Source organism: Bradyrhizobium sp. (genome assembly GCF_027307225.1).
Lineage (GTDB): Bacteria > Pseudomonadota > Alphaproteobacteria > Rhizobiales > Xanthobacteraceae > Bradyrhizobium.
Genome location: NZ_DAHUXJ010000097.1, coordinates 1 through 56348 on the forward strand (window position 1 = coordinate 1; position 56348 = coordinate 56348).

General features: G+C 62.4%; 55 protein-coding genes (1 of these 55 running past the window's edge). 26 read left to right on the plus strand and 29 right to left on the minus strand.

Features of this window, described 5'->3' with window-relative positions; all coding sequences use genetic code 11:
• The first annotated feature begins 128 nt into the window (after positions 1 to 128).
• Complete coding sequence (locus M6D32_RS16795; RefSeq protein WP_298258297.1) at positions 129 to 728, plus strand: glutathione S-transferase family protein; 600 nt, start codon at positions 129 to 131, stop codon at positions 726 to 728.
• A gap of 73 nt (positions 729 to 801) precedes the next feature.
• Here M6D32_RS16795 and M6D32_RS16800 read toward each other — a convergent pair whose 3' ends face one another.
• Together M6D32_RS16800 and M6D32_RS16805 are read right to left on the minus strand one after the other, a co-directional pair.
• On the minus strand, positions 802 to 2133 hold the full coding sequence (locus tag M6D32_RS16800) for an MFS transporter (protein WP_298258165.1): 1332 nt from the start codon (positions 2131 to 2133) through the stop codon (positions 802 to 804).
• A gap of 191 nt (positions 2134 to 2324) precedes the next feature.
• Entirely contained in the window at positions 2325 to 3533 is a 1209-nt protein-coding gene (locus M6D32_RS16805; protein ID WP_298258167.1) for an alanine--glyoxylate aminotransferase family protein, read from the minus strand.
• 113 nt (positions 3534 to 3646) lie between these two features.
• Here M6D32_RS16805 and M6D32_RS16810 point away from each other — a divergent pair, with 113 nt between their 5' ends.
• The 5 genes from M6D32_RS16810 (at position 3647) to M6D32_RS16830 (ending at position 9026) form a co-directional block, all read left to right on the plus strand.
• A complete protein-coding gene (locus tag M6D32_RS16810) occupies positions 3647 to 4378 on the plus strand; it encodes a GntR family transcriptional regulator (protein WP_298258168.1) in 732 nt (243 codons plus the stop codon).
• A gap of 264 nt (positions 4379 to 4642) precedes the next feature.
• Positions 4643 to 7666, plus strand: coding sequence for an FAD-binding and (Fe-S)-binding domain-containing protein (locus tag M6D32_RS16815; protein WP_298258170.1), 3024 nt, complete (start codon positions 4643 to 4645; stop codon positions 7664 to 7666).
• Between the two features lie 162 nt (positions 7667 to 7828).
• On the plus strand, positions 7829 to 8257 hold the full coding sequence (locus M6D32_RS16820; protein WP_298258172.1) for a heme-binding protein: 429 nt from the start codon (positions 7829 to 7831) through the stop codon (positions 8255 to 8257).
• Positions 8258 to 8508: 251 nt separating this feature from the next.
• Positions 8509 to 8736 (plus strand): hypothetical protein, encoded by a 228-nt coding sequence (locus M6D32_RS16825; RefSeq protein ID WP_298258174.1) that lies wholly within the window; start codon positions 8509 to 8511, stop codon positions 8734 to 8736.
• A complete protein-coding gene (locus tag M6D32_RS16830) occupies positions 8733 to 9026 on the plus strand; it encodes a type II toxin-antitoxin system RelE/ParE family toxin (protein WP_298258176.1) in 294 nt (97 codons plus the stop codon). The genes M6D32_RS16825 and M6D32_RS16830 overlap by 4 nt, the downstream gene beginning before the upstream one ends.
• Before the next feature lie 62 nt (positions 9027 to 9088).
• Here the strand turns inward: M6D32_RS16830 and M6D32_RS16835 are convergent, their stop codons facing one another.
• From M6D32_RS16835 to M6D32_RS16860, 6 genes are all read right to left on the minus strand, one after another.
• Entirely contained in the window at positions 9089 to 9238 is a 150-nt protein-coding gene (locus M6D32_RS16835) for a hypothetical protein (RefSeq protein WP_298258177.1), read from the minus strand.
• 340 nt (positions 9239 to 9578) lie between these two features.
• Positions 9579 to 9770: a CsbD family protein gene (locus tag M6D32_RS16840; RefSeq protein WP_298258179.1), complete on the minus strand. Its 192-nt coding sequence runs from the start codon at positions 9768 to 9770 to the stop codon at positions 9579 to 9581.
• A gap of 481 nt (positions 9771 to 10251) precedes the next feature.
• Entirely contained in the window at positions 10252 to 10623 is a 372-nt protein-coding gene (locus M6D32_RS16845; protein WP_298258181.1) for a hypothetical protein, read from the minus strand.
• Between the two features lie 11 nt (positions 10624 to 10634).
• Entirely contained in the window at positions 10635 to 11366 is a 732-nt protein-coding gene (locus M6D32_RS16850; RefSeq protein ID WP_298258183.1) for a hypothetical protein, read from the minus strand.
• Positions 11367 to 11497: 131 nt separating this feature from the next.
• A complete protein-coding gene (locus M6D32_RS16855; protein ID WP_298258185.1) occupies positions 11498 to 11674 on the minus strand; it encodes a hypothetical protein in 177 nt (58 codons plus the stop codon).
• Positions 11671 to 12405 (minus strand): SDR family oxidoreductase, encoded by a 735-nt coding sequence (locus tag M6D32_RS16860; RefSeq protein ID WP_298258187.1) that lies wholly within the window; start codon positions 12403 to 12405, stop codon positions 11671 to 11673. The genes M6D32_RS16855 and M6D32_RS16860 overlap by 4 nt, the downstream gene beginning before the upstream one ends.
• Before the next feature lie 201 nt (positions 12406 to 12606).
• Between M6D32_RS16860 and M6D32_RS16865 the strand changes: the two genes are divergently transcribed.
• The gene (locus M6D32_RS16865) at positions 12607 to 13386 is read left to right on the plus strand and encodes an SDR family NAD(P)-dependent oxidoreductase (protein WP_298258189.1); all 780 of its coding nucleotides are present in this window, start codon (positions 12607 to 12609) and stop codon (positions 13384 to 13386) included.
• Positions 13387 to 13482: 96 nt separating this feature from the next.
• Here the strand turns inward: M6D32_RS16865 and M6D32_RS16870 are convergent, their stop codons facing one another.
• The gene (locus M6D32_RS16870; RefSeq protein ID WP_298258191.1) at positions 13483 to 14634 is read right to left on the minus strand and encodes a beta-propeller fold lactonase family protein; all 1152 of its coding nucleotides are present in this window, start codon (positions 14632 to 14634) and stop codon (positions 13483 to 13485) included.
• Between the two features lie 329 nt (positions 14635 to 14963).
• Here M6D32_RS16870 and M6D32_RS16875 point away from each other — a divergent pair, with 329 nt between their 5' ends.
• Positions 14964 to 15323: a VOC family protein gene (locus M6D32_RS16875; protein WP_298258194.1), complete on the plus strand. Its 360-nt coding sequence runs from the start codon at positions 14964 to 14966 to the stop codon at positions 15321 to 15323.
• Positions 15324 to 16076: 753 nt separating this feature from the next.
• Here M6D32_RS16875 and M6D32_RS16880 read toward each other — a convergent pair.
• From M6D32_RS16880 to M6D32_RS16900, 5 genes are all read right to left on the minus strand, one after another.
• Positions 16077 to 16859 (minus strand): enoyl-CoA hydratase/isomerase family protein, encoded by a 783-nt coding sequence (locus M6D32_RS16880; RefSeq protein ID WP_298258196.1) that lies wholly within the window; start codon positions 16857 to 16859, stop codon positions 16077 to 16079.
• Positions 16860 to 17096: 237 nt separating this feature from the next.
• Positions 17097 to 19235: a molybdopterin oxidoreductase family protein gene (locus tag M6D32_RS16885; RefSeq protein WP_298258198.1), complete on the minus strand. Its 2139-nt coding sequence runs from the start codon at positions 19233 to 19235 to the stop codon at positions 17097 to 17099.
• A gap of 250 nt (positions 19236 to 19485) precedes the next feature.
• Positions 19486 to 20241 (minus strand): 3-oxoacyl-ACP reductase family protein, encoded by a 756-nt coding sequence (locus M6D32_RS16890; RefSeq protein ID WP_298258200.1) that lies wholly within the window; start codon positions 20239 to 20241, stop codon positions 19486 to 19488.
• Between the two features lie 106 nt (positions 20242 to 20347).
• Positions 20348 to 21721 carry an MmgE/PrpD family protein gene (locus M6D32_RS16895; protein WP_298258202.1) on the minus strand — a complete coding sequence of 458 codons (1374 nt, stop codon included), beginning with the start codon at positions 21719 to 21721 and terminating at the stop codon, positions 20348 to 20350.
• An 18-nt stretch (positions 21722 to 21739) separates the two neighbouring features.
• On the minus strand, positions 21740 to 22807 hold the full coding sequence (locus tag M6D32_RS16900; protein ID WP_298258204.1) for an extracellular solute-binding protein: 1068 nt from the start codon (positions 22805 to 22807) through the stop codon (positions 21740 to 21742).
• Positions 22808 to 23036: 229 nt separating this feature from the next.
• Between M6D32_RS16900 and M6D32_RS16905 the strand changes: the two genes are divergently transcribed.
• From M6D32_RS16905 to M6D32_RS16920, 4 genes are read left to right on the plus strand one after another with little or no spacing between them, the layout of a single operon-like run.
• Positions 23037 to 23996 (plus strand): tripartite tricarboxylate transporter substrate binding protein, encoded by a 960-nt coding sequence (locus M6D32_RS16905; protein ID WP_298258299.1) that lies wholly within the window; start codon positions 23037 to 23039, stop codon positions 23994 to 23996.
• A gap of 43 nt (positions 23997 to 24039) precedes the next feature.
• Positions 24040 to 24510, plus strand: a complete 471-nt coding sequence (locus M6D32_RS16910; RefSeq protein WP_298258206.1) for a (2Fe-2S)-binding protein — start codon at positions 24040 to 24042, stop codon at positions 24508 to 24510.
• Positions 24507 to 26639 (plus strand): molybdopterin cofactor-binding domain-containing protein, encoded by a 2133-nt coding sequence (locus M6D32_RS16915; protein WP_298258208.1) that lies wholly within the window; start codon positions 24507 to 24509, stop codon positions 26637 to 26639. Before M6D32_RS16910 ends, M6D32_RS16915 begins: the two co-directional genes overlap by 4 nt.
• On the plus strand, positions 26636 to 27343 hold the full coding sequence (locus M6D32_RS16920; RefSeq protein ID WP_298258210.1) for a substrate-binding domain-containing protein: 708 nt from the start codon (positions 26636 to 26638) through the stop codon (positions 27341 to 27343). Before M6D32_RS16915 ends, M6D32_RS16920 begins: the two co-directional genes overlap by 4 nt.
• A 134-nt stretch (positions 27344 to 27477) precedes the next feature.
• On the opposite strand, the gene M6D32_RS16925 is transcribed toward M6D32_RS16920, so the two are convergent.
• Complete coding sequence (locus M6D32_RS16925; RefSeq protein ID WP_298258212.1) at positions 27478 to 27618, minus strand: VOC family protein; 141 nt, start codon at positions 27616 to 27618, stop codon at positions 27478 to 27480.
• 10 nt (positions 27619 to 27628) lie between these two features.
• Entirely contained in the window at positions 27629 to 28417 is a 789-nt protein-coding gene (locus M6D32_RS16930) for a FadR/GntR family transcriptional regulator (RefSeq protein WP_298258214.1), read from the minus strand.
• A 141-nt stretch (positions 28418 to 28558) separates the two neighbouring features.
• Here M6D32_RS16930 and M6D32_RS16935 point away from each other — a divergent pair, with 141 nt between their 5' ends.
• The 5 genes from M6D32_RS16935 to M6D32_RS16955 all read left to right on the plus strand — a co-directional run bounded on the left by M6D32_RS16935 (position 28559) and on the right by M6D32_RS16955 (position 32276).
• Entirely contained in the window at positions 28559 to 29560 is a 1002-nt protein-coding gene (locus M6D32_RS16935; protein WP_298258216.1) for a TRAP transporter substrate-binding protein, read from the plus strand.
• A 268-nt stretch (positions 29561 to 29828) separates the two neighbouring features.
• Positions 29829 to 30353 carry a TRAP transporter small permease gene (locus M6D32_RS16940; RefSeq protein WP_298258218.1) on the plus strand — a complete coding sequence of 175 codons (525 nt, stop codon included), beginning with the start codon at positions 29829 to 29831 and terminating at the stop codon, positions 30351 to 30353.
• Between the two features lie 18 nt (positions 30354 to 30371).
• Positions 30372 to 31661, plus strand: a complete 1290-nt coding sequence (locus M6D32_RS16945; protein WP_298258220.1) for a TRAP transporter large permease — start codon at positions 30372 to 30374, stop codon at positions 31659 to 31661.
• A gap of 153 nt (positions 31662 to 31814) precedes the next feature.
• On the plus strand, positions 31815 to 32060 hold the full coding sequence (locus M6D32_RS16950) for a hypothetical protein (protein WP_298258222.1): 246 nt from the start codon (positions 31815 to 31817) through the stop codon (positions 32058 to 32060).
• A gap of 9 nt (positions 32061 to 32069) precedes the next feature.
• The gene (locus M6D32_RS16955; RefSeq protein WP_298258224.1) at positions 32070 to 32276 is read left to right on the plus strand and encodes a hypothetical protein; all 207 of its coding nucleotides are present in this window, start codon (positions 32070 to 32072) and stop codon (positions 32274 to 32276) included.
• Positions 32277 to 32451: 175 nt separating this feature from the next.
• Here M6D32_RS16955 and M6D32_RS16960 read toward each other — a convergent pair whose 3' ends face one another.
• Both M6D32_RS16960 and M6D32_RS16965 read right to left on the minus strand, forming a co-directional pair.
• Positions 32452 to 32700: a hypothetical protein gene (locus tag M6D32_RS16960; protein WP_298258226.1), complete on the minus strand. Its 249-nt coding sequence runs from the start codon at positions 32698 to 32700 to the stop codon at positions 32452 to 32454.
• Positions 32701 to 32785: 85 nt separating this feature from the next.
• Positions 32786 to 34459: a hypothetical protein gene (locus M6D32_RS16965; protein ID WP_298258228.1), complete on the minus strand. Its 1674-nt coding sequence runs from the start codon at positions 34457 to 34459 to the stop codon at positions 32786 to 32788.
• Between the two features lie 454 nt (positions 34460 to 34913).
• On the opposite strand from M6D32_RS16965, the gene M6D32_RS16970 reads away from it, so the two are divergent.
• Entirely contained in the window at positions 34914 to 35912 is a 999-nt protein-coding gene (locus tag M6D32_RS16970; protein WP_298258230.1) for an alpha/beta hydrolase, read from the plus strand.
• On the opposite strand, the gene M6D32_RS16975 is transcribed toward M6D32_RS16970, so the two are convergent.
• Positions 35890 to 37032, minus strand: a complete 1143-nt coding sequence (locus tag M6D32_RS16975) for an acyltransferase (RefSeq protein ID WP_298258232.1) — start codon at positions 37030 to 37032, stop codon at positions 35890 to 35892. The genes M6D32_RS16970 and M6D32_RS16975 overlap by 23 nt on opposite strands.
• A complete protein-coding gene (locus M6D32_RS16980) occupies positions 37017 to 37694 on the minus strand; it encodes an SGNH/GDSL hydrolase family protein (protein ID WP_298258234.1) in 678 nt (225 codons plus the stop codon). Before M6D32_RS16980 ends, M6D32_RS16975 begins: the two co-directional genes overlap by 16 nt.
• A gap of 318 nt (positions 37695 to 38012) precedes the next feature.
• Between M6D32_RS16980 and M6D32_RS16985 the strand changes: the two genes are divergently transcribed.
• From M6D32_RS16985 to M6D32_RS17005, 5 genes are all read left to right on the plus strand, one after another.
• Positions 38013 to 38789 carry a cyclase family protein gene (locus tag M6D32_RS16985; protein WP_298258236.1) on the plus strand — a complete coding sequence of 259 codons (777 nt, stop codon included), beginning with the start codon at positions 38013 to 38015 and terminating at the stop codon, positions 38787 to 38789.
• Between the two features lie 475 nt (positions 38790 to 39264).
• Positions 39265 to 40497 (plus strand): ABC transporter substrate-binding protein, encoded by a 1233-nt coding sequence (locus tag M6D32_RS16990; RefSeq protein ID WP_298258238.1) that lies wholly within the window; start codon positions 39265 to 39267, stop codon positions 40495 to 40497.
• Positions 40498 to 40762: 265 nt separating this feature from the next.
• Entirely contained in the window at positions 40763 to 41638 is an 876-nt protein-coding gene (locus tag M6D32_RS16995) for a branched-chain amino acid ABC transporter permease (protein ID WP_298258241.1), read from the plus strand.
• Positions 41639 to 41685: 47 nt separating this feature from the next.
• Complete coding sequence (locus M6D32_RS17000; protein ID WP_298258243.1) at positions 41686 to 42612, plus strand: branched-chain amino acid ABC transporter permease; 927 nt, start codon at positions 41686 to 41688, stop codon at positions 42610 to 42612.
• The gene (locus M6D32_RS17005; protein ID WP_298258246.1) at positions 42612 to 44096 is read left to right on the plus strand and encodes an ATP-binding cassette domain-containing protein; all 1485 of its coding nucleotides are present in this window, start codon (positions 42612 to 42614) and stop codon (positions 44094 to 44096) included. Before M6D32_RS17000 ends, M6D32_RS17005 begins: the two co-directional genes overlap by 1 nt.
• A gap of 22 nt (positions 44097 to 44118) precedes the next feature.
• Here the strand turns inward: M6D32_RS17005 and M6D32_RS17010 are convergent, their stop codons facing one another.
• On the minus strand, positions 44119 to 44373 hold the full coding sequence (locus tag M6D32_RS17010; RefSeq protein ID WP_298258248.1) for a hypothetical protein: 255 nt from the start codon (positions 44371 to 44373) through the stop codon (positions 44119 to 44121).
• Positions 44374 to 44473: 100 nt separating this feature from the next.
• The gene (locus M6D32_RS17015) at positions 44474 to 45199 is read right to left on the minus strand and encodes a Crp/Fnr family transcriptional regulator (RefSeq protein ID WP_298258250.1); all 726 of its coding nucleotides are present in this window, start codon (positions 45197 to 45199) and stop codon (positions 44474 to 44476) included.
• Between the two features lie 432 nt (positions 45200 to 45631).
• On the opposite strand from M6D32_RS17015, the gene M6D32_RS17020 reads away from it, so the two are divergent.
• Entirely contained in the window at positions 45632 to 46483 is an 852-nt protein-coding gene (locus tag M6D32_RS17020) for a CHAD domain-containing protein (RefSeq protein WP_298258301.1), read from the plus strand.
• Between the two features lie 45 nt (positions 46484 to 46528).
• Here the strand turns inward: M6D32_RS17020 and M6D32_RS17025 are convergent, their stop codons facing one another.
• The 4 genes from M6D32_RS17025 to M6D32_RS17040 all read right to left on the minus strand — a co-directional run bounded on the left by M6D32_RS17025 (position 46529) and on the right by M6D32_RS17040 (position 50085).
• A complete protein-coding gene (locus tag M6D32_RS17025; protein ID WP_298258251.1) occupies positions 46529 to 46972 on the minus strand; it encodes a RidA family protein in 444 nt (147 codons plus the stop codon).
• 16 nt (positions 46973 to 46988) lie between these two features.
• Entirely contained in the window at positions 46989 to 48671 is a 1683-nt protein-coding gene (locus M6D32_RS17030; protein WP_298258253.1) for a benzoate-CoA ligase family protein, read from the minus strand.
• A 94-nt stretch (positions 48672 to 48765) separates the two neighbouring features.
• Complete coding sequence (locus M6D32_RS17035; RefSeq protein WP_298258255.1) at positions 48766 to 49590, minus strand: alpha/beta hydrolase; 825 nt, start codon at positions 49588 to 49590, stop codon at positions 48766 to 48768.
• Between the two features lie 3 nt (positions 49591 to 49593).
• Positions 49594 to 50085 carry a MarR family transcriptional regulator gene (locus M6D32_RS17040; RefSeq protein WP_298258257.1) on the minus strand — a complete coding sequence of 164 codons (492 nt, stop codon included), beginning with the start codon at positions 50083 to 50085 and terminating at the stop codon, positions 49594 to 49596.
• A 253-nt stretch (positions 50086 to 50338) separates the two neighbouring features.
• Between M6D32_RS17040 and M6D32_RS17045 the strand changes: the two genes are divergently transcribed.
• Positions 50339 to 51514: an ABC transporter substrate-binding protein gene (locus M6D32_RS17045; RefSeq protein WP_298258259.1), complete on the plus strand. Its 1176-nt coding sequence runs from the start codon at positions 50339 to 50341 to the stop codon at positions 51512 to 51514.
• A gap of 32 nt (positions 51515 to 51546) precedes the next feature.
• A complete protein-coding gene (locus M6D32_RS17050; RefSeq protein ID WP_298258303.1) occupies positions 51547 to 52002 on the plus strand; it encodes a cupin domain-containing protein in 456 nt (151 codons plus the stop codon).
• 116 nt (positions 52003 to 52118) lie between these two features.
• On the opposite strand, the gene M6D32_RS17055 is transcribed toward M6D32_RS17050, so the two are convergent.
• From M6D32_RS17055 to M6D32_RS17065, 3 genes are all read right to left on the minus strand, one after another.
• Complete coding sequence (locus tag M6D32_RS17055) at positions 52119 to 53369, minus strand: flavin-dependent oxidoreductase (RefSeq protein WP_298258261.1); 1251 nt, start codon at positions 53367 to 53369, stop codon at positions 52119 to 52121.
• Between the two features lie 90 nt (positions 53370 to 53459).
• The gene (locus M6D32_RS17060) at positions 53460 to 55811 is read right to left on the minus strand and encodes a bifunctional salicylyl-CoA 5-hydroxylase/oxidoreductase (protein WP_298258263.1); all 2352 of its coding nucleotides are present in this window, start codon (positions 55809 to 55811) and stop codon (positions 53460 to 53462) included.
• A gap of 258 nt (positions 55812 to 56069) precedes the next feature.
• A protein-coding gene (locus M6D32_RS17065; RefSeq protein ID WP_298258265.1) for an enoyl-CoA hydratase family protein crosses the window boundary here: on the minus strand, positions 56070 to 56348 show its final stretch. 558 nt of this gene lie beyond the right edge of the window; only the last 279 of its 837 coding nucleotides appear in the window; its start codon lies beyond the right edge, outside the window; its stop codon occupies positions 56070 to 56072.

A 56348-nucleotide genomic window follows, 5' to 3' on the forward strand; every position in this document is an offset into this window, starting at 1 on the left:
AATGGACCAACGCCATGGGGCAATTTGCCATCCAGTTCGGTGACCGATTTCCTCGGTCAGCGAACTGACTATCGAGGGTCAGTTCGCTGACCGCAACCACCATCACGGGGGCCTCTTACACAAAACTTCTGACATTCCCCGAAGAGAAAGGCGTGCCCTACACGCTCAACGCCCTGGAATTCGGCGCCGGGACCCACAAGCAGCCGCAATATCTGAAGGCCCTGCACCCGTTCGGCCGCATCCCGGCGATGGAGCACGGCGACTTCCGCCTCTACGAGGCTGCGGCGATTATGCGCTACATCGACCGCGCGTTCCCCGGCCCGGCGCTGACGCCCGCCGACCCGAAGGCCGCGGCCCGCATGGACCAGGTGATGAACATCGTCGACTGGTACGTGATGCCCTCGATCAGCTCCAAGATCGGCTTCAACCGCGTCGTGAAACCCATCTTCGGTCTGCCGGTGGACGAGGCCGCGGTGGCCGAGGCCGTACCAGCGGCGAGGACCTGCGTCGCTGCGCTGGAGGACATCCTGGCCGACAAGCCCTACTTCGCCGGCGAGGCAGTAAGCCTCGCCGACCTGATGGCGGTGGCTCACCTCGACCTCCTGCCGATGTCGCCGGAGGGCGCCGACATCCTGGCCGGCTCGCCGCTGCTGGGCTGGCTGGCGCGGATGGCGGAGCGCCCCGGCGTCCAGAAGACCACCATGCAGAAGATGATGAACCGCCGCTGACGTTGGCTCGATGATCAGGCCATAGTCCTGATGATCGACCCGATTGGCCGCCAGTAACGCTGCGCACGACCCCTCACGCACCCTGCTCCAGATGGGCCGGCGAAGCCTCCGCTGCTCCCTCCAGCACCGACCGGTTCGGGTCGAGCCAGAACGCCCAGACGCCTGCCCCAATGACGAGCAGCACGGCAGCAACGATGAAAGGCGCCTGCCAGTTGCCGTATTGAACAAGGAAACCGAACACCAGCGGCGACAGTGCGCCGCCGAAATTGCCGGCCATGTTCATCATGCCCGAGACCGTGCCCGAGTATTTGCCGCCGGCATCCATCGGTACCGCCCAGGACGGACCGATCGTGCATTCCAGGAAGAACATCGAAGCGGTCAGGCAATAGATCGCGGTGGTGGCGTTCGCGGTCAGCGCGGCGGGCACGATGAAGCTGCAGCATCCGAGCAGGCCCACGATCGCGACCGAGCGGCGCGCCAATTTCGTGTTGCCCGTCTTCTTCAACAGCCAGTCCGTCGCCAGGCCACCGACGGTGTCGCCGATCACGCCGGCAAACAGCGGCATCGATGCGAACAGGCCGACCTTGACCAGCGTGAAGTGCCGAAATTCGAACAGATAAGACGGCAGCCAGCTCAGGAATATCCACAAGCAATACACGTAGGTGAAATAGGCGCACATGATCGCCCACATGTTCGGCGAGCGCAGCAGCGTGCTCCAGGGAACGGACGCGGCCTTGCGCTCGATGAAGGCCGGCTTGATCGCGCCGGTACCGTCGACGCCGCGAATGTGCTTCAGCTCCTCCTGGTTCACGAGCGGATGCTCTTCCGGCAGATTGCGGTAGGAAAGATACCACCAGATCGACCAGACGAACCCGAAGACGCCGCAGACATAGAAAACCGATCGCCACCCCCAGATGCTCATGATGAAGACCACCAGCGGCGGGGCGATCGCGGCGCCAAGACGGCTCGCGCTATGCGTCAATCCCTGCACAAAGCCACGCTCTTCGCGGGGGTACCAAAGCTGCATGGAGCGCGTAGCCCCTGGAAAAGCGCCGGCCTCTCCGATTCCGAACAGGAAACGCAACACGATGAACGACATTGCACCGGTTGCCGCCGCGGTTGCGGCCGTCATCACCGACCAGTACGCAACGATGGTTCCGATCACAGGCCTTGCGCCGAAGCGATCGCTGAGCCAACCGCCGGGCACCTGGAACAGCGCATAGGCCCAGACGAAGGCGCTGAAGATCGCACCCATGGTGATCTTGTCGAAACCATACTCCTTGCTGATGATCGGAGCCGCCGCCGAGATATTGACCCGATCCAGATAGGTGATGAGGTACATCAGGCAGATCAGGGCAAGGATGTACCATCGTCCCTTGCTGCGGCGCGGCTGCTGGCCTTCCATCTCAAAACTCTCCCTGTGTTCTTCTCTTCGTGTTCTTAGATCGGCAGCGGCAGGACATGCAATTTGCGCCTGACGATACGGGGACGGTCATCGGACCCGCATTCGCGCGGCCCGACGCCAACCTTCGCAAGACTGGCCACTGGAAAGGCGCGCGAACGTTAGAATCGGACCACGAGCTCCGACCATCCGACTTAAGGCTTGACCATCTTCAGGTGCGTGGGCGCATTCGACTTGTCGGCATCTTCCAGCGACTTCATCGCGGCATCGACGCCGCCCGAGCGGTGCGGCACGCCAGCCGCCGACAAACCCATCTCCACGCCCGACAGCGCGCCAAGAAGCGTCAGTTCGTTGCATTCGCCGAGATGGCCGATGCGGAACACCTTGCCGGCGACCTTCGAAAGTCCGGAGCCGAGCGAGATGTTGTACTTCTCCAGCGCGATCTTGCGGAACTCGTCGGCGTTGTGACCCGGCGGCATCAGCACGGCGGTCAGGACCGGCGAATATTCGGCGGGTTCCTGACACAGCACTTCAAGACCCCAATGCGTCACGGCTGCGCGCGTGGCCGCCGCCAGGCGCTTGTGACGCGCGAACACGTTGTCGAGGCCTTCTTCAAGCATCATCGTAATGGCTTCGCGCAAGCCGTAAAGCAGGTTGGTCGCCGGTGTATAGGGGAAGAAGCCGTTGGCGTTGGGCTTGAGCATCTCCTCCCAATCCCAATAGGAGCGCGGCATCCTGTTGGTTTTCGAGGCGGCGCGCGCCTTCTGCGAGACCGCGTTGAAGCCGAGCCCCGGCGGCAGCATGAAGCCTTTCTGCGAGCAGGCGACGGTGACGTCGACCTTCCACTCGTCATGCTTGAAATCGGCTGAGCCGAGCGAGGAAATCGTATCGACCAGAAGCAGCGCCGGATGCTTGGCGCGGTCCATGCTGCTGCGGATCTCGCCGACCCGGCTGGTCACGCCCGTTGACGTCTCGTTATGGACGACCATCACCGCCTTGATGGCGTGCGACGTGTCGGCTTTCAGCTTCTCCTCGATCTCGGACGGGCTCGCGCCATGACGCCAGTCGCCCGGCATGAAGTCGACGTCGATGCCCCAGCGCGCCGCCATCTGCCGCCACAGCGTGGCGAAATGGCCGGTCTCGACCATCAGCACCTTGTCGCCGGGTGACAGCGTGTTGACGATCGCCGCTTCCCAGGCGCCGGTGCCGGACGACGGGAACACGATCACCGGGCCCTTGGTCTGGAAAATCTTCTGGCAGCCCTCAAAGACGGCCTTTCCAAGCTCGGCGAACTCGGCGCTGCGGTGGTCGATCACCGGCATGTCCATGGCGCGAAGCACGCGATCCGGAACGGGACTCGGGCCCGGAATGTTCAGGAAATGGCGTCCCTGGTGCTTGGTCATGGCATTCTCCAGCGTGAGTCCCTCCATATTGCATTCAATTTCTCTCCCCGCAACCAATAAATTGTGTGCGATTTTTGTCGACGGGAGGCCCTTCTGTCCCGTATGTTCCGCGCATGAAACCCATGATCCCAGATGAAACGTCCTCGCTTCCCCTCGAGAAGGACCGCGTGCGCGAAGAAACGTCCCTGCACGACGAGATCCTCAGCAAGCTGCGCGACCACATCGTCGAGGGCAACATCCCCGACGGCGGCCGCATCCCCGAGCGGCAACTCTGTGCAATGCTCGGCATCTCGCGCACGCCGCTCCGCGAAGCTCTCAAGGTGCTCGCGGCCGAAGGCCTGGTCGAACTCTTGCCCAACCGCGGCGCGCGGGTACGCGCCTTGAGCGAGCAGGATCTCGGCGAATTGTTCGACGTCATGGGCGGGCTCGAAGGCCTTGCCGGAAGGCTGGCCTGCGAGAACATTACGGACGAGGAGATCGCTGAAATCGAGCGGCTGCACTATGAAATGTACGGCTTCTACCTGCACCGCGACATGCACGGCTATTTCCGCGTCAATCAGTTGATCCATCAGAAGATCGTCGAGGCTTCGCGCAACGACACGCTGAAGGCGGCCTACGCCAATTTCGCCGGGCGCATCCGCCGCGTCCGCTATTCCGCCAACTTCGCCCGCAAGCGCGAGCGCTGGGGCGAAGCGATGCGCGAGCACGAAACCATCCTGGAGGCGCTGCGCCGCCGCGCCGGCAACGAACTCTCCGATATCCTGTTCAAGCACCTGCGCAACAAGCGCACCGCGGCGGTCGAGCACCTCAAGACGGGCGGCATGGTAGCCTCTGAGACAGCCTGATACCGTCAAGCGCGGGCCGGAGAGCAATATTTTGCATTCAAACCAAAGAAGCAGATTCCTTGAATCGTATCCCGCCGTCTCGACCCTTGCCTCTTCTTATCCCTCCCCCTTGCGGGGAGGGTCGACGCGAGTGAAACGAGCGTCGGGGTGGGGTCCGAGGAAATGCCCCCACCCGGCTCATCGTTCGCTTGCGCTCACGATGATCCACCCTCCCCACTGCGGGGGAGGGATCAAGAGCCGACTTGATTGGGTAGCGAGCGTAGAATGACCGACAGGGACGGAAGGCTTCGGGACCAACTGTCGCGCGAGATCACGGGCGACGTTCTCTTCGATTCCTTCAGCCGCGGCCGTTACGCGACCGACGCCTCGTTCTACCAGATCATTCCGGCCGGCGTGGTCGTCCCCCGCACCATCGACGAGGCGCTGCGGGCGCTCGCCATCGCCCGCGATGCCGGGCGGAAAGTCACCCCGCGCGGCGGCGGCACCTCGCAATGCGGCCAGACCATCAATGACGGCATCGTCATCGATCTCTCCAAACATCTCAACCGCATCATCTCGCTCGATGTCGAGAACAAGACCTGCGTGGTGCAGCCCGGCATCGTGCTTGATGACCTCAACCGGCAACTGAAAAAACACGGGCTTTGGTTTCCGGTCGACGTCTCGACCGCCTCGCGCGCCACCATCGGCGGCATGGCCGGCAACAATTCCTGCGGCGGCCGAAGCCTGCGCTACGGCACCATGCGCGACAATACGCTGTCACTCGATGCAGCCTTGGCCAACGGCACGCTGATGCATTTCGGCGAGGTCTCGCGCGATCTTGGCCAGCTGAACTCGAACGACAAGGCGTCCGCGCTGTTTCGCGACATGCTCGCACTCGGCGAACGCGAGGCTGCGGAAGTCGCCGACAAGTTTCCGAAAGTGCAGCGCCGCGTCGGCGGCTACAATCTCGATGCGCTCGTGCCGCGCAACGCCGCCAATAACATGGCGCATCTTCTGGTCGGCTCGGAGGGCACGCTTGCTTTCACCACGCAGGTCGAACTGAAGCTGTGGCCGGTCATCAAGAACAAGGTGCTCGGGGTCTGCCATTTCGGCAGCTTCTATGAGGCGATGGACGCAGCCCAACATCTGGTGAAGCTCAGGCCGATCGCGGTCGAACTCGTCGACCGCACCATGATCGCGCTCGGCCGCGACATCGCCATGTTCCGGCCCGTGATCGAAGCCACCGTGAAGGGCGATCCAGATGCACTGCTGATCGTCGAATTCGCCGAAGAGGACCAGGCCGACAATCTGCAAAAGCTGAGACAGCTTTCACAGCTGATCGGCGATCTCGGATTCAATTGGAGCAACCCGCAGCGCAAATGGGGCGGCGTGGTCGATGTCGTCGAGCCGGCGGTGCAGACCGCGATTGCGGATTTCCGCACCTCCGGCCTCAACGTCATGATGTCGATGAAGCAGGAGGGCAAGCCGGTCTCGTTCGTCGAGGACTGCGCGGTGCCGCTGCCGCATCTTGCCGACTACACCGACCGGCTCAATAAAGTGTTCGCCAGGCACGGCACCCGCGGCACCATGTATGCGCATGCCAGCGAAGGCTGCCTGCATGTGCGCCCTGTGCTGAACCTCAAGCTCGAGAAAGACGTCAAGGCGATGCGCGCCATCGCCGAGGAGACCTTCGCGATGGTCCGCGAATACAAGGGCTCGCATTCCGGCGAACATGGCGACGGCCTGGTGCGCTCCGAATTCCACGAGACCATGTTCGGGCCGCGCATCATCGCCGACTTCCGCGAGGTGAAGGAGCGCTTCGACCCCGGCCATGTGCTCAATCCCGGCAAGATCGTCGATCCGTCCAAAATGGACGACCGCTCGCTGTTTCGCTACACGCCGAGCTACCGCGTCCATGAATTCAGGACCGCGCTCGATTGGTCTGCTTATCCCGGCGCGGGCGGCGGCTTCCAGGGCGCGGTCGAGATGTGCAACAGCAACGGTGCCTGCCGCAAGCTCGAAGGCGGTGTGATGTGCCCGTCCTATCGCGCCACGCGCAACGAGAACGACGTCACGCGCGGCCGCGCCAACACGCTGCGGCTCGCCATCTCCGGCCAGCTCGGGCCCGATGCGCTCTCGTCCGATGCGATGATGGACACGATGAAACTTTGCGTGTCCTGCAAGGCCTGCCGCCACGAATGCCCGACCGGCGTCGACATGGCGAAGATGAAGATCGAAGTGCTGGCGGCGCGGCGCGAAAAGCGTGGCCTCTCCTTGCGCGATCGCCTTGTCGGCTTTCTCCCGCACTACGCTCTGCTGTTTTCGCGTTTTGCTCCGCTCGCCAACCTGCGCAACCACAGCAAGATCCTGCGTACGCTGCTCGAGCGCGTCGCGGGCATCAGCGCCAAACGGTCACTACCTTCCTTCAGGCGCGATGTGTTCGATCCGGAAAGCGCGGTATTCGGTCCGGTGGACGGGCGCGAGGTCGTGTTGTTCGCCGACACCTTCAACCGCATTTATGAGCGCGAAAATCTCGATGCCGCGTTGAAGGTGCTGGTCGCCGGCGGCTACCGCGTGTATGTTCCGAAACCCGCCGATGGTGCGCGCCCGCTCTGTTGCGGCCGCACGTTCCTCTCGGCCGGCCTCGTCGATCACGCCCGCGCCGAGCTCGACCGCCTGGTTGCGACCTATTCACCGTTTGCCGCGCGCGGCGTGCCGATCGTGGGCCTCGAACCGAGTTGTCTTCTCACGTTGCGCGACGAACTGCTGTCGCTGCGCTCGGACGAGGCCGCAAAGACCGTCAGCTCGCACGCTTTGATGTTCGAGGAGTTTCTGGTGCGCGAGGCCGCCGCCGGGCGGCTGTCCCTGCCGCTGAAGCCGATCGCGGAAAAGGCCATCGTCCACGGGCACTGTCACCAGAAATCCTTCGGCGCATTCAAGCCGGTCGAACGGGCGCTGCGGCTGATCCCGGACCTGAAGGTCGAAACCATCGAGTCAAGTTGTTGCGGCATGGCCGGCGCGTTCGGCTATGGCACTGAAACCTATGACACCTCGATCGAGATGGCGGAACTCTCGCTATTGCCTGCGGTGCGCCGCGCCGAGGCCGATACGCTGGTGATCGCCGATGGAACCTCGTGCCGGCACCAGATCAAGGACGGCACAGAACGGTCAGCGCTTCACGTCGCGCGTGCGCTCGCGATGAGCCTTGATGAGGCGCTGCTAGCTCCAAACCCTCATGGTGAGGAGCGCGTCGTCGCCCGAGCAGGCCAAGCGATAGCGAGGCCGTTAGCGAACGGCGGCATAAAATGATGCGCGTCGCCGGACGATACTTCGTATCGCCGGGAGAACCATGAGGCCCCGATATCGGTCTCATCCTTCGAGACGCCGCTCTCGCGGCTCCTCAGGATGAGGAGGAAAACTTCGGCTGTAGAAAATCTGATCTGACCATCCAACCCGCAAGGAAATGTCTCAATGTCCGAACTCACGCTCGATGTTGCCCGCAAGATCCTCGATGCCGCGCTCGCCAAGGCAGTCGAAAAAAAGCTGAAGCCGCTCGTCATCACCATTCTCGATGCACGCGGCGCGGTGAAGGTCACCGCGGCACAGGATGGCACCAGCCTGCTGCGGGCCGAGATCGCCCACGGCAAGGCCTACGGCGCACTCGCGATGGGCATGGGTTCGCGGGCGCTATTTCAGCGCGCACAGGAGCAGGCCTATTTCGTCAGCTCCGTGAACGTGCTTGCACAAGGACATTTGGTCCCGGTGCCCGGCGGCGTTCTCATTCAGAACGGCGCGACGCTGCTAGGTGCGGTCGGCGTCTCCGGCGACACGTCAGACAATGACGAGATCTGCGCCATCGCCGGCATCGAGGCGGCGGGATTGAAGGCCAATCCGGGGTAGCATTTGGGCCACGATACCTCGACAAGGCGAGTGCGAAGTCTTACCCTTCCGGCTCTCGAAAGTGGGCAGGCTTGTTGATTCATGAGATCGCGATGGCTCCGATGGATGATCTGGATCATGCTCGGAAGCGCAACCACCACCCCGGTGAACGGCGGCGGCTACTATGGCGCGTGTCTGTAACGCGGAGCCGAGTTCCACGTTCGCCTCCCCCGCCCCTTCCATCGCTGCAGCACAAAGCGTATCCTCACGCCATGACCAAGCTTCTCGATCAAGCCCTTGAAGTTGCGCGCGGCCTCCCATCGGAGGCCCAAGACGACATCGCTCGTATCGTGCTGCAACTTGCGGGCAGCGACGAAGCGCCCGTTGCACTCTCGACTGATGAACGCAATTCGATCGCAGTGTCAAAGGCAGCGGCCGAACGCGGGGAGTTCGCGACGGACGAACAGGTTCGGGCGACCTGGGCTAAACACGGACTGTGAAACTCCGTTACACCCTTCCGGCGCTCGCCGAGCTCAATTCGATCCTTGACTACATCGCTGCGCGTTCGCCGCAAGGAGCGAGACGTATTCAGGGACGCATACAGAGAATAGCCGACCTTCTATTGGTACACCCGGAGATCGGCATCCGGACGGATGATCCAGTTATCCGCCGTTTAAGCACACCACCCTACCCTTATCTGATCTTCTACGAAATCACTTCTTCCGAGATCATCATACACTCAGTCCGCCATGCCGCACGCGATCCGTCCGAGCGGCCAGGACCTGCTTAAGCTCGGGATAGGTGAAAGCGAGACGATACCCGTCTGGCGAAACTTCGGTTCCGGTCGATAGGTCATTGGTTGGGACGAAGCTCTGCCTTTTCCGCTTCAAGGTGGGCGATCAAGGCCTTGATACCGTCGCGGGTCTTCTGGTCGGTCAACCGACTTGCCAGCCAACGAAGATGCCGGATTTCCTCATCGATTTCATCGCACCGTTTGTCCATGAAATGCAATCCGCGCAAATCAGCGGAGTTCCGTGGGCGATGGGTCGGCCTGAAATCTATTCGTCCCAGACGCGTTCGCCGCATCTGTCGCATTTGAAAAGGCGGATCGTCCTTCCCAGCTTGGGATCGAGAAATTGGTGGGCAAGTTGCAGGGCGGCGGCGCACGCTGGACAGTTAAGAAACCGGTTCCGCGTCTGTGTCTCGTGATCCTCGGTCATCCCCGACACTACTGCCCCGGCGCCAGGTTACAAAGTGAACATTAGTCTCCGCAGATTGCAATTACGCCACTGCAAGGCAAAAAGGGCCGCCCGGAAGGGCGGCCCAGTCAAAGATCGTGACGTCATTTTTTCAGCGCGTCAGCCGCGTCACGGGCGGCATCCTTGACGTCACCGGCAGCTTTGTGGGCGGCGCCCTTGGCCTTGTCCACCTTGCCTTCGTTTTGGAGTTCCTTGTCACCGCTGACTTTACCCGCGCCTTCCTTGATGGCGCCCTTGGCGTGGTCGGCAATTCCCTTCACATGCTCGCGATCCATTCGTTCTCTCCTTTATGTCTCACGCTAGTGGAGTGGATTTGACATTCGCTACCCACCTAGCCGCAAAATCGGAAAGCGAATGTCAAATCCTAAACTCCACTAGAGACTTATATTTGCTAGTGGTCCTTTGATTCTAACATTCGCAAAAGTGCCCGCCGAGAAGGGATGCGAATGTTAGAATCGGACCACTAGGAGAACATGCGAAGCCCGTGATCGTTTCGAAAGAACACGAGTTTGATACGGAACCACCCGGTTCCCGTGTGGTGCCACACTTCGGCCAGGGACCGACTGTCCGTTATGGCCAGCACCGGAAGCAGCCGAACTCTCATTCGATCACTTCGTCGAGACGGGGTAGGATCTGTGGCGGCACTGCTAGCAGCAGCTTGTCTTTCCTTTTGCATCTTCACGGGGTCAACCATCGCACCCTCGCAGATCAGCAGCATGGTGACGAAGATTTGCCACCACGCTGCTGTTGTCTGCATCAGGGCAGCACGTTGGTGAAGCCTCCGCCGACGCCGACACCGCCGTTGTTGGAGAAGGCGCCGCTCAAGGCCGCGCCCCCACCCGGACCAGCCACTGCACCGGACTGACCGACCGACTGGCCGATGGAAGTGCCGATGCCCGCACTGAGGCTTCCCACAGGCGTCGCAACGGCAACACCGCTCCCCACCGAGGTATTGATGCCATTGGCCGCCGAGGCCGCGGCTGCGTTGCCCAACGTTCCAGCGCCGGTGATCGTGGTCACATTACCAAGATTGAAACCACCACCAATGGCGAGCGTCGAGCCGGCATCAGCCGGCACAATGCTTCCCACCAGGGCGATAAACCCAACACTCATCATTAGCTTCTTCATTGCGACTCCTCCTATTCGGTTTCCGCCACGGCGTGCGCCGGGGCGGGTGGTGCTGCCGCGTGAATGACTTCACCCTTCGCCACCGATTTCTTCTTCGGTGCCGAGTGGTGAACGGTGTGAGCCCAGACGCGGCAGCGTTGCCGGGTCACATCGTAGTCGTTGCAAAGACGGGTCTTGCCTGCCGGCCCTTCCACCAGCCAGATGTCGCTGACCGTGTGGGGCTGCTCTCCGGTGGCCTGGTCGTAGCCGCTCAACACCGGCGCGGACTGCGGCAGGTATATCCGGCATACCTCCGGCATCGATCGGTAGATCTCGCCGTTGAGACAAAGCCGCGCCACCGCGGCCTTCTTCAGGCCCATGCTCCACAGCGACCGCGCATCGAGCCGCGCCGCACAGCCGGGATCAGGGATCGTGGTGCCGAAGGTTAATCCGGTCCCGAGGAACGCGCCGCCGCCGGAAACCGACCCGAGGCACGTTTCGAGCCCGGCCGCGGCCAGGCCCGGTGCAAAAACGCTCGGCACGTTCTTGACCGTCTGATTGGCCGGCACGTTGCTGTTGCTGGTGATCGTCGCCGAAGGATTGCCACCGACGCCGACCCCGACCCCGCCTTGCCCGGAGATCGCCTGCGACGTCGATGTTGATGTGCCAACGCCGACGCCCGTCCCTGCCGCCGTCGATGATTGAGCCCATGCAGGACCGCTCGCCGCCATCGCAACGATGGCAGCCGACAAAAGCCGCTTCATGATGAATCTCCGCCGCGCTGGGATGAACTTCCAACCGTCCGCCGACGGAAACGCGAGGAGAAAAAGCCGGTTCTGCTTGCTCAGGCGACGCTAGCCGCGTCGGTGGGCTCTCCGATTGATTTCAATTTATCTTAAATTTTTGCTATTTTCATCCGCAGCCTTGTTTCGTGGTTAACAGGCGCGACGCCATCTTCGAGCTCGCCGTCAGCTTCGAATGCAAGATCATCCAGCTCTTCGTGCGTGAACTTCTTCCCCCGAAGCGCAACTGAAACGCGTGCGCGCCTTTGCCCATCCTGCACAACGATCATAAAATCAACCCGCCATCGACGACGATGGTCTGGCCGATGATGTAGGACGACAACGGCGAAGCGAGGAACAGTGCCGCGCCCGCCATGTCCTGCGGCGTGCCGAGCCGCCGCAGCGGAATCTGCGACAGCGCACCCTCGAGCCGCTTCGGATTGTCCGTCGTGACTTTGGTCATCTTGGTATCGACCAGCCCCGGCGCGATGCCGTTGACGCGGATGCCGTCCTCGGCCCAGGCCTCGCCGAGCGTCCGCGTCAGCCCGACGGCGCCGGTCTTCGAGGCGTTGTAGGCGGGATTGCCCATCGTGGAATGATAGGCCGCGGTCGAACTGACGATGATCAGCGCACCCTTGGCGGCGCGCAGCTGCGGATGGAATTTGGTGGCGCACGCCATCAGGCTCATCAGGTTGACCTCGAGCACGGCGCGAAAGCCGTCCATCGCGAATTCACCGCGGCGGTAGATCACCGCACCCTGCGCCAGCACCAGTACGTCGAGCTTCGCGAGCGGTGGATTGAATTTCTCGATGGCGCCTGCGTCGCTGACATTGAGCTGGAAATAATCGAGGCCATCGAGGCGCGAGCCTTCGTCCGCCGAATACTCGGAAGCCTTGGCCCGCGTGCCGCAGACGGCAACGCGTGCGCCCTTGGCGCGAAACGCCTGCGCGATGCCGTTACCGATGCCGGAGGAGCCGCCGACCACCAGCACTTGCCTGCCTGAAAAATCGAGCTCGTTCATTTCCATCCCTTTCCCACTTCGTTTGACCCGTCCTGGAGCATGATCCGGAAAGGCGGATGCCCATTTTCCGGAAACCTCATGCTCGAATCCAGATCGGGACGGGATTTAACCCGATCGCCGCGAAATGCTACGAACTTCGGAACCGAGACGCTAGAATGGGCGCAGGCCATGTCAATTGGCGACATCATCAGGGAAACGTCCATGCCGGAATTCAGGGAGCTCAGCCGTTCGGTGAAGGGATTGACCGTGCTCGTCACGGGCGCGGCAAGCGGCATGGGCCGCGCCACCGCGCGTGTGTTCGCTGCCGAAGGCGCCAATGTCGCGGTAACGGATGTCAGCACCGACGGCGTCACATCCGTCGCCGGCGAGATCACGATGAGCGGCGGAACGGCAAAGGCCTGGATGCTCGACGTCAGCGATCCCAGGGCGATCGAGCGCGCGATCCCGCAAGTGGCCACGCATTTCGGCGGCCTCGACATCATCGTCAACAATGCCGGCATCTCCGTGCGCGTTGCGATCGACGATCCCACCTATGATGAAGCGTGGGCGAAGGCGATTGCGGTGATGCTAACGGCGCATCCGCGCATCATCCGCGCGGCGCTGCCTTACCTGCGGAAATCCAGATGCCCGCGCATCGTCAACATCGCTTCCACCGAGGCGCTGGGCGCCACTGCGCTGCATAGCCCCTACGCCGCGGCCAAGGGCGGCGTGGCGAGCCTGACGCGCTCGCTCGCCGTCGAACTCGGCCGCGAGGGCATCACGGTGAACTGCATCTGCCCGGGGCCAATTCGCACCGCCATCACCGAGCGGATTCCAGAGGAGCACAAGACCCTCTACGCCAAACGCCGCACCGCACTCGGCCGCTACGGCGATCCCGAGGAAGTCGCGCACATGACCTTGAGCCTGTGCCTGCCCGCCGCCTCGTTCCTGACCGGCGCGGTCATCCCGGTCGACGGCGGGCTGATGGCGCGCAACGCGTGATTGCAGGCTCCATTCGCGGGTAGGCAAGCAGCATTGCACGCGGCGAGACCGATCGAGAGCAGTCAGGTCACCCACTCAAGGTCGGCCCGCCTACCCTCAATCGAAGCTGACGATCTCGACCCAGTTGGCATCCTTCCCCGCCGGGTACTTTCCGATCAATGTGAGACCGCCATTCGCTTCGTCGATCCTGTAAGCGGAAATCGTATCTGACTTTTCTCCGGAAACGACGAGAAATTTTCCTTTCGGGTCGATCGCAAAGCCGCGCGGCTGTTTCTCGGTGACCGTACTGCCAAGATAGGCGAGCTTGCCGGTCGCGCTGTCGACGCTGAAGGTCGCAAGCGTACTGCCGGTGCGTTCCGCCACGTAGAGAAATTTGCCGTTCGGTGCCAGATGCAGGTCCGACGCCCAAATGTCGTTGTCGGTGTTGCGCGGCGGTGGGCCGCCGGGTACGGCTGGGCCGCGCGGCGCGCCGGGAACGAGCTTTGTGTCAGGCGGCAGGCCGGATATCGAACTCACTTCCGTCAATAGACCCGTCTTGCTGTCGAGCGCGAACGTCGCAACCGTGCCGGTGAGCTCGGCAAGCAGGTAGACAAACCTGTTGTCGTTCGACGTCACGAAGTGACGCGGGCCTTGTCCCGGCTTCATCAGGACGACCGCCGGCGTGTTCGAAGCAAGTCGTCCCTTCTCTGCGTCGAATGTGAACTGGAATACCTCATCGCTGCCGAGCGTCGGCACGAAGACAAATTTGTTGCTGCCGTCGATGCGGATCGAGTGGGCGTTACGGCCAACCGGTATCACCTGGAGCGGCTTGGGCGAGACGCTGCCGTCCGGCTTCACGGCATTGAGGCTGATCAGGTTCGCGCTGTACGACGCGCCGAACAAATAACGCCCCGTCCTGTCGAGCGAAATGTATGGAAAGCTTTCGGCCAGCGGCGACGTCGAGAGCGGCTTCAGCGAACCCGTGTTGCGGTCAATCGAATAGACGTACACCGTATATGGCTTCGAACGCGCCGCCGCGTAGAGAAAGCGCTTGTCCGGGCTCACCGCCATCGGCATGACGACCTTCGCTGCCTTGGCGTGCTCTCCCACCTTCAAGGAGCCATCCGCCTGTACGCTATAGACCCCGATGTCGCCATCCTCGGCATTCGATACGTAGACGAATGTTCCCGCCTGTGCCGGCACGTGGCCGATCAGTGCCGCCAATCCGGCAATTGCGATCCCACTGGTCAGTTTCGCGATCGTTTTCAACGTCAACCTCCCTTTATGTCCCCTGGCGATACGCTCTGAGCGGCATTGATTGCCGTGCATGCGCTAGAAGCAACGGGATGACACGCGTTGCTTCATATTCCCGTCAAGCCTTGCAATCGTATCGTAGCGGTTCGGATCAGGGAAGGTCTCGCCGTTGTCGGTCTTGGGTCAAAACAGCAAGAGCGTAGGATGGGTGGAGCGAAGCGATACCCATCGGTTATTGTTCGGATGCGATGGGTTTCGCAAACTGCTCAACCCATCCTACGAACTGCAACAATCGACCTGACAATCCGTTGTAGGAAACGTTCCTCGCATTCTCGGAGGTCGCCGTGATCGAAGTGATCAGTGCCATTACGCTTGCCACGCACGATATGCCGCGCGCCGTGCGATTCTACGTTTCCCTCGGATTCGAAATCGCGTATGGCGGCGAAACCGCCTCCTTCACCAGCTTTCGCGCCGGAGCGGGTTATCTCAATCTGATCGCCCAGCCCGCGGAGAAGCAATGGTCATGGTGGGGCCGCACCATTTTCCATGTCAGCGATGTCGATGCGCTTTATGAAGCCGCTCTCGCCGCCGGGCACCGGCCATCGACGCAGCCTCGCGATGCCGAATGGGGCGAGCGCTATTTTCATTTGACCGATCCGGACGGCCACGAACTCAGCTTTGCAAAGCTGCTGGCCGAACGATGATTTTCCCTTGACACCTTTTTCAGCACGCCAAGTGATTTGCCCGTCGTGCCAAAGTGCCGCAGGCATCTTCGCTTGCGACGACGGGCAAATCAGTGGTTCCTCTTCGCGCGTCCCGCACCCGATCAGAGGGGCGCTTCGCGATCGTCACGAACGTGGGGTGCGGGATGCGATGGACGCGGACTGGAGCAACCGACGAATGCGCCAGAGCGCGGACGGAGAAGTTGTGGCGTCCTGATGCCTCGACGCTGGCATCAACTCGTGACAATGCTTCGCATTGCATGGGGATGGTGGCAAGAAGGCCCGATCACCAGGGAGACCACAAAGGAAACCGTTAAAACCGTCGCGCAGGGAATGCCGGATTGTTCGGCCAACCTGTGGTGACTAACTCGTGTGCATTTTACTTTTGCGCACGAGGCCGCGGGTGCGTCGCGCGCCCGGCATTCCCTGCGCCCTCCTGTCGAGGGCATCTGGCAAGACTCGGACGCGGTTTGCGTGGCGGGAACGCCCCATTGCGTCTTCATGACGGCGGCATGTCGGCCATGATAGGACAAGGCAAGGTGAAGGGTGAAGCGATCCCCGACATGAAGGCGCTCTCGACCTGGGTCGGCGGCCGTGAAGTTTTTCACGCGCCGGGATATGAGTAGAAATGCCCGTCACCGCTGTCATTGCGAGCAACAGCCAACGGGTCGCGCGAATGCGCGCCCGATGACAGGCTCCGCAATCCAGTGTCACAAAAGACGAGGTGCTATGGGATCACTTCCCCGGCCACACCGGCTTGCGCTTCTCGGCAAACGCCTTCAGGCCTTCCTTGGCGTCCTCGGTCATCGCGGTGATCGCGATCTGGCCTTCGGTGTAGGCGATCGCCTCGTCGAACGACATCGAGGCGATGGCGCGCATGGCGTATTTGCCGCGCCGGATCGCGGTCGGCGACTTGTCGGTGATGCGGCCGATCAGCCATTCGACCTTGGCGTCGAGTTCGCCCTGCGGCACGACGTGATTCAACAATCCCGCAGCCTGTGCGGCCCTGGCGTCGAACGGCTCGCCGGTGATCGCCCATTCGTTGATCACCCGCCGCGGCGCGATCGACTGCAACAGGCTCAAAACCTGCATCGGGAATACTCCGACCTTCACCTCCGGCAGGCCGAAGATCGCGTGGTCGGACGCGATCGCCATGTCGGTCATGCACAACAGCCCCATGCCGCCGGCCATGCAGACGCCGTTGACCCGCGCGATCGCAGGTTTGGTCGCGCCCTGCGACAGCCGCAAGAGATCGGCGAAGTCGACATTGGGCTTGGAAAAATCCTGCGAAAAGGCACCGCCGGTATTCTGCAAGTCCGCGCCCGCGCAGAACGCTTTCTCGCCTGCTCCCGTCAGCACGATCACGCGCACGTCGGCGTCGTCATGCGCCATGCGATAGCCGCGCGAGATGCCGGCGATGACGTCGGCATTGACGGCGTTGCGCTTCTCCGGCCGGTTGATCGTGATCCACAGTGCGCTGCCGCGCTTCTCGGTGAGGACGCTGGTAGTTTCGGTCATGGGTTCATCCGCTCTTATAATGGGGCTAATATTAGAGCATAGGCGAATGGAGGAGCTAAAGACTCTGCATCCCTCCCCCTTGCGGGGAGGGTCGACGCGAGCATCGCGAGCGTCGGGGTGGGGGGTCATGAAGATAGACCCCCACCCTGGCCTACGCTTCGCTTCGCTCCGGCCGTCCCTCCCCGCAAGGGGGAGGGATTAATTAAGAGCGTGCTTCAACCAATGAAGAAACAAAGATCAAGGCGTCGGAATCGCGTCCGTGTCCGCCTTCCTGATCCAGACCTTGTTGTCATGGAAGGCCGCGCCGCCAACTGGAGCCACCGCTTCGGCGCCGGTCAGCATGTTGATGCCGCGGCCCCCGAGATGCGCCTTGTTCGGATGGACGGATTCAGCGATCAGCACGCCGCGCCGCACGCCATCGAAATATCGCACGGTCAGCGTGGTCTGCCCGCGCGGATTCCCGAGCGTGACGGCGTCGCCATCCGCAATCCCCAGCTTTGCCGCGTCGTCGGGATGGATCATCACGCTGGGCGCGCCCTCGCGCGCCTGCGACGACGGCGTCTCGTTGAAGGTCGTGTTGAGGAAGCTGCGCGAGGGGCTCGTCGCCAGGCGGAACGGATGCGCCTCATCCGCCTCCTCGATCGCCGCCCAGTGATCGGGCAGCGACGGCATCTCGTCCCACGCGCCCATCATGCCGGCATTGCTGACCGGCACGTTCGCCCAATCCGCCCTGAAATGGAATTTGCCGTCCTTGTGCGCGAACCCGTCGAGATAATGCGAGGTGCGGAAATCCGGCTGCAGGTCGCGCCACAGGTCGGCCTCCAGCTCGGCGATGCCGCCATGGCCGCTCTTGCGCAAAGTGGCATCGATCAGTTCGCGCGGCGACATCTCAAAACCCGGGTGGGAAATGTTCAGCCGCCTGGCGAGCCCCTGCAGTACTTGATGATTGGAACGGCATTCGCCGGGCGGCTCGATCAGCTTGGCGCCGACCGAAATGTGCTGATGGCCGCCGCCGTAATAGAGATCGTCGTGTTCCATGAACATCGTCGCCGGCAGCACGATATCGGCCATCTGCGCCGTCTCGGTCATGAACTGCTCGTGCACCGCGACGAACAGGTCGTTGCGCGCGAAGCCGCGACGCACCAGCGCCTGCTCCGGCGCCACCGTCATCGGATTGGTGTTCTGGATCAGTATCGCCTTGACCGGTGGGCCGTTGTGGAGCGCCACGGGATCGCCGGTGAGGATGCGCCCGATCTTGGACTGGTCGAGCCGGCGCGTGCTGGCGTCGATCGCGTCATGGCCTTCGATGACGGACTCGTCGAATTTCCAGAGCGCGGCATTGTTGAAGAAGGCGCCGCCGCCCTCGTATTGCCAGGCGCCCGTCACCGCGGGAATGCAGGCCGCCGCATGCATCTGGGCCGCGCCGTTGCGGCTGCGGGTGAAGCCATAGCCGAGACGGAAAAAGCTGCGCTTGGTCTGGCCGACCATGCGCGCAAAGGATTCAATCTCGTCGACCGGTACGCCGCAGATGGCCGACGCCCATTCCGGCGTGCGGCTTTTCAGGTGCGCTTCGAGTTCGTTCGGGCAGTCGGTGTAGCGGTCCATGTAGTCGCGGTCGGCATAGCTCTCGCGGAACAGCACATGCATGACGCCGCAGGCGAACGCGCCGTCGGTGCCGGGCTTGAGCAGGATCTTGATGTCGGCCTGCCTCATCGTCTCGTTGTTGTAGACGTCGACGGCCGCGATCTTCGCGCCGCGTTCTTTCCGCGCGCGCATCGCATGGGTCATCACGTTGACCTGGGTGTTCACGGGGTTGGTGCCCCAGATCACCACGAGATCGGAGACGCCCATCTCGCGCGGATCGACGCCGGCGATCCGGCCGGTGCCGACGGCATAGCCGACGCGCGCAACGGTGGCGCAGATCGTCCCATAAAAGCGCGAGTATTTCTTCACATGCGCGAGGCGGTTGATGCCATCGCGCATCACCACCCCCATGGTGCCGGCATAATAATAAGGCCAAACCGACTCCGCGCCGAACTCGCGCTCGGCGGCGTCGAAGCGGGCGGCGATCTCGTCCAGCGCATCGTCCCAGGAAATCCGCCCGAACGTGCCCGATCCCTTCGCACCCATGCGAAACATCGGATGGGTCACCCGATCCGGATGATGGATGCGTTCGGCATAGCGCGCGACCTTGGCGCAGACCACGCCGGCCGTGTAGGTCTGGACCTTGGAACCTCTGACACGGCCGATCGACGAACCGTCGATCACCTCGACATCGAGCGCGCAGGCCGACGGGCAGTCATGCGGACAGGTCGAATGCCGGATGGCAACCTTGGCGCGCGCGGCTTCGGCCTCGATCTTGGCGTGCTGGTTCATACCTAGTGGTCCGATTCTAACATTCGCACCCCGCCTCGGTGGCCACTTTTGCGAATGTTAGAATCAAAAGGACCACTAGCAAATATAGGTTTTCAGTGGAGTTTTGGATTTGGCATTCGCTAGATGAACTCGCAGCCAGACGGGTAGCGAATGCCAAATCCACTCCACTGATATGATTAGCACCGAATAGCGGAGTCGCCAGCGCATTTCCTGCGCAGAAGGCGGAAAAGCCATGCAGATCGGCGAGGCTTCACCCGCCGAAATAGGCGCCGCCGTTGGCGTGGATCGCCTGGCCATTGATGTAGCGCGCGGCCGGACTGCACAGGAAACGCACGACGGCCGCGACATCTTCCGGCTTGCCGCGCTCGCCGGTGATCGTCCGGTGAATCAAATGGTGGGCCGGTTCCGGCGTGTTCTTCGGCCGCGGCGTGCCGATAATACCGGGCACGACGCAGTTGACGGTAATCCCGTCCGGCGCCAGGTCATGGGCGAGCGCACGGGTGAAACCGACGATGCCGGCCTTTGCCGTCACCACATGGGCGCGATCGCTGGCGCCGGTATGCGCGCTCAGACCTCCGATGTTGACGATGGTCCCTGCCCCACTGTTCCTGAGGTGCGGCAGGCACGCCTTCACACAGTGGAAGGTGCCGTCGAGAACAACGTTCATCACCTCGCGCCAATCGGCATAGGTCATCTCGGAGAATGGCTTTTCCCGCCGAAGCGCCGCATTGTTGACGAGGATGTCGATGCGGCCGAATTCCTTGACCGTCATATCGACCATCGCCTGCACCGCGGCGGGATCGGCGATATCACCGACATGGACCAGCGCCCTCGCGCCGACCGTTTCGATTTCGCGCGCGACCGCCTTCGCCTCATCGCGGTTGCTGCGCGCATTGACGACGACGGACGCGCCGTCATCGGCCAGCGCCAGCGCAATGGCGCGGCCAATGTTGCGTCCCGAACCCGTCACGATCGCGACCTTGCCGGTGAGTTCGTTGCGTTCCATGTCGCGCCCCTCCACGCGTCATGGCCGGGCTTGTCCCGGCCATCCACGTCTTCAAAACCAGAAAGAAAGACGTGGATGCCCGGCATGATGCCGGGCATGACGAAAACTAAGCTCTCAGCGTCGCCAATTCGATCTTCCCGCCGTAAAGCGTCGCCAGCGATTTCAGCGCCGCCTCGCCCTGCGCCTTGCTCCAGCCGCCGTGTTGAACGTTCAGCGTAAATTTGTCCGCAACGTCCTGCCGCGTCAGCGGCTCCTGCGCGCCACCGCGCAGATAAGGCTGCCGCTCCTCGATCACGCTGCCGTCTTTCATCGTCGCCTTGATGTGGCCGGTATAGTTGTTCGGATAGGGATTGTCCGGGTCGATCACGAATTTCACTTTGGCCGCGAGCGCGAGCACGCGTTCGTCGCGGATCGCAGTTTCGGTGAATGCGCCAAGCCCGACGCCGCCACGCACGAAACCGGTGGCGAGCAGATAAGGCACGGCGAACTTCGCGGCGTAGCCGTTGCGCGGACGCTGCTTGTCGGCCAACGGCTCCCACAGCCGATGCACCGTGCCTTCCGCGACCTCGCACAAGATCGCTTCGACATCCTCGCACCTGATGCCACGCGCGGCGAGCCGCCTGGCGCAATCGATATAGGGCTGCGCCATCGTCCCGCAGGGATACGGCTTGAACGCCAGCGTATCGGTAACCCAGCGCGCACCAAAGTCGCCGATGAGCACGTCGTAGTCGCCGCTCGTGGTATGGGCAAAACCGTGAAACAGCCCGTGCACGCCTTCGAACACGGTACGAGGGCCGACGAAGCCCTGTTTCGCAAGCAATGCCGCGCGAATGCCCGACTGCGCCGCCCAGCCGGCATGCATCCGCTTGGTCCAGGCGCCCTCGGCCAGATATTCGATGATGCCGCCTGCCATGCTGCCCGCAATGCCGAGCGCGTCGACGATCTGCTTCGCGCCAAGCCCCAGCGCTGCGCCGACGCCGGCGGCCGCCCCCATCGCACCGAAAATCGCGGTCGGGTGAAAGCCGGCCTTGTGCACGGCCTTCGGTACCACGAGGCTGAGACGACAGAGCACCTCGGTGCCGACCGCAATGCCGGTCAGCGCGCTTTTGCCATCCGGATGATGGCGTTCGCAGGCCGCGAGCACGGCCGGCACGATCACCGCACCCGCATGCACCGGACCGCCTTCAAACGTATCGTCGAAATCCTCGCCATGCGCGGCCGTGCCGTTGACGAACGCCGCGCCAGAGGCCGTCAGCGTGCGGGCATGGCCGATCACGGTGCAGGGACCGTCGTCGTCGGAGCCGGCAAGCGCGGCCTTGACGTAATCTTCGTTGCGCGCGGTGACGCAAAGACCGACGACATCGACCAGCAAGTCTTCGCATTTGCGCGCGGTCGTTTCCGGCAACAGGCCGGGCTTCAGCGACGCGATCCTCCCGGCAAGTGTTTCGGCGACTGAGACTTTCGGCAGCTCGGCGGTCATGAAAGCGGCTCCGAAAGATCAGACGCGGAAGATGCGGGTATAACGTTGCTTGATGCTGGCACTCTGCTGTTCGACGGCCGCGGGATCATCCTTCAGGATCTTGATGTCCTTCAAGGGAATCCAGTTCGGCTTTTCCCTGGCCTGCGGATGCAGCGAGCGCAAGCCGCCGACATCGATGATGAGCTGCTGCGCCTCGCGCGTGAAACAGAACGACTGGAACAGTCTTGCGGCATTGGGATTCGGCGCGGCCTTGAAGATGCCGTTGGGGCCGACGATGACAGGCGTTCCTTCGGTCGCATAGACCGGCTCGACCGGATGCCCGGCATCCCTGAACTGCAGAATGCTATACTCGTTGCCGTCGGCCATCACCGCGCGCTCGCCGAGATCGAGCTTCTTCGGCGGATCGGCAGCGGATTGCACCTGCATGACATTCTGCTTGGCGAGCCTCTCAAAAAACGTCCAGCCGAGATCGCGCTGCAGCGCGTACGTCGCGGTCATGATGGTGCCGCTGTAGCCGGGATGGCCCTTGACGATCTTGCCCTTCCATTTCGGATCGAGCAGATCGGCAAAACTTTTCGGCGCCTCTTCCGCCTTCACCAGCCTGGTGTTGTAGGCGATGATGGAAAGGAAGACGCGCCAACTCGCAAACTGGCCATCTGGATCCTTCTGCTCGGCGGGATAGAATTTCGCGACGTCTTCGGGCACGTAGGCATCGAGAAGACCATCGCGCTTCCAGACGATGAAATGCGAGGCGTCCGACGAATTCACCACGTCTGGCGCGTGGATGTTAGAGGATACTTCCTGGCCGATACGCTGAAACACGCGCTCGGCGCCTGTGCGCTCGACTCGCACGGAGATGCCGGAATATTTCGCCTCGAACGCCTTCGCTAGCTTCTCCGCAACCGGCAGATCGACCGACGTGTAATAGACGACCTGGCCTTCCTTCTTCGCCGCTTCGATCAGGGCCGGCGTCACCGGCTCGGACGGCGGCGCCGCTGCCAACACGCGGGTGGAGAATGCGGTTCCCGCCGCCAGACCGCCGGCAACCTTGAGTGCCTCCCGTCGGGAAATTCCTATCTTTTTCATTGCTTCCCCGATTTCTTCTATCGGCCGGCAGTGCGTCGGCTGAACCTGCGGCATTTTATTCCGTCGGTGAAGTCCAAGTCCATCGCTGCATCGCTGGACTTGACCCGGCATTCGCGCCAAAACACGAAACGAAGGCGCCCACCGGACAAGCAAGGGGCGCGAGGGAGCGGCAGTGAAGGCTTTGAGGTCCACTGATCGGCGGACGACCGCGCGCAGAAGCGCCGCACGCATCGCGGCGCTGGCGGCTGCTTTCCTTGCGGCGCTGGCATTTGCTCCGATCGGTGCGAACGCGCAGGATTATCCGACCCACGCGGTGCGGATCATCGTCCCCTTCGGCGCCGGGGGACCGGCCGACGTGACGGCGCGCGTGCTCGGCGACGCGCTCCAGCAAGAATTCAAACAACCTTTCGTGATCGAGAACCGTTCCGGCGCCGGCGGAGTAATCGGCACGCAGGAAGTCGTGAAGTCGGCGGGCGACGGCTACACGCTGCTGTTGATGTCGAACACCCAGACCGCCAATGAATCGCTGATGCCGACGCGCAAATACGAGCTGATGCGCGATCTGGTCCCCATTGCGCCGATCAATATTGCCGACCTCGTGATCGTCGTGCACCCCTCCGTGCCCGCGACCACGCTGAAGGAATTCATCGCGCTGGCGAAGTCGCAGCCGGGCAAACTGAACTACTCGTCCTCCGGCACGGGCACGCCCTATCACATGGCCGGCGAGTTGCTCAAATCCATGACCGGCATCAATGTCGTCCATGTGCCCTATCGCAACAGCGGCGAAGCGCGGAGTGGCGTCATCAGCGGACAGGTGCAGATGATGATCGATTCCGTGACGACCATGGCGCCGAATGTCATCGCGGGCCAGGTGCGCGCACTCGCCACCACCGGCAAGACCCGATCGGCGGCGCTGCCGAACGTGCCGACCGCGGAAGAAGCAGGTGTGAGCGGCTATGAGGCAACCATCTGGCTCGGCTTGATGGCCCCCAAAGGCACGCCTAAGGCCATCGTCGACAAGCTCAACGCTGCCGTGAACGAAATCATCAAGCGGCCGCAGGTCGTCAAGGTTTGGGCCGATCAGGGCGCGATTCCGATGTCGATGACACCGGAAGCGTTCGACAAATTCCTGCGCGGCGATATTGTAAAATGGGCCGAGGTCGCCAGAACTTTTACCGGCCGCAACTAATAAAACCAGAACTAATAAAAAAGAACAGGATCTTCCGCTCTCAATGCCTACACTTCGCTTTCGCCTCAATGGCGTCGAGACCGAGATCGATGCCGATCCCGACACTCCCTTGCTCACCGCCTTGCGCGGCCCGCTCGGCCTGACCGGCTCTCATTTCGGTTGCGGCTCCGGCGAATGCGGCGCCTGCATGGTGCTTGTCGACGATCATGCGCTGATGTCCTGCGACACGCCGCTGTGGTCGGTCGCAGGCAAGACGATCACCACGGTCGAAGGACTCGGCACCGAGCAGCAGCCGCACGCATTGCAGCGCGCTTTCATCGCCGGGCAGGCAATGCAATGCGGCTATTGCCTCTCAGGCATCATGATGAGCGCGGCGGCGCTGTTGAAGCGCAACACCGATCCGACCAGCGCGGAGGTCAAGGCCGCGCTCGACCGCAACCTTTGCCGCTGCGGTTCGCATAATCGCATGGTGCGGGCCGTGTTGCGCGCGGCAGCCGAGATGCGTGCATCATGACGACCAAACCCGCAGCGCCATCCTTGCCGCCAAGCCTTGCGGCCAATCCCAAACTGTCGTCGTGGATCAACTTTGCCGCCGACGGAAAGGTGATCGTCTCGTCCGGCAAGGTCGAGATCGGCCAGGGCATCGTCACGGCACTGGCGCAAATCGCCGCCGACGAGCTCGATGTCGATATCGCGCGCGTGCAGATGGTGCGCACCTCGACCCCGGCCAGCCCCAATGAGGGCGTGACGTCCGGCAGCCTTTCGGTGCAACACTCCGGGCGCGCCATACGCTTTGCCTGCGCGGAAATACGCCAGATTTTCCTGGATGCGGCCGCCGAGCGGCTCGGCGTCGCGCCGGACGTGCTGACGATCACCGACGGTACCATGGCCGGCCCCGGCAACGTCTCGACCAGTTACTGGGAACTGGCCAGCGAGATTTCGCTCGACCGCGACGCGACGGGGGGCGCGCAACCGAAATCATCCGCGCAGCGCACGCTCGCAGGCCACTCGCTGCCGCGGTTCGATATTCCCGACAAGGTGTTCGGCCGCCCGCGCTTCATTCACGACTCGCTCCCGCCTGGCACGCTGCATGGCCGAGTGGTGCGCGCCGAGCTTCCGCAGGCGACGTTGGTGGAGTTGAACGAAGAGCGTGCGCGCAAGGCCGAAGGGCTCATCACAATTGTACGCGACGGCAATTTTCTAGGCATCGTCTGTGAAACCGAAGCGGCGGCCGAGGCCGCCGTGACCGCGCTGCGCAAGGGCGCTAAATGGTCGTCGCGCGAACCATTGCCGGATGAGGACGATCTCGCCGACTGGCTGAAACGGCAACCGGCCACATCGGCCGTGATCGCCAGCAAAGAGGCCGCCACGCCCGTCGCGGTAACGCGCACGATCAAGCGGCAATATCACCGGCCCTACATTGCCCATGGCTCGATCGCGCCATCCTGCGCCATGGCGCAATGGGATGAGAATTGCCTGCGCGTCTGGACCCACAGCCAGGGCGTCTACAATCTCCGCTCCGACCTGGCGCTGGTGTTCAGGCTGCCGCGCGAAAACATCCTTGTCGAACACATGGAAGGCGCCGGTTGCTACGGCCATAACGGCGCCGACGACGTCGCGCTGGACGCCGCTCTGCTGGCGAAGGCCACGCCCGGGCGGACCGTGCGCGTGCAGTGGTCGCGCGCCGATGAAATGTCGCATGCGCCGTTTGGCGCGGCGATGGCGATCGAGATCGAAGCTGGTCTGGATGCCAACGGCGAGATCGCCAGTTGGCGTCATACGATCTGGGGCAATGGCCACACCGCGCGTCCCGGTCGCGCCGACCAGCCCACGCTGCTGGCGGCCAGCGAACTCGCCACGCCGTTTCCGCGCGCCATCTCGGTCGACCCGCCCAGCGCAGGCGGCGGCGGTTCCGACCGCAACTCGATTCCGCTTTATGATTTTCCGGCCTGGCATATCGAAGCGCACCGGTTGACCGTGATGCCAGTCCGCACCTCGGCGCTGCGAACGCTGGGCGCGCAGGGCAACACCTTTGCGATCGAGTCCGTGCTCGACGAACTCGCCTTTGAGCGCGGCGAAGACCCGGTCGCGTTTCGCCTGCGTCATTTGTCCGATCCGAGATCGCGCGATGTGGTCGAGGCGGCAGCGCGCCGCGCCGGCTGGAAACCGCCAAAGCAGGACGATGTGGGCTACGGTATCGGCTTCTCGCGTTACAAAACCACCGGCGCCTACTGCGCGGCGGTTGCCGAAGTCGAAGTCGGCGAAGATATCCGCGTACGGAAGCTGACGCTCGCCGTCGATGTCGGCGAGGCCATCAATCCGGACGGCGTTGTCAACCAGATCGAGGGCGGCGCCATCCAGGCGACGAGCTGGGTGCTGAAGGAGCGCGTGCGCTTCGACAAGACGCGCATCACCAGCAATTCCTGGACCGAATATCCGATCCTGCGTTTTTCCGAAGTGCCCGACGTCGAGGTCGAAGTGATCTCGCGCCCCGAGATCGATCCGGTCGGCGCCGGCGAAGCCGCGCACGGTCCGGTGACCGCCGCGATTGCCAATGCCGTGTTCGATGCGCTCGGCGTGCGGCTGCGAAGCCTGCCGATCACGCGCGAGCGCCTGATCGCGGCGATGGAGCTTTCGTCGTGAGTGACATCAAGATCCTGAGCGGCGGCGCGGCGCAAGGCCTCGTCGGCAGCCTCGCGCCAAAGTTCAAGGCGCAGACCGGCCTCCACATATCCGGCGATTTTGGCGCTGTCGGCGCGATGGCCGATAAATTGCGCGAGGGCACGCCCGCCGACATCCTCATTCTCACCTCTGCCCTGATCGCGGCGCTCGTGAACGAGAAGCTGGCCGACGGCGCATCGGTAAAAGATGTCGGCAAGGTCGAAACCGCACTCGCGGTGCGCGAGTCCGATCCGCTGGTCTCGGCCGGCGATGCCGCAAGCCTGCGAGCCGTCTTTCTAGCGGCGGATGCGATCTTCGTACCCGACACGAAACATTCCACCGCCGGCATTCATGTCGCAAAAGTGTTGGCCCAACTCGGCATCGCCGGCGAGGTCGCAAGCCGACAGAGAATCTACCCGAATGGCGCGACCGCGATGTGGCAGATGACCGAAAGCAACGCGAAACGCCCGATTGGTTGCACGCAGGCCACCGAGATCATCGCGACCAAGGGCATAAAGCTCTCCGGCGCCCTGCCGAAAGGGTGCGATCTCGCGACGGTCTATACGGCGGCCATTACCAAGAAGGCGGCTCAAGCGCGCGAGGCGCGAATTTTGATCGACCTTCTCACGGCCGCGGATCACGCGACGCTGCGCGCGCAAGCCGGCTTTCTCGATCCGGCAACATAAGCCTAGCCCCAGTTCCCTATTTCCTCGTCCTGAGGAGCCGCGAAAACGGCGTCTCGAAGGATGAGGCCGATATCGGGGCCTCATGGTTCGAGACGGCGCTAACGCGCCTCCTCACCATGAGGGTTTTGCTTGCCTTAAGATTTTTGCAGGCGCTGAGGATTTTCCAGCCGCGCGTAGTCACCGTCCTTCACGATCAGCACGAATCCAAGCTTTTCATAGAAGGCGATGGAAGTGGCGAGGTCGCTCGCGGGCAGCGTCACTTGACTGAGTTTCATGTCGCTACGCTTACACGGTCGATTTCCTCGACGCCAGTTCGCGGTATCGTTCCCGGCTTTTCACGAGATGCCCGCGCATGGCCTCGCGCGCCTTCTTCGGCGAACGGGCGCCGATCGCCTGAAAGATCGCCTCGTGCTCGCGTCCGATGCGCGCGAGATATTGCTGCAGGCCTTCGCCCGTCCCCTCGAACGAGCGGATGCTTTGCCGCGGAATGATCAGGCGGCCGAGGAAATCCAGAAACTCGACAAAGCGGCTGTTTTGCGTGGCAGCCGCGATCGCCTGGTGGAAGGCGAAGTCCTCCTTGATCGCACGCTCGCCGCCTGAAATGGCGCGGCTGAAGACGCGATGGGCTTCCCCGATCGCCTTGATCTGCGTCGCCGTGGCGCGCTCGCTTGCAATCGCGGCGGCTTCCGATTCCACCGCCATGCGCAATTCCAGAATGTCGAGCACGCTATCGAGCGATCCAAGACCCTCGGGATCAATCGCGTAGGGCTGCCGGCCGGAGTCGCGATCCACAAAGGCGCCCGCCCCTTGCCGCGTGATGACAAGGCCACGCGCCCGCAGCGCCGCCACTGCCTCGCGCACGACGGTGCGGCTGACGCCCATGCCCTTCATCATTTCCTGTTCCGAAGGCAATTTGGCGCCGGCCGGCAATTTGCCCGACATGATCTGCTCGGCCAGGCGGTCGACCACCTCGGAACTCAGGCTCTTCGGCGCGTCGAGGGGGCGAAGCAGCCGCGCGCGCTGACGCTGCGTGGCGTCGTTCGGAGGCGAGCTTGACGAAGCTTGTCGGGTCATCATACAAGTCTAGCACAGCCCCGGCGAGCCGGCAAATCCGGTAGACTTTGTTTTGGATTTGTCCGGCCGTGGGCGGCTTGCTTGCAACGATAAAAACACGTCAGGAAATGGCCGCGCATTCGAACAGGTGGGAGGACAGCAATGCAGCGTCGCGATTTCATGAAGCTTGGCGCGGGTCTCGGCGCCGCGGGTTTGGCCGGCGGCCTGCCGTTCGGCGCGGCTGCGCAAACCAAGGCGGTCTTCAAGGCTTCCGACGTTCAGCCTCCGGGCTATCCGACCGTCGCGGCCACCGAAAATCTCGGCAAGAAGCTTTCCGCGGCGACGCAAGGCCGGCTTGCGATCCAGATGTATCCGTCGATGCAGCTCGGCGGCGAAAAGGAAACCATCGAGCAGACCCAGATCGGCGCGATCCAGATGTCGCGCGTCAGTGTCGGCACGATGGGGCCGATCGTCGACGCCATCAACGTCATCAACATGCCGTTCCTGTTCAAGAACACCGCGCACGCTGAAAAGATGATGGACGGCGAGATCGGCCAGGAACTGCTCGACAAGATCACCGCGAGCCCGAACGCCAATCTCGTCGCGCTGTGCTGGATGGATGCCGGCGCGCGCAGTCTCTACAACACCAAACATCCGATCAAGTCGATCGAAGACATCAAGGGATTGAAATTCCGCGTCATCGGCAATCCGATCTTCATCGACATGATGAACGCGCTCGGCGGCAACGGCGTCGCGATGGGCTACGACCAGGTGTTCAGCGCGCTTCAGACCGGCGTGATCGACGGCGCGGAAAACAACATGCCGAGCTACGTCTTCTCCAACCACTATACCGCGGCCAAATACGTCACGCTGACCGAGCACCTCGTGATTCCCGAAGTGCTCGTGTTCTCCAAGCGCATCTGGAGCACGCTGTCGGCCGACGATCAGAACCTGATCAAGAAATTCGCCCGCGAAGCGCAGCTCGAGGAACGCGGATTCTGGAATCAGTACGAGCAGAAGGCGCTGGACAAGGCCAAGGCCGCCGGCAGCCAGATCATCGAGGTCGCCGACAAGACGCCGTTCCAGAACGCGGTCAAGCCGGTCTGGGACAAGTACGGCCCGAAATATCAGGACATGATCAAGCGCATTCAGGCCATTGCGTGATGGCGTGGCGCCGTCGTGTGCGGTCAGTCCAGGATTCCGTCATTGCAAAGAGCGTAAGCGACGAAGCAATCGAGCCGTTTTGTCATTCCGGGATGGTCCGAAGGACCAGACCCGGAATCTCGAGATTCCGGTTTCGCTCGTTTTACTCGCGCTCCGGAATGACGACGTGCAAGGAATCCTGAATCGCTTCGCTTTCTGTTCGCTCGCGATGACGAACCCAACGATCCGTGCATTTTGCTCGACCAGTCAAACGGGGGAACGTAACGCCATGGCAGCCACATTCCGCCGCGCGATGGACCTGCTCTATTTGCTGTGCGTCATCGTCGGCTGCCTCGCGCTTGTGCTGATCTCGGCGATCATTCCCTGGGCGGTATTCACCCGCTATGTGCTCAACAGCGCGGCTTCCTGGCCGGAGCCAATGGCAGTTCTCCTGACCATCGTGCTGACCTTCATCGGTGCTGCCGCGGCCTATAGGCTTAACCTGCACATGAACGTCGGCTATTTCGCCAACCAGGCTCCGCCGCCATTCCGCAAACTGCTCGAACTCCTGGTTCAACTGCTGATGGCGCTGATTGCGCTGTTCATGGTCGTATGGGGCGAGCGGCTCGTCGAAGTGACCTGGTACAACACGATTGCCGAATTCCCCTTCCTGTCGGTCGGCGTCACTTACCTGCCAATTCCGATCGGCGGCGCTTGCCTGCTTCTGTTTATCATCGAGCGGGTATGGCTCGGCGCCCCCGCCGACCACGATCAGACCACGCCCGCCCACGGCGAAGCCGCGTCGGTCGAGTGAAGCTCAGGGAATCGGGCCATGGATATCCTCGTTCTTCTCGGCACCATGATCTTCTGCTTCCTCATCGGCATGCCGATCGCCTATTCGCTGGCCTTCGCCGCGATCGCCGGCGCCTGGTCGATCGGCATTCCCCTTGAAGCGGTGATGCTGAAGATTTCCGACGGCGTCAGCAAGGTAGCGATGCTGACGATTCCATTCTTCGTGCTGGCGGGCGCGATCATGGCCGAAGGCGGCATGGCGCGGCGGCTGGTCGCGTTCGCCGACGTGCTGGTAGGCTTCACGCGCGTCCGTGGCGGGCTTTCCGTCGTCAACGTGCTCGCCACGACGTTTCTCAGCGGCATTTCCGGCTCGGCCGTCGCCGACACCTCGGCGATCGGCTCGGTGATGATTCCGCAAATGGAGAAGACCGGATTTCCGCGCGTCTTCGCCACCAACCTGACGATCACCTCCTCCGTTCAGGCACTGCTCGTTCCGCCGAGCCACAATGCGGTGCTGTACTCGCTCGCAACCGGCGGGACCATTTCGATCAGCGCGCTGTTCATGGCCGGCGTCTTTCCCGGTCTTCTGCTCGGCTTCTCGCTGATCGTTCTTTGCCTGGTGTTCGCCTATCGCGACAAGCACCCGCGCGGCCAGACCGTGCCGATGAAGGATGCGATCAGGATCACCATCGATGCGGCTTGGGGTCTGATCACGCTCGTGATCATTCTCGGCGGCATCCTCGGCGGCGTCTTCACCGCGATCGAAGCCGGCGCTGTCGCCTGCATCTGGGCTTTCTTCGTCACCATGTTCATCTACCGCGACTACAAGTGGCACGACCTTCCCGTGCTCCTGCACCGGACGCTACGCACGGTCGCGATGGTGCTGACGCTGATCGCCTGCGCTTCCAGCGTCGGCTATGTGATGGCGCTGACGCAGATGCCGGCCAAGATGACGGCGTTCTTCCTGTCGATCTCCAGCAACAAGTACGTGATCCTGATGCTGATCAACGTGCTGTTGTTGATCCTCGGCACGCTGGTCGATATGGCGCCGTCGATCCTGATCGCGACCCCCATCCTGTTGCCGGTCATGCAGAACTTCGGCGTCGATCCCGTTCACTTCGGGATGATCATGATGCTCAACCTCGGCATTGGTCTTTGTCATCCACCGGTCGGCTCGATTCTGTTTGTCGGCTGCGCCGTCGGCAAAGTCACGATCGAGCAGGTAATGAGGAAGATCTGGCCGTTCTACCTCGTGATGTTCCTGGTGCTGATGGCTGTCACCTACATTCCCGAAGTCTCGCTGTGGCTGCCGCGGCACGTGATGCACTGAATGTTTTCTATCGCCTGAGTTTCGCGCGGCGGCATGGTTTAGGCTTTCCTAATCCGGTCTTTCAATTGCATTTTTGCGAACGGCCGGAGCCTTAAAGCTTCGGGCTCATAGCTGTCCCCCGGTGGCTAAAAATAAGAACGGCGGGGGCCAAAAATGACCATCGAAATTCTCATTTATCCGGCATTGGTATTCCTGGCGGCGACGATGATCGCCAAGCTGATCGAGCGCCGGCGCGACGTGCTGTACGGTCCCTATATTCAGGGCCGCAAGACCGATCTCGCCCGGTTGCGCGAGCAGTTCGGCGCTATCATTGCGGCGATCGGCATAAAACGAGAATACGGCCGCGTGGCGGCGACGTTCACGTCCGTCAGCATCTTCGCTTCGGCGATCATCGGCTGAGGAACGGCCATGAGCCTGCTCGATCATCCCAGTGAAGCGCAGTCCGGAATGAAGATCGTCTGCGAGGTCTGCGGCAACCTGTCGATCAAGCCGATCGACCCGGCGAATGCCGGCGACGCTGCTCCCGTCCATTGCCGGCGCTGCAACGCCGTACGCGGGACGGTCGCCGACCTGCGCGCGCTGGCGCGGCAGTCGACCGACGACTTCGAGTTCTAAGATTCAACCTTAGCCACGATTGAAGTTCTCCCTTGGGAGAGGGTTGGGGTGAGGGGTTACGGTCTTTCCGTATTCCCTACCCCCTCACCCGCGCCGGAGCCTGTCATCGGGCGCGCATTCGCGCGACCCGTTGGGCGCGACCTCTCCCCACGGGAGAGCTGAAAAAAATCTGTTCCTAGAGAAGGCGGAAGCTGAAGCTGGCGAGGCTGTCGACCGGCGGCTCGGCCGGGCGCGGCCGGAAAATCAGCCGTTCGGTCCTCACCCTCAGGTGATCCCGCAATTCGATTCCACTCTGCCGGATCCGGTTGCGGATCTCGCGGCGGTCGAAGGCAGTGAGCGTCGGGACTGCAAGTTGGCACCAGGCCTCCCGCTGCTCGGCCATCAGCACATCGATCTCGCGGCTCAGGACATCAAGCTCAATCATGGTGTTTCACCCGTCTTGAGAAGAGGCCCGTTCAGTCTCCCTTAAAAATGGTTAACGAAACCCTTACGCCCGTCCGGATTGAACCTTATTGGCGAGGCTCGACGCGCGTGACCTTCCACAGCGTGCAAGGAACCTCATCCGGCCCCGTCGGGGTGAACTCCGCGAGTTTCTCGGCGGTGACCTGATGAGTGGTTCGGAGGTTGAGAAACCACGCCCGCTGCTCGAGGACCAGGAACCGCGGGTAGACCCTCAGGATGTCGTCGGTGGTTACGACCCGCGGCTCCGGTTTCCACGTTTGAAGTCTTTGCATCAAGTTGAAGTCCGCTGCGTTACCGCGCGACCGGTTCGGGTATTTCAGAACGACGTCCCAATCCAGCGGAAAACGATAGGCTTCACCGTGCGCGGCGTAGGTCGAGCGCGGCAGGAACAGGTGCGTTGAATCGACGATAACAGGCAGCTTGCCGTCGACGAAACTGTCCTCGAAGAACCCGCCGTCTGCGCCGACGCAGACATTCTTTCCCTGAACGGAGTTCTGCGCGTGAAACATGACATTGTGCACGATCAAGGGCGCCAGCATCGCGCAGACCGCCGCGATCGCCATCCGATATTGCAACCGATGACGGATCAGCCATTCGCCGGACGCCACGTGCAACGCATAGGCCGTGAAAAGCTGCGGCGTAAAATAGCGAATAACGAACAACGGAAACAACGTCCGCGAAATCAGCCAGCCCGCCAACGTGAATCCGGTTACGCCGGCCAGTACCAGCACCACGAAGCGTAGCGGCTGCCCTGCCGGATCGATCATCACGGTACGAAGCCGCGCGTTATCCTGTTTGAGTGCCAGCACGGCCGCCGAGCTCAGGCAGGTGGCCTCGAAGATCGAGATCCACATCATGATGGCCGACCCGAAAACCGTGTCGATCAGCTCAGGCAGCCCCGGCGGCACGATCCAGCCGTAGGGCTTTGCGACCTGAAGCTGCTCCAGCAGAAAGGGACTCCAGGCAACCACGGCCAACACGGCGGGAACAACGGCGATCACAATCGGCAGCAGCAAAGTCCTGTCGCCGCGCGGCCGGCTCAACCATCCCGCGAACGCAATGATGCCGACGTAGGCACTTCCGAGGGTATGCGACATCGCCAGCGCGACGTTGGCGAGCGCCAGCCATGCGACATCCGATCGACGGCGCCGCTCGATCAACCGTTGCTGAAACAGCGCCGCCAGGGCTGCGCACAAAAAGTAGAGGGCGTAGTGGCGGAGCACGGACGCGTCATAAATGAATCCGTTGCTGAGCGTCACGAACAGCAGCGCGCCGATCCACGCAGCCGCGGGCGAAACGACCCGGCGCGCAAGTTGACCAAGCACCGCGACGCCGAACGCGGCCGCGAGAAGATTCGCAAGCTTCAGCGCAGCTACCGATGACACCAGCTTCGGCAGGGAATGGGCGATCAGCCATGCCACCGTCATATAGAGCGGCGGATTGCCGTCGAGCCCGAGCGCAATGCCTTTCCACAATTTCGGCAGGCTCGCCGCGCTCAAGAGGCTTGTGGTGAACAGCTCATCGGACCGCAGCTGTTCATTCAAGGAATGATAACCGAGGACGGCGAGCGCGCAAGCAACCAGCAGCGTGGTCAACATCCACTCGGCGCGCGAAAACGCCGATACGCGCGATCGCACCGGAGCGGCGTCGACCGACCGATCTCGCCCGCAGCTGGCGCTCGCCGCACCGGCATCCCTGGTCAACATGCCTTCGATGTTCAAGAGAAAGCCCCTGCTCGTCCGTGGGCAAGTCTACCGCCAATCGGCTAAATTCCGGGTTGCTGCCGGCGGGCAAGCGCAGCCCTTGGTTAGCGATTTCCTACCGCTCAGCGACGGTCTTGCGCGTGGCCGTGCGCCTCGTTTTGACCGCCTTGCGGCCTTTTGCTACGGAATCTCGCAAATCAAGAATAATCGGGGAGCGCGCGCCATGGTCGGCCGCCGGACACCGGCATGGCAACGCTAGTGCGGTGAATTTGAAGTTCCTATCAGTTTCGCGGTGACCTCGTCATAGGAACTTCAAATTCTAAACCGCACTAGAATCATATAATTGGCTAGTGCTCTTTTGATTCCGAAGTTCGTAAACGTGGAGCCGCAATATGATACGAACTTCGGAATCGGAGCACTAGTGGTCCGATTCTAACATTCGTATTGTGTCGCGGAGAGATCGGGGGCCAGCATGGGGGACGTTCCACAAGTGAAGCCGGGCGCGATCACACGTCGTTCCCTGCTCAGTACAGCGGCGGCGATCGCCGCCACGCCTGCACTCGCCGAGGAATGCCGGATCGGGCCGCCGCCGCACGAGAAAGGCGCAAAAGTCTGGATGGACATGGATCAGGTCGAACTGGACGCGGCCTACGATCAGTCCTTCTATGCACCCACGATCGGCCAATTCCGCAAGCGCTTCGCCTCGATCAGCGAGACGACGCGAAAGCGGCTCGGCGCGCCCAGGCGATTTTCCTATGGGCCGACCCCGGTCGAAGGCCTCGACGTCTTTCCGGCGCGCACGCCGAACGCTCCGATCTTCGTGTTCATTCACGGCGGACGCTGGCTGCGCGGCACCGCGAAGGGTTACGCATACCCTGCCGACCTCTTCGTCAACGCCGGCGTCAATTATGTCGTGCTGGATTTCATCCATGTCGACGAGGCCAACGGCGATATCAGGGTGATGGCCGACCAGGTCCGACGCGGCATCGCCTGGCTCTACAAGAACGCAGCCGCTTTCGGCGGCGACATCAAGCGCTTTTATGTTGGCGGCCATTCCTCCGGCGGCCATCTCGCCGGCGTCGCTGTCACGACCGACTGGCAGAAGGATTTCGGCTTGCCTGCCGACATGATCAGTGGCGGCCTTCTGATGAGCGGCCTCTACGATCTCAAGGCCGTGCGGCTTTCCGCGCGCGGAAAATACGTCAAGTTCGACGACGGCATGGAGCAGTCGATGAGTTCGATCCGCCACATCGATCTCTTGCGCGCGCCGATCACCGTCACCTACGGGACCTTCGAGACGCCCGAATTCCAGCGCCAGTCGCGTGACTTTGCCGCCGCCGTCAAGGCCGCCGGAAAACCGGTCGAGCTAGTCGAAGCGCCGGACTTCAACCACTTCGAAATGTGCGAAAGCCTCGGCAATCCCTACGGCCCGAATGGCCTCGCGGCGCTCAAGCTGATGAAGCTTGCCTGAATGCTGCATCGGGTGTCCGGCGAAATGCCTCGCGAATGAAGCGCTGAGCCGGCGCCTCGAAATAGCGGAACGTGAAATAAGAGAGTAGCAGCGTCGTCAGGAGATAGACGGCGAACAACGCGCCGCTGTAGACCGGAACTGGGCGGCCCGAAAGCGCAAAGCACAGCACGATCGCAATTTGAAGCGGGAAGTGCAACAGGTAGCTTGAATAGGTCAAGTTGCCTGCCGAGACGATCACGGCCTGCATCGGACGCGGCAGATTGATCTTGCGCGACAGGCAAAACAGCAGGATCGGCGTAAAGCCGACGAACAGCGGAAGATCGAAACGGTCGAGCTGATCGCGCAAGACATAGATCACGAGCGGCATGACGACAACCGCAGCCAGCCAGCCGCAGGCTTCGATCGCCGTCCTCAAGCGCGAGGTATCGGCCGCGCGCCGCACCGCCGCCGCAAGCCCGCCGGCATAGAACAGCGCAAGGCAATTGGTGACCTTGACGAACAGTTCGCCGACGCTCAGATGGGCGGCGGCGAGACACGCCGCAACGATAACGACGTTCAACAGCCACAGCCGCGTCGCGCGCAGCATCAGGAAGAACAGGAGGTAGACCAGCACTTCGACCGAGACCGACCAGATCGGACCGTCGAAACTTTCGCCCTTCGTGATTCCCCATTCGCTCGCCATGAAGAGCTGGGTGAGAAAATGCTGGAGGTCATTGGCCTGGTAGACGAAGAACGAGCCGCGCAGGTCGAAATAAGCAGTTTGCAACAGTGCGACCGACAGCAGGGTCACCAGATGCAGCGGATAGAGCCGCGAGAAGCGCAGCGTGAAGAACTTCCAGCCGCCGACCGCGCGCTCGGCGATCGGGTCGCGGTATTTCCAGAAGAAGATGAAGCCGCTGATGCACCAGAACACCCAGACGCCGAAAGCGCCGGAGTCGTGTAACCACCGGAAGGTCCCGTAAAGCGGCAGACGCTCCGGTTCAAGTCCCACCGGCTGGTCGGCGACGAAGGCAAAATGTCGATAGTGAAAGACGAGAATGGCGAACGCCGTGAGAAAGCGCAGGGCTTCCAGCCCGAGCAGCTTGTTCGTTTCCTCGGGAGGCGTCACGGCTTGCTGCATGCGCCAGACACACCCTTCAGCACGGCCGCATCCCACACGGCATAACCTGCGGCATCGAGGTGGACGCCGTCGATCGTATGCGGGGCCGGCATGGGCGGCAGCGCGGCGAAAGCCGCGCCGCCCTTGTTCGCCAAAGCCGGAAGCATCGCGTTGAATGCATCGATGCGCTTCATGGTCTCGGCCTGGTAGTCCGGCGGCATGCGCCCGCGCACCTCGATTGAGGGAATGCCGAGTACGGCAAGATGATCGGTCGCATCCTTGAGCTGCGCGAGGAGCGATCCGTAATTCGCTTCGAACTCCTTTTGCTCGCGTCCCTGCAGCGCATCGTTGGTGCCGAGCGCAATCATGATGGCCGCGGCGCGGCGGCCATTGAGCGTCTCGCGTAGCCATGTCCCGAGATCGCTTGCCGTGGAAGCGCCGTCCAGCCCCGCATTGACGATGGCGTGATCGCATAGTGTCCGAGGCAGCGTCGATGCTTCCGTGATGCTGTCACCGAGCACGATGATGGGCTGTTCGACCCGGCTCAAGGTGTAGTGCAGTATGATCTGGCGGGTATGCCGGTGTGCATCGACATGCACCGGTTTCCTGAAATACGACCAGCCGGCCAAACCCGCCCCGATCGCAAGGCTGACCAGTGCGGCGGATTTGGCATTCGCTTTCATGTCGCCACCGCAACCAGGCTGCTGATCCGATTCCGCCCGAGGAACCGACAAGGGAATTAATAAGGAAATCGGCTAGTGTGACGGTTCAGAAGTTCGCATCATTTGTGCCGCGGGTTCGTCGAAACGTGGCTCCGAAAAATGATACGAACTTCGGAATCGGGACACTAGGCGTCGGAAATAGAAATAGCTGACGGAATCTTAAAATATCATTCGCCGCACGGAGCGGATTCTGCCCCGATCCGGCTCCTTGCGGGCAAGGCTTGACAGCCCCTGCCTTTAACCCCTCACAATGCATCAAACAGAAGATGAGGGAGCGCCATGGCGCGAAAACTGATCGATATTTCCGTGCCGCTGCAAAACGACGTTCCGGCCGATCCGCCGGGCATCAATCCGCGCATCGAATATCACGATCACCAGCAGAGCCTGCCGCGCATGCTCGGCTTTTTCCCGGGTCTCAAGGCGCAGGATCTGCCGGACGGCCAGGGTTGGGCGATGGAGACGGTGCAGCTCTCGACCCATAACGGCACCCATCTCGATGCGCCCTACCACTACCATCCGACCATGAACCGCGGCGAGCGCGCCTGGACCATCGAGGAAGTGCCGCTCGAATGGTGTTTCCAGCCCGCGGTCAAACTCGACTTCCGGCATTTCGCCGACGGCTATGTCGTCACCGCTGATGATGTCGAGGCCGAACTCAAGCGCATCGGCCATACGCTGTCGCCGCTCGAGATCGTCGTGGTCAACACCAGCGCCGGCGCCAAATACGGCCAGGCAGACTTCGTCAATTCCGGCTGCGGCATGGGCTATGAGGCGACGATGTACCTGCTCGAGCGCGGCGTGCGCCTGACCGGCATCGACGGCTGGAGCTGGGACGCGCCGTTCGTGTTCACCGCGAAGAAATACGCCGAGACGAAGGATGCAAGCCTGATCTGGGAAGGCCACAAGGCCGGGCGTCACATCGGCTATTGCCACATCGAGAAGCTGCACAATCTGGAGCTTCTTCCCTCGACCGGCTTCATGGTGTGCTGTTTTCCGGTGAAGATCGAACGCGCTTCCGCGGGCTGGACGCGCGCGGTTGCAATCATGGATACCTGAAGAAACGCCACCGGTGATTAAGATGCGGAGAGAATGATCTATTGCGCTCGCCGATGCGATTGGCAGAGCGTCGTTTCAGTCGGTTCCCGACCGAAAGAAGATGGCAGCACGCCTGGTGAGAAGCCATGCGCAAGTCCTATCATTGATTCGGGAAAGGACCTGACGCGCTCCTTCGCGCTTTATCCTTTCGTCTCATCGGCCGATGCCATCCTGCCAATCACGGCCGGAACGAGCGACCTTGTAATCCATTGAATCCGAAGAGAAAAAGCACCTTCAGAAAATATTCCCTGGAGGCAGCGGCTCGGGGCGTTAACGCTGGCGCGAAAGCAAACCGGCTGCGACGATTTTGGTCTTTCCAAGAGGCGAGCCGGGTCGTACCACGGCAACGGTTTGAGCGTTTCGCTTGCTGGGGACGCAGGCGAGGCTACAATAACGTCAAAGGCCGCCAAGGCCGAGATCAAGGGAGAGAAATATCATGACGACAACATTCCGTTCGCTGCTCGGCGCGACGGCCCTCGGCCTGGTGCTGGCCTCGAGCCAGGCACTCGCCGCCGACCCGATCAAGATCGGCGTCATCGCCGAAGCACAGGCGATCGCCGGCGCCTCGATCCCGCAGGCCGCTCAGCTCGCAGCCGACGAGATCAACGCCAAGGGCGGCGTCGACGGCCGCAAGATCGAAATCATCACCTATGACAACCACTCTTCGTCCGCCGATTCCGTTCGCGCCTTCCAGCGCGCGGTCAACGAAGACAAGGTCAACATCGTCATCGCGAGCTACATCAGCGAAGTGGTGCTGGCGCTGGAGCCCTGGGCCGCGCGCCTGAAGACGCCCTTCATCACGCCGGGCGCGGCCTCCAACGAGATCAGCAAGGCCGTCCACGCCGACTACGAGAAGAACAAGTACACCTTCCACGGCTACCTGACCTCGGCTGCGCTGGCGCAGTCGGTGTGCGACGCCGCCAAGGATCTGCTCGTCGACCAGAAGCACATGAAGACCGCCGTCATCATGAGCGAGGACGCCGCCTGGACCAAGCCGCTCGACATCGGCTACGAGGATTGCCTGCCCAAGATCGGGCTGAAGGTGCTCGACCACATCCGCTTCTCGCCAGACACCACCGACTTCACGCCGATCTTCAACAAGATCGAGGGCTCCAAGCCCGACGTGATCATCACCGGCATCTCGCATGTCGGCGTGCAGCCGACCGTGCAGTGGAAGAACCAGCAAGTGCCGATCCCGATGTTCGGCATCTCCTCGCAGGCCACCAACTCGACCTTCAGCAAGGACACCAACGATGCCTCCGAAGGGGTGATCTATCAGGGCGTGTCGGGGACGGGCGTGGCGGTGACCCCCAAGAGCATTCCGTTCACCGAGGCTTTCAAGGCGAAGTTCGGCAACTTCCCGTCCTATTGCGGCTACACCGCCTATGACGAAGTTTATTACATCGCCGACGCCGTGAAGCGCGCCGGCTCGACCGACGCCGACAAGCTGGTCGCGGCGCTGGAAAAGACCGACTGGGTCGGCACCATCGGCCGCACGCAGTTCTATGGCAAGGACGACCCCTTCACGCACTCGATCAAGTACGGCAAGGGGCTCATCACCGGGTTGATGCTGCAATGGCAGGATAGCCAGCAGGTCGCCGTCTGGCCATCGGACGTCGCCAAGGCCAAACTGAAGTTCCCGAGCTTCATCAAGGTCACGACGAACTGAACTTGCGGAAGGTGCTCCCGGGGATTCTTTCCCCGGGAGCATTTTCATGGCGTAAAGTTGTCTTGAAGGGATAGGCAGCGGGGGCTGCCGCGGGCAGTGCCGTCTATTTGAAGTTCCTGCATTACTCGCCGCGGGTCCAACCAGGAACTTCAAATAGAAGACGGCGCTGAAAACATCAGAGATTTGCGAGTGCCCTTTGCTTTCCGAAGTTCGTGCAGAGGGTGCAGCGGGGATTACGAACTTCGGAAAACGGGCACTCGTATCAATGCTTGCGTTACAAATTCTGATCGACGGTTTTGCCATCAGCGCGCTTTATGCGCTGGGTGCGACCGGATTTACCCTCATCTTCGGCGTCTCCGGCGTGCTGAACCTGTCGCACGGCGCCATCATGGTGCTGGCGGCGGTGGCCGCTTGGGCGGCAGCAAGCGTGCTTCACCTCGGCAGTTATTCCGGCGCGTTGCTCGGCGTGGCGGTCGCCGTGGTGGCCTCCTTCGCCACCTATTTTGCGGTGGTGCAGCCGATCCAGAAGTCACGCCGCATCGCCACGGAGGAGAAGGAAATCTTCATCCTCACCAGCACGCTGCTTTGGGGCATCATGATCCAGGAACTGATCGCCTACTTCTTCACCAACAATGCCAAGACCGTGCTGCCGATCGTCGAAGGGGTCGTCAATATCTTTGGCGAACGGACGACGAAAAACGAAATATTCACCGCCGTTGTCTGTTGCGTTTCGATCGGCCTGCTTTGGCTGCTCGTGAACCGCACCCGTACCGGCAAGGCCGTGCTGGCGGCGTCGATGAACCCGCGCGGCGTCACCCTGCTCGGGCTGGAGCTCGGCAGCATCTATCTCGTGGTCTGGGGGATCTACGGCATCCTGGCGGGCATCGCCGGCGTGCTGCTCGGCATGTTCCTGGGGGTAAGCTCCTACAGCGTCGGACCGCTGACGGCGAGCGCGTTCTCGATCGTCGTGCTGGGCGGTCTCGGCAGCGTCTCCGGATCGCTGATCGCAGCCTTCGTTGTCGGCTACCTCGAAACCATCACGGCCTATCTGATCTCGCCGGCCTACCGGACCATTCCGGCGCTGCTGCTGCTTGTCGCCGTGATGTATGTGCGGCCGCAAGGCCTGCTCGGGAGGCGCTAGGTGGGCGCTGCGACAGAGGACGAACTTCGGAAGGTGGGCACTAGCTGATGGCAAGCTTCTTTAAATCGCGGCTCTTCTTCATTTCGATCGCGATCGTGATCGTTGCAGCGACCCTGCCGCTTTATATGTCCGGCTACGTGCTGGGCCTGCTCACGGTCGCCTTTTACTTCGGCGTGTTCGCGATGTCCTGGGATCTCTTGTTCGGCTTTGCCGGCGAGGTCAATTTCGGCCCGACCTTCCTGATCGGCGTCGGCGCCTATACCGCCGGCATTCTGAACGCCCAGACCGGCTGGTCGGTCTATCCCTGCATTGTGCTCGGCGCGCTTGCTGCCGTGATTGCCGGGCTCGTTCTGGCGTTGCCGGCCTTGCGCGTGCGCGGACCTTACTTCGGCCTGACCACGCTGGTCGCGGTTCTGATCCTGCAGAACTTCATCGTCGTGTTCGCCGATCTCACCGGCGGCGAAATCGGCCTGACCATTCCCGACGTCATCACGATCAACGCCGGCGCGAATTACTGGATCGCGCTCGGCTTCATGACGATCAGCGCGCTCATCCTCTACGGCCTGGCGCAATCGCCGATCGGCCTCGTGCTGCAGGCGAGTGGCCAGGACCCGGTTCAGGCCGGGGCGCTCGGCTTCAACATCGTCAAGCACAAGCTCGCGGCCTTCATCGTCTCGGCCTTCTTCTCCGGCCTCTCCGGCGCGCTCTTGGTGTTCTACATGGGCACCGCCTCGGTCGGCACCGTTGTCGATATCGCGGTCGGCGTGAACGTGATCGTTGCCGCCGTGCTGGGCGGACGCCGCACCGTGCTGGGCGCAGCGCTCGGCGCGATTTTCCTGATCGTCGCCGGCGAATTCTTGAGGCCGACCGGCGAGCTTGCGACCTTCATCGTTTCGGCGGTCGCGCTTCTGGTCGTGCTGTTCTTTCCCGGCGGCTTCCTGGGCGCAGCCCTTTCGCATGAGGGGCGCTCATAATGGACGCAACGACCACCAACAACGCGCCGGTGCTGGAAGTCCGCGGCCTTACCAAGCGCTTCGGCGGCTTGACCGCGGTCAAGAACCTCGATCTCGACGTTCATGCCGGCGAGATCTTCGGCCTGATCGGCCCGAACGGGTCCGGCAAGTCGACCGCGATGAAGTCGATCATGGGGATCGAGCGCCCGACCGCGGGCAAGGTCGTCTTCCAGGGCGAGGATGTCGCAGGCCTGCCGGCGCACAAGATCGCGCGCAAGGGCTTCGGCATGGTGTTTCAGCATTCGCGGCCGCTGAACCGGCAGACGGTGCTGGAAAACATCATGGTGGCGCTGTTGCCGGACAGCCTGTTGATGCTGTTTCCGGACAAGGCGCTGACCGAGCGCGCCAAGTGGATCGCCAATCGCGTCGGCCTCGGCGCGGTGATGGACCGCCGTCCGCCCACCCTGCCCTTCGCCGATTTGCGGCGCCTTGAACTCGCCAAAGCCATCGCGCGCGATCCCAAGGTGGTGCTGGTCGACGAACCCTTTGCCGGGCTGACGCTCGCCGAGGTCGGCACCTTCTCCGAACTCATCAAGAGCTTCCGCGACGAAGGCCGCGCGGTGCTGCTCGTCGATCACAACGTCAAGAGCGTGGCGGCCCTGGTCGACCGGGTGCTCGCGATGTATCTCGGCGAGGAAATCGTCACCGGCCGCGCCGACGAGGTCATGCGCAACGAGACGGTTCGGCGTGTCTATCTCGGCGGCGCGATCGAGACGGCGGCGCGCCCCGAAAACTCCTTCAAGGACAAGGTCCCGCTGCTCCAGGTCGAAAATGTCAGCGTGTTCTACGGCAAGGCCCAGGCGCTGGAGAACGTGTCGATCCACGTCCATCATGGCGAATTCGTCTCGGTGGTGGGATTGAACGGCGCCGGCAAGACCACGCTGTTCAACACGATCTCCGGCTTTTTGCCCTATAACGGCGAGGTCATCCGCGACGGCGAAAAGCTGCGCGGCACGAGCCCGGCAAAGATCGCGCGCAGCGGCATCGTGCAATGTCCGGAATCGCGTGAGCTGTTTGGCGAGATGACGGTGCGGGAAAATCTCGATCTCGGCGGCCAGCACCTCACCGACGCGGACAGGGCCAAGCAACTCGCCTGGCTGTTCGAGCTGTTCCCGATCCTCAAACAGCGTCAGGGCCAGCTGGCACAGACGCTTTCGGGCGGCGAGCAGCAGATGCTCGCGATCGGACGCGCGCTGATGATGCAGCCCAAGATCCTGATCCTCGACGAGCCGACGCTGGGTCTTGCGCCGGTCATCCTGGAGACGCTGTCAAAGGCGCTCGAGCGGTTGCGCCAGACCACTGACATCACCGTGCTGCTGGGCGAACAGAACGTGACGTTCGCGCTTCCGCATGCCGATCGCGTCTATGTGCTTGAGCACGCGCGGATCGTCTGGGAAGGCGATCCGGGCCGCTTCGCCGCAGAGGCTGGCGAGGGTTATCTTTAAATCCAGCAGCGGCTGGCTGCTTTCAATACGCGCGAACCGTCTGCACGGGCTCTGCCATGTTCGGCTGCGCGGTCTGCGTCGGCATGTCGGCTGCGCTGCCATCGCCGATGAATTCCGCCTGGACGGCTTGCGAAATCCAGACCGGCACCTTCGGATCAAGGGTCGCGAGTGCAACGAGTACTAGCGGTACGGCGGCGACCAGGATGACAAATCCAACGCCGCTTTTCGGTTCGATGCGGTAGGTGCTTTTACGTGATCTGTCGTGCGGAGCGTGCATGGGTTTCTCCAGTCGCTGAAGATGTCCCCCACGCAAACTCTAGCCCGTCGCCGATCAAACCCGTGTGACCTGCTTCACATCCGCGCACTGCTAGCGTGATTCAATCGTCGTCCACGCCCGATCCCGCAATTTCCTGCAGCGATGCGACGTCGAGCACGACAATGGCGCCGTGCTCAAGACGAACCCAGTTTCGCAAGGCCCAGGCGCGCAGCTGCTTGTTGATGCTCTCGCGCGACATGCCGACCATCTCGCTGATTTCCTGCTGGGTTACCGCGATGGTGCGGCTATCCTTCGCGGCCTTGTGCCGATCGGTGAGACGGATCAGCGCGCTGGCGAGCCGCCCCGGCAGATCCTGCAAGATCACCTCTTCCACCTGGTCGGACGTCCAACGCAGCCGCGCGCACAACAGCTCGATGAATTTCATCGCGAGCGCGGGCTGGCTCTTCACGAACGGCAAGAATTCGCGGCGATCGATGACGACGATCTCGCAATTGCTGTTGGCGATGGCGTCCGCCGTTCGCGCCTGGCCATCGAGAACGGCAACCTCGCCGAATATCTCGCCGGGACCGATCAGGTTGAGGATCGCGCTGCGCCCGTCGGGCGATGAAATGCTGATCTTCACCGTTCCCGAAATAACCGCGATCAGGCTATTGCCGGGGTCGCCCCTGGAGAAGATCGTCGCCCCGCGCTTGAGCATCGCGGGCTTGGCATAGCGGCCGAGCTGCTCGAACGCCTCCACATCGAGGTCGCAGAAAATCGGGTGCTTGCGCAGCACCGAAAGCTTGCCCGTCACCGGCCGGGGTTCGATGGTCTTGTCCTGGGACACGCCTACTAGAGCTCCGATTCCGAAGTTCGCAAGCAATCAGTGGCACCTCTGATGCGAACTTCGGAATCAAAGGAGCTCTAGCAACCTATTGTTTCTAGTGCGGCTTTGAATTTGAAGTTCCTATGATGAGCTTGCCGCAACGCTGATAGGAACTTCAAATTCGCCGCACTGGTTCTCCGGACACGAAAGCCGGCGTAAAAACCCGCCAGACGGCCAATCCAATCGTCGGGCCGAGGCCAAGGTTGGGCAGCCGGGTCCCCACCCAAAAATTACCGTCCCGAGCGCGATTTCCGGGAATTTTCTCAGTACTGCCGCAAAGCTCGTCTGGGAACAAGCCCCGTTGTCAAGCTAACTGCAGCCGGGCACCCTGTCTCCATGAGCGCAGCCGTCACAGTTAAGAGATCGATAACGCAGGCGCCGCCACCGGAGGCGATGACGTGCGAGACCGCTTTTCGGACTGCGGCGACCCAATATCTCGGTCAGCTGACAGCGCAGCATAAGGGTACGTCTGCGGGCGAGGCTGCGTCCCTACACGCCATGCGTGTTTCCTTGACCCGGTTGCGGACCACCATTGCCTTGTTTTCGCCCATGGTGGAGGGCGACGAGGAGATGCGGCTTGCCGCGGAATTGAAATGGCTGAATGCGCATCTCGGCATGGTTCGCGACCTCGACGTCGCGCTCGAACGGCTTGCAAAAATCAAGCAGCCAACGGACGCGACCGAGCGGGCCTGGCGAGATGAACGGGCCACCTGCCTGCGCCATTTGAGCCGTACCCTCGGCTCGTCGCGCTATCGTCGGCTGACCGTGGATCTCGCCGCCTGGATCGCGCACGGCGACTGGTCGCGCAAACGATCGAAGCAGGCGGTTGAACGGCGCGCGCGGCCTGCGGAGCCATACTGCTCGGAAAAACTGCTGAGGTGGCGAAAAAAGCTTCTAAGGAAAAGCCGCAAGCTTGAGGACGTCGGCGCCCGCAAGCGCCATCGCCTGCGGCTCGCCAACAAGCGGCTGAACTACGCCATCGAGGCTGCGGCCAAACTGATCCCGGCCAGCGAGACGCCGACACAACAGGCGACGCTGAAGCTCCTGCGCAAGGTTCACAAATCGCTTGGGCAACTCAACGACGATGAACGGCGCCGCTCGCTCCTACGTGCGCTTGGCGACGACGAGGCGGGTGCAGCCGATCTCCTGCTCGACGCCAGGCAAAAGAAGCGGCTGCTGCGCAAAGCGGTCAAGGCTTACGACGAACTGGCGGAGCTTGAGCCGCCGAAGATTTCAAACACGTGACGCGGTCCTTCTCACCTCTTCCCGTTCACGGGAAGAGAAGAAACATCAGCGCGGCACGACCGCCGTTGCTTCGATCTCGACCCTGGCCTCTTTCTCGACCAGGCGCACGACCTGCACCAGCGCCATCGCCGGGTAATGCGCGCCGAAGATCTCGCGATAGATCTGCCCGAGCGCCCTCAGGCTCGACAAATATTCGTCCATGTCGACGACGTACCACGTCAGGCGCACCAAGTGCTCCGGCCTCGCCTCACCTTCCGCGAGAATGGCGGCGATATTGCGCAAGGTTTGCCGCACCTGCGCCAGGAAATCGGAAGGCAGATGGCCGTGGACGTCCCAGCCGATGACGCCGCCGGTCACCACCAGCCTGCCCTCGGCGGTCATGCCGTTGGCGTAGCCTTTTGGCATCGGCCAGCCGCTCGGTTGCAGCGTTCGCACCCCCGTCTCGTCGTCGGAGCGGGCGGCGGAGGCCGGGCCTTTCGAAGGGTTCACCGATATTTCTCCTTACCTATTCGGCCGCAACGCCCGGCGACGTGCCTTTACCTAGCGCCATCTGCCGCAGCGCAAAGCGCTGGAGCTTGCCGGTCTGGGTCTTGGGCAATTGCGCGACATATTCGATCGCGCGCGGATACTTATAGGGCGCGATGGCCTGCTTGACGTATTCCTGCAACTCGGACGTCAGCGCATCGCCGGCGACCGCTTTTGCCGCCAGCACCACATAGGCCTTGACGATCATGCCACGCGCCTCGTCGGGCGCCCCGACCACGCCGCATTCGGCGACACTCGCGTGGCTGAGCAGCGCCGCCTCGACCTCGGGACCGGCGATGTTGTAGCCGGAGGAAATGATCATGTCGTCTGATCGCGCGACGAACGAGAAGCGGCCCTTTTCATCGCGGGTGAAGGAATCGCCGGTCATGTTCCAGCCATCGCGCACATAATTGGTCTGGCGAGCGTCGGCGAGATAGCGGCAGCCCGTCGGGCCGCGCACCGCGAGCTTGCCGATCGCGCCTGCCGGCAGCTCATTCATGTTGTCGTCGACGATCTTGGCTTCATAGCCCGCGACCGGCATTCCGGTCGAACCGGCGGCAGCGCTGCCGGTGCGGTTAGAGATGAAGATATGCAGCAGTTCCGTGCTGCCGATGCCATCGAGAATGGTCTTGCCGGTTTTTTTCGTCCAGCTCTCGAACACCGGCGCCGGCAAGGTTTCACCGGCCGAGACCGCAAGCCGCAGCGACGACAGGTCCGCGCCCTGGTCCATCGCGCTCATCATCGCACGATAGGCGGTCGGCGAGGTGAAACAGATCGTGGCTTTGTAGGTCTCGATAATCTTGACCATCTCGGGAGGGGAAGCGTTTTCGAGCAGCGTCGCGGTCGCGCCGAACCGCAGCGGGAAGATCGCCAGTCCTCCGAGCCCGAAGGTGAAGGCGAGCGGCGGCGAGCCGACGAACACGTCGTCCGGCGTGACGCCCAGCACTTCCTTCGCGTAACCGTCCGCGATCATCAGGAGATCGCGATGAAAGTGCATCGTCGCCTTCGGTTCGCCTGTCGTGCCCGACGTAAAGCCGAGCAGCGCCACGTCGTCGCGGCCGGTTTTGACGGCCGCGAAACGCACCGGCTTGCTCAAGGCGACGCGATCGAGCTCGGCGTCATGGTTCGACGTGCCGTCGAAATTGACGACCTGCCTGAGGAAGCGGCTGGTCTTGGCGCACGCGACCAGTTCATCGGCAATGCGACTGTCGGTCAGCGCCAGCGAAATCTCGGCCTTGTCGACAATCTTGCTCAACTCGACCGCGCGAAGCAGCGGCATGGTATTGACGACTACCGCGCCTGCTTTGGTCGCCGCCAGCCAGGCGGCCACCAGCGCCGGATTGTTGCCGGAGCGGATCAGCACGCGATTGCCGGGCTTGACGCCGTAATTCTCCACCAGCGCATGCGCGAGGCGGTTCGACCAATCGGAGAGTTCCTTGTAGGTGCGCTGGCGGCCGTTGCCGATCAGCGCGGTGTGATCGCCAAAACCCTTCTCGACCATGCGATCGGTCAATTCGACCGCAGCGTTTAGATAGTCCGGATATTGAAACTCCGGCCGATCGAGCAGGAGATCCGGCCATAGTTCGAGCGGCGGCAGATTCCGCCGGGCAAAATCGTCGACGTGACCCGTGGGGCCAAGCGATGGGGAAATTCGACCTGACATTTCCATCGTCTCCCGGTTTCGGAGTGACGGGTTCAAAACATTTTATACTTAAAACAATTCGATGCAATAGGCCGGCTTTAGTCTTTTGGCGGATTTAGCGCCCCGCCAATTGCTTTAGCCGAAGAGTCATCGCCGAGGCCGGGTCGGCGAGCGGGGCAATCGCGGTGAAATGGTTGGCCGCGGGCAGACTGCCGTAACTGGTGGCGATGCCGGCTTCGTTCCAGGCCTCGGCGATCGCTTTGCTCTGGCGGTGATATTCCGCGCTCTCCGCCTCGCCCACCACCGCGTCCAGGCTGCCGTGCGATGGCGGTTGCCAGAACAACGGACTTGAGGCACGGGCCGAGGCGGCGTCGAGACGCAACGCCTTGTTGATGGAGGTCGCAACCAATGGCTCGAGCTCGAACAGGCCGGAGATCGCATAGGCCGCGCGCACGAGCTGCGGCGGCAGAGAATCTTCGTAGGCCTTCCAGTCGGTGGCGAGCATGCAGGCCGCGAGATGTCCGCCGGCGGAGTGCCCGCTGACGACAAGCGTTTCCGAGATCTTCGCCAGTTCGAGCATCGCCTCGCGCATCTGCATGATGATGTCGGCCACCGAAACCTGGGGGCAAAGATCGTAGGTCGGAATGGCAACGCCGATGCCGTGGGCGTTGAGGCCGCGCGCCATATGGCTGAACCACGACCCATCCAGCGCCTGCCAATAGCCGCCATGAATGAAAACGGCGAGCGGCGCTTTGTCTTCGCCTTTGTCCCCACCGAAGACGTCGATCACATGACGCGGTTCAGGCCCGTATGCAATCCGGCGTGGGGCGTTCTGTTCGCGATAGGCCGCTGCATCCCTCGCCCACCCGGCCATCAGTTCCGGGTTTTCCGGGACGCGGGCCCGGTTGTTGTATTCGGCCTCGTAGTCTATTCCGTTCACGCTTCACGTCCTGCCCAGCGCGGCCTTCTGCGCTGACGCCTTGGTCTTGGCGAGCAGCCGCATCAATTCGCGCACGTCTTTCGGCGACAGATCGGAGAAGATATCGGCGATCCAGTTCTCGTGCTCGGCCGCCATCTTGCGGAATTCGGCGCGGCCGGCCTTGGTCAGGCGGATCACCTGGACGCGCCGGTCGCTCTCGGATGTCCGCCGGTCGAGATGGCCGGATTCAACCAGCCGCTCGACGAGGCCGGTGACGTTGCCGTTGCTGACCATCATGCGCTTGGAGACGTCCGAAAGCGTCATCCCCTCCGGCACCTTGTCGAGCTGGGCCATCAGGTCGAACCGCGGCAGCGTCACGTCGAAGCGCTCGCGCAAGCGGCCTCTTACCTCGCCCTCGATCAGGGTGGTGCAGGTCAAAAGCCGCAGCCACAGCCGCAGCTCGTCGCCGTGATCGCCGGGAAGCTCGACGGCCTTGGTCTCGGAATCGAGGATCATGCTGCAACCATGCTTACCTTTTTGAGCTTCACGTAATTGAAGCGCCGCATCAAGTCAAAACGCGAACCGGCCCCACGCAGTTCGACAGTTTTCCAGATTTCTTTAAGTTTCAAATAATTGGCGCGGCCTTTGCATGTTAACGTTATGGTTGGGCCATAACTCGCCTAAGGACGCGGTTGCCGCCGCGGCCATCATCGGCATAAGCTGCCCGAAATAATAGTCCGATATGCGGGCGATCAAGGGGAGAAGGGTCATGCGTCACCTATTGAAATGGGCCGCGCTTGCGGCCGCGGCCGGGATTTTCATTCAGCCGGCGACAGCCCAGGAGAAACTGAAAGTCGGCCTGATCGCGACCCTGTCGGGTCCGGCCGCCGCACTGGGCGCGCAGGTCCGCGACGGCTTCAACCTCGCGGTGAAGGATCTCGGCGGCAAGATGGGCGGCCGCGACGTCGAGGTGATCGTCGCCGACGACGAACTGAAACCCGACGTCGCTGTCTCCAAGGTGAAAGGCCTGCTCGAGCGCGACAAGGTCGATTTTGTCGTCGGCCCGATCTTCTCCAATATCCTGCTGGCGATTCATCGGCCGGTCGTCGACAACAAGACGTTCCTGATCAGCCCCAATGCCGGTACGTCGAGCTATGCCGGCAAGGCTTGCAGCCCGTTCTTCTATGTCACGTCCTACCAGAACGACCAGGTGCACGCGGTGCTCGGCAAGGTCGCGCAGGACCGCGGCTACAAGCGCGTCTATATACTGGAGCCGAACTACCAGGCCGGCAAGGATTCGGCCGCCGGGTTCAAGCTCGAGTACAAGGGCCAGATCACCGAGGAAAGCTACGTGCCGCTCGGCACGCTCGACTTCCAGGTCGAACTGTCCAAGATCGCTGCGCAGAAACCTGATGCCGTCTTCACTTTCATGCCCGGCGGCATGGGCGTGAGCCTGGTGAAGCAGTACAAGCAGGCGGGACTTGCCGACAAGATTCCGGTGCTGTCGGCCTTCACCGTCGATGAATCGACGCTGCCGGCGCAGCAGGATGCGGCCGTAGGCATGTTCGGCGGCGCGGACTGGGCGCCGGACCTCGACAATCCGCAGAGCAAGAAATTCGTGGCGGGTTACGAGGCTGCCTATAAGAGCGTGCCCGGCACGTACGCCATGCAGGGCTATGACACCGCGCTTCTGATCGACAGCGCCGTGAAGGCGCTCAAGGGCGATCTTTCCAACAAGGAAGCGGTCGCGGCCGCCCTGAAGAAGGCCGATTTCAAGTCTCTGCGCGGCAACTTCAAGTTCAACATCACCGGCTATCCGATTCAGGACTTCTATTTGACCAAGGTCGCCAAGCGGCCGGACGGCAAGTTCGAGACCGAGATCGTGCAGAAAGTCTTCGCCAATGACGCCGACCGCTACGCCAAGGAATGCGTGCCGGGCAAGTAAGACGTGGGTAGAGGAAGGGGAGTGAAGTGAGTATGACGAGCGAGATCACCGGCATCACCCGCGCCAATGAAGGCATCCAGGGCATTTCCTGGAACATTCTCGGCCAGACCTATGTGCCGAAGAATCGCAGCGACCACAGCTTCTCGTGGCATGCGACGTTCCCACCCGGCACCTTCGTGCCACCGCATATTCATCCCGACCAGGATGAATATCTCTACATCCTCGAAGGCAAGCTCGACTTCATGCTCGGCGGCTCGGACGCGCAGGCGACGCCCGGCGACCTCGTCCGGCTCGGGATGGGCATTCCGCACGGCATCTTCAACAAATCCGATCAGGTGGTGAAGGTGCTGTTCTGGGTCTCGCCGACGCAGAAGCTCTACGAACTGTTCTGGGGCATTCACAACATGAAGGAGCAAACGCCCGACGCGGTCGTGGCGCTCGCCGCCGAGCACAACATCCACTTCCTGCCCCCGCCTCCGGGAGCGTGATTGTCAAAAGCCGTCATTCCGGGATGGTGCGTCAGCACCAGACCCGGAATCTCGAGATTCCGGGCTCGCTGCTTTGCAGCGCCCCGGAATGACAACGTGAGAATGGCGTGAAAGGACTACCCCCTCACCGCCGCCAGTCCTGGCACGGCGGCGAAGCCCGCCTTGGTGGCATAGCCGCGCACGATCGCTTCGCGCTGGGCGTAGCTCAGCACCTTGTCGATATCGGTGAACCCATCCGGCGCGAGCTGCTCGACCGCATCGATCACGCCCTCCGGTCCGCCGCGGCGGTTGGAACGCACGATCTCGGCCGTCATCGGCAGGCGCTTCTGTTCGTAGGCGACCAGCGCCTGACGCGGATGTTCGGAACGCACGAGCAAGTCTGCAAGGCAGCGCGCATCCAGAATGGCCTGCGACGCGCCGTTTGAGCCGACCGGGTACATCGGATGCGCGGCGTCGCCGAGCAGCGTGACGCGGCCATCAGACCAATACGGCAACGGATCGCGGTCGCAGGTCGGATATTCATAAAATTCCGGCGTCGCCGAAATGAGGCTCGCGACGTCGACATACGGCATCGAGAAGCGCGCCACATGCGGCATCAGCTCTTCGCGCTTGCCGGGACGCGACCAGTCCTCGCGGCGCGGCGGCGGCGAAGAGCCGTCGCCGATCTTGACCAGCACGGCCCAGTTGGTCAGGCGGTTCGACGGGCTCGAGCCTTCCGCGATCGGATAGACCACGACCTTGGCATTGAGGCCGCCGGCGACGATCATCGAGCGGCCGGTCAGGAACATCGGCCAGTCGCGCGCGCCGCGCCAGAGCATCAGGCCGTTCCAGCACGGCGGGCCTTCGTTGGGAAACAGCGTCTCGCGCACGCGTGAATGAATGCCATCGGCGCCGATCAGGATGTCGCCGCGCACGGTCTTGATATGATGACCCGAGCGGTCGAAGAAATGCGCCGTGACGCCGCCCTCGTCCTGGGTGAACGCACCGAGGCGATGGCCGGTGTGAATGAATTCCTTGCCGAGCCGCTCCTCTACTGCGTGATGGATCACGCTTTGCAAGCGCCCGCGATGGATCGAGAATTGCGGAACGTCATGGCCGGCGTCGATGCCGCGCGTGTCGCGCCAGACTTCCTGGCCATGGCGATTGAGGTAATAGAGCACATCGGTGCGGATCGAGGCGTCGTCGAGTTTTTGCAACAGGCCGAGTTGGGCGAGTTCGCGGATCGCATGCGGCAGCGTGTTGATGCCGACGCCGAGTTCACGGATAGTGTCCGTCTGTTCGAACACCTCGCAGCCGATGCCGCGGACGCGCAACATCAACGCCGTGGTCAGACCACCGATGCCGCCGCCGACGATAATCGCCTTCATCGCCTTAACTCCACTCACACACGCTCAAGTTGCCCGCTACCCGGTTCACCCCTTCCCTCAAGGGATGGGCGATCCAGCGTGCCACCCGGCCTATTCGGCCGCAAGCGGCTTTGCGGCCTCCGCCTTCAGCTCGGCCCGGGTCTTCGGCTTAGCCTTAATTTTAAGGTCTTCGAAGTCTTGCCGGTCCCTTACACTATTGCGGAAAATCTGCTCCTTGCCGGGCAGATATTGCGGCGGGCAGAAGATATCGCCGGCCCCGTACCAGGCGGCGGCCTTCATCGTAAACCCGGGGTCGACCAGATGCGGGCGGCCGAGCGCCACCAGGTCGGCCCGGCCGGCCGCCAGGATGGTATTAACCTGGTCTGCCGTGGTGATGTTGCCAACGCACATGGTCGCGACGCGGGCCTCGTTACGGACCTGGTCGGAAAACGGCGTCTGGAACATGCGGCCATAGACCGGCTGCGCGTCGCGCACGGTCTGGCCGGTCGAGACGTCGACGAGATCGACGCCTCCTTCCGCAAAGGCGCGCGCGATCGCAACGGCGTCATCACCGGTGATGCCGCCCTCCGCCCAGTCGGTTGCGGAAATGCGCACCGACATCGGCTTGTGCGACGGCCAGGCCGAGCGCAGCGCCTCGAAGATTTCGAGCGGATAGCGCAGGCGATTTTCCAGCGAGCCGCCGTATTGGTCGGTACGCTGGTTGGTCAGCGGCGAGATGAAGCTCGCGAGCAGATAACCGTGAGCACAATGCAGCTCCAGCATGTCGAAGCCGCAGCGTTCGCCGCGTTCTGCCGCGGCGACAAACTCGGACTTCACCCGATCCATCGCGGCGCGGTCCATCTCTTGCGGCACCTGACTGTCGGGGAAGTAAGGAATCGCCGACGCGGAGACGACGTCCCAGCCGCCCTCCTCCAGCGGACGGTCGATGCCATCCCACATCAATTTGGTCGCGCCCTTGCGTCCGGCGTGCCCGAGCTGAAGACAGATTTTTGCGGCGGAGTTGGCGTGGACGAAATCGACAATGCGTCGCCACGCATTCTCCTGCTCGTCGTTCCACAGGCCGGCGCAGCCCGGCGTGATCCGCGCATCGCGCCCCACGCACGTCATCTCGGTGAAGATGAGACCGGCGCCGCCGAGCGCCCGCGAGCCATAGTGCACGAGATGAAAATCGCCCGGCACACCCTCTTTCGCCGAATACATGCACATCGGCGAGACCACCGCGCGATTGGCAATCTGCATTTCGCGCAATCGAAGCGGCTGGAACATCGGCGCCAACGGCTTCTCGACGTCGACGTCGAAGCCTTGATGGCGCACGTGGCGCGCAAAGGCCTTGTCAACCTCGCCGACAAAATCAGGCGCGCGCAAGGTGAGATTGTCATAAGTGATGGCTTTGGCGCGCGTCATCACGCCGAAGGCAAATTGCACGGGATCGAAATCCCAGAAGCGGTCGACATGCTCGAACCAGACGAGCGAGACGTCGGCGGCATGTTGGGTCTTCTCGACTTCCTCGCGCCGGCCCTGCTCGTAGGTCGCGAGTGCTGATTGCACGGTCGGCGCGCCCTGCATGGCGTCGGCGAGCGCAATCGCGTCTTCCATCGCAAGCTTGGTGCCGGAGCCGATCGAGAAATGCGCGGTCGCCTTGGCGTCGCCCAGTAGCACCATGTTGTCCTTGACCCAGCGCTGGCTGCGGATCATCGGGAAATTCCGCCACATCGAGCGGTTTGTGAGCAGCGGATGGCCTTGCAAAAACCAGCCGAAGATCTCCGCCATGCGGTCGGCGGATTGCTTCTCGTCGAGGCCCGTCAGGCCCGCGCGCTTGAAGGTCTCGGGATCGGTCTCGAAGATCCAGGTCGAGCGTCCGGTTTCATATTGGTAGGCATGGGCGATGAACGGGCCCCACTCCGTCTCCTGGAAGATGAAGGTGAAGGCATCGAGCGGGCGTGTGGAGCCCATCCAGGCGAACACGTTGGAGCGCATATCCACTTCAGGCTCGAAATGAGCGGCGTGCTTGTCGCGGAAGCGGCTGTTGCTGCCATCGGCGATCACCACGAGATCGGCATCGGCGAAACGCGATTCGTCGTCGATTTCGGTCTCGAAGACCAGCTTGACGCCAAGCTCGCGCGCACGCTCCTGCAGGATCAGCAGCAACTGGCGGCGCGAGCAGCCGCAAAAGCCGTTGCCGCCGACGCGGTGCACGGTGCCGCGGAAATGCACGGCAATGTCGTCCCAGTAGGCGAATTCCTGCGTGATACGGCGATAGCTCGGCGGATCGTACTTCTCGAAATTGTCCAGCGTCGCGTCGGAGAACACCACGCCGAAGCCGAAGGTGTCGTCGGCGCGGTTGCGCTCATAGACCGTGATGTCGGCCTGCGGGCGCTGCTTCCTGAGCAGGATCGCCGAATAGAGACCCGCTGGTCCACCGCCGATGATCGCGACCTTCATGGGAACCTCATCCCGATCTTTTGAATGCCGGAAATTATTTTAAACCTAAAGCATCTCCTCGGCAAGCGGCTTTCGGCCGGCTTCAATATTGACCTGCTACTCGCTGGTTGTCATCGCCCGGCTTGACCGGGCGATCCAGTACGCCGCGGCGGTAGCGCTCATCGAAAGGTCTCTGGAATACTAGATGCCCCGCTTTCGCGGGGCATGACGGCGCTCCGAGCGCATACAGCGTCAGCAAATCGATGGATGCTTCCCGCCTCAATTCCCCTTGAACACGGGCTTCTGCTTGGCGGCAAAGGCCTCGAAGGCGCGGGTGAAGTCTTCCGTCGTCATGCACAGCGCCTGCGCGATGGCCTCGGCCTCGATCGCCTCTTCCACCGACATCGCCCACTCCATCGCCAGCATCCGCTTGGTCATGGTGTTGGCAAATGTCGGCCCTGCCGCGATGTCCTTTGCCACCGCATGCGCCTGCAGCAGCACCTCGGATGGCGCGACAATACGGCTGAAGAAGCCCCAGCGCTCGCCCTCCTCCGCACT

Excerpts from the sequence above, each read along its gene's own strand:
- M6D32_RS16800 (WP_298258165.1), bottom strand. The coding sequence starts at position 2,133 with ATGGAAGGCCAGCAGCCGCGCCGCAGCAAGGGACGATGGTACATCCTT.
- M6D32_RS16805 (WP_298258167.1), bottom strand. The coding sequence starts at position 3,533 with ATGACCAAGCACCAGGGACGCCATTTCCTGAACATTCCGGGCCCGAGT.
- M6D32_RS16810 (WP_298258168.1), top strand. The coding sequence starts at position 3,647 with ATGAAACCCATGATCCCAGATGAAACGTCCTCGCTTCCCCTCGAGAAG.
- M6D32_RS16815 (WP_298258170.1), top strand. The coding sequence starts at position 4,643 with ATGACCGACAGGGACGGAAGGCTTCGGGACCAACTGTCGCGCGAGATC.
- M6D32_RS16820 (WP_298258172.1), top strand. The coding sequence starts at position 7,829 with ATGTCCGAACTCACGCTCGATGTTGCCCGCAAGATCCTCGATGCCGCG.
- M6D32_RS16825 (WP_298258174.1), top strand. The coding sequence starts at position 8,509 with ATGACCAAGCTTCTCGATCAAGCCCTTGAAGTTGCGCGCGGCCTCCCA.
- M6D32_RS16835 (WP_298258177.1), bottom strand. The coding sequence starts at position 9,238 with ATGGACAAACGGTGCGATGAAATCGATGAGGAAATCCGGCATCTTCGT.
- M6D32_RS16840 (WP_298258179.1), bottom strand. The coding sequence starts at position 9,770 with ATGGATCGCGAGCATGTGAAGGGAATTGCCGACCACGCCAAGGGCGCC.
- M6D32_RS16845 (WP_298258181.1), bottom strand. The coding sequence starts at position 10,623 with ATGAAGAAGCTAATGATGAGTGTTGGGTTTATCGCCCTGGTGGGAAGC.
- M6D32_RS16850 (WP_298258183.1), bottom strand. The coding sequence starts at position 11,366 with ATGAAGCGGCTTTTGTCGGCTGCCATCGTTGCGATGGCGGCGAGCGGT.
- M6D32_RS16855 (WP_298258185.1), bottom strand. The coding sequence starts at position 11,674 with ATGATCGTTGTGCAGGATGGGCAAAGGCGCGCACGCGTTTCAGTTGCG.
- M6D32_RS16860 (WP_298258187.1), bottom strand. The coding sequence starts at position 12,405 with ATGAACGAGCTCGATTTTTCAGGCAGGCAAGTGCTGGTGGTCGGCGGC.
- M6D32_RS16865 (WP_298258189.1), top strand. The coding sequence starts at position 12,607 with ATGCCGGAATTCAGGGAGCTCAGCCGTTCGGTGAAGGGATTGACCGTG.
- M6D32_RS16880 (WP_298258196.1), bottom strand. The coding sequence starts at position 16,859 with ATGACCGAAACTACCAGCGTCCTCACCGAGAAGCGCGGCAGCGCACTG.
- M6D32_RS16885 (WP_298258198.1), bottom strand. The coding sequence starts at position 19,235 with ATGAACCAGCACGCCAAGATCGAGGCCGAAGCCGCGCGCGCCAAGGTT.
- M6D32_RS16890 (WP_298258200.1), bottom strand. The coding sequence starts at position 20,241 with ATGGAACGCAACGAACTCACCGGCAAGGTCGCGATCGTGACGGGTTCG.
- M6D32_RS16895 (WP_298258202.1), bottom strand. The coding sequence starts at position 21,721 with ATGACCGCCGAGCTGCCGAAAGTCTCAGTCGCCGAAACACTTGCCGGG.
- M6D32_RS16900 (WP_298258204.1), bottom strand. The coding sequence starts at position 22,807 with ATGAAAAAGATAGGAATTTCCCGACGGGAGGCACTCAAGGTTGCCGGC.
- M6D32_RS16910 (WP_298258206.1), top strand. The coding sequence starts at position 24,040 with ATGCCTACACTTCGCTTTCGCCTCAATGGCGTCGAGACCGAGATCGAT.
- M6D32_RS16915 (WP_298258208.1), top strand. The coding sequence starts at position 24,507 with ATGACGACCAAACCCGCAGCGCCATCCTTGCCGCCAAGCCTTGCGGCC.
- M6D32_RS16925 (WP_298258212.1), bottom strand. The coding sequence starts at position 27,618 with ATGAAACTCAGTCAAGTGACGCTGCCCGCGAGCGACCTCGCCACTTCC.
- M6D32_RS16930 (WP_298258214.1), bottom strand. The coding sequence starts at position 28,417 with ATGACCCGACAAGCTTCGTCAAGCTCGCCTCCGAACGACGCCACGCAG.
- M6D32_RS16935 (WP_298258216.1), top strand. The coding sequence starts at position 28,559 with ATGCAGCGTCGCGATTTCATGAAGCTTGGCGCGGGTCTCGGCGCCGCG.
- M6D32_RS16940 (WP_298258218.1), top strand. The coding sequence starts at position 29,829 with ATGGCAGCCACATTCCGCCGCGCGATGGACCTGCTCTATTTGCTGTGC.
- M6D32_RS16945 (WP_298258220.1), top strand. The coding sequence starts at position 30,372 with ATGGATATCCTCGTTCTTCTCGGCACCATGATCTTCTGCTTCCTCATC.
- M6D32_RS16950 (WP_298258222.1), top strand. The coding sequence starts at position 31,815 with ATGACCATCGAAATTCTCATTTATCCGGCATTGGTATTCCTGGCGGCG.
- M6D32_RS16955 (WP_298258224.1), top strand. The coding sequence starts at position 32,070 with ATGAGCCTGCTCGATCATCCCAGTGAAGCGCAGTCCGGAATGAAGATC.
- M6D32_RS16960 (WP_298258226.1), bottom strand. The coding sequence starts at position 32,700 with ATGATTGAGCTTGATGTCCTGAGCCGCGAGATCGATGTGCTGATGGCC.
- M6D32_RS16970 (WP_298258230.1), top strand. The coding sequence starts at position 34,914 with ATGGGGGACGTTCCACAAGTGAAGCCGGGCGCGATCACACGTCGTTCC.
- M6D32_RS16975 (WP_298258232.1), bottom strand. The coding sequence starts at position 37,032 with ATGCAGCAAGCCGTGACGCCTCCCGAGGAAACGAACAAGCTGCTCGGG.
- M6D32_RS16980 (WP_298258234.1), bottom strand. The coding sequence starts at position 37,694 with ATGAAAGCGAATGCCAAATCCGCCGCACTGGTCAGCCTTGCGATCGGG.
- M6D32_RS16985 (WP_298258236.1), top strand. The coding sequence starts at position 38,013 with ATGGCGCGAAAACTGATCGATATTTCCGTGCCGCTGCAAAACGACGTT.
- M6D32_RS16990 (WP_298258238.1), top strand. The coding sequence starts at position 39,265 with ATGACGACAACATTCCGTTCGCTGCTCGGCGCGACGGCCCTCGGCCTG.
- M6D32_RS16995 (WP_298258241.1), top strand. The coding sequence starts at position 40,763 with ATGCTTGCGTTACAAATTCTGATCGACGGTTTTGCCATCAGCGCGCTT.
- M6D32_RS17000 (WP_298258243.1), top strand. The coding sequence starts at position 41,686 with ATGGCAAGCTTCTTTAAATCGCGGCTCTTCTTCATTTCGATCGCGATC.
- M6D32_RS17005 (WP_298258246.1), top strand. The coding sequence starts at position 42,612 with ATGGACGCAACGACCACCAACAACGCGCCGGTGCTGGAAGTCCGCGGC.
- M6D32_RS17010 (WP_298258248.1), bottom strand. The coding sequence starts at position 44,373 with ATGCACGCTCCGCACGACAGATCACGTAAAAGCACCTACCGCATCGAA.
- M6D32_RS17020 (WP_298258301.1), top strand. The coding sequence starts at position 45,632 with ATGACGTGCGAGACCGCTTTTCGGACTGCGGCGACCCAATATCTCGGT.
- M6D32_RS17030 (WP_298258253.1), bottom strand. The coding sequence starts at position 48,671 with ATGTCAGGTCGAATTTCCCCATCGCTTGGCCCCACGGGTCACGTCGAC.
- M6D32_RS17040 (WP_298258257.1), bottom strand. The coding sequence starts at position 50,085 with ATGATCCTCGATTCCGAGACCAAGGCCGTCGAGCTTCCCGGCGATCAC.
- M6D32_RS17045 (WP_298258259.1), top strand. The coding sequence starts at position 50,339 with ATGCGTCACCTATTGAAATGGGCCGCGCTTGCGGCCGCGGCCGGGATT.
- M6D32_RS17050 (WP_298258303.1), top strand. The coding sequence starts at position 51,547 with ATGACGAGCGAGATCACCGGCATCACCCGCGCCAATGAAGGCATCCAG.
- M6D32_RS17055 (WP_298258261.1), bottom strand. The coding sequence starts at position 53,369 with ATGAAGGCGATTATCGTCGGCGGCGGCATCGGTGGTCTGACCACGGCG.
- M6D32_RS17060 (WP_298258263.1), bottom strand. The coding sequence starts at position 55,811 with ATGAAGGTCGCGATCATCGGCGGTGGACCAGCGGGTCTCTATTCGGCG.